Raw genomic sequence first — 55,851 nt, 5'->3', positions numbered from 1 at the left:
AGCGATGAAGATGGATTAACAGATGAAGAAGAAGCAGACCTAGGAACTGATCCAGAAAATCCAGATACAGATGGAGATGGCATCAACGATGGAGATGAGGTAGACAACGGAACAGACCCTTTAGATCCAAATGACCCAGAAGACACGGAGGAAGTCTATCCTGATGCACCAGAAGTAAATAAAATCTATGATGGCGATGAAGTAATAACTGGAATGGGACTAGAAGGTGCTACTGTTTATGCGGTGGTTAATGGAGAGGTAATTGGTCAAACTGAAGTTACAGCTCCTGAATTCCAATCACTTGCTACAGTTGTTCCAAATGATGGTACGCTATTCACCGTTGCAGTAGATGAGCCATTGTCTGCAGGTACCGTTGTAGAATTGTATCAGGTCAATGAGGATGGAAACCAAGGTGATTCTACATTTGTAACAGTATTGGATGAAATGGATGATCCGACTGATTCAGATACAGATGCACCAGTATTAGATGATGTTACAATTGGCGGAGACAGTGAATCAGGTTATGAAATCTCATTTGAATCTAACGAGCTATTAGCTGACGTTTCTCTTGAAACAAGCGAAGGAGAAGAAGTAACTATTGATGAGATTATTTACAATACTGAATCGGGTAAATACACACTCGTTATTTCAGGAGACATTGTTGAGGTGGGAGATAAATTAACCATCATTGCAACAGATAAAGCTGAAAACGTAAATGATTCAGAGTCAGTCATCGTACCAGAAGATCCTACTGGTGGAGACCCGGATGCTGATCCCGACACAAGCACAGATACGGACAGTGATTCCGGCAGAGATAATTCTTCAGCGTCAAAAGACGATGGATCAGGAGATAATGTACTTCCTGACACGGCTACTAATACTTGGGCTTACTTAGTTGGGGGGCTAGGAGCACTACTAGCTGGTATAGCCACTAGAATATTTGGCCGACGCAAACAATCATAGTTTTAAGGTCAAGGAGCAAATGCTAAGCATTTGCTCCTCCTTTAAAAAATATATTGGTAGATCTGTATTTAATTATGCAATCTTTAAAAAAAGGAGGAATGTAAAATAGTAAAATGGAAAGTTAGTGCCACAGAACAATATCAATTACATCAATTTATCTAAAAAAAGACGCATTATCTCAATCAGAAGATACGACCTTGTTTCTTTCGATCTGGAATCAGTTATGATGATCGGTTGAAACATGCTTTTTTAGAACAGGAATTGAACGGAGATTCAATTAACAGAAATGATCATAAAAATAAGCGAAGGATATATCCATGACAGAAATTCGCGATTATACATAAAAAACATAGAACAAATTTGAAATCTTTAATTTTTTCAATATAAAGGCTATTTATACATTTATGACTAAGGATTATATCATGATGGAGAAAAGTACTATATGAATTAACGAAATAACAGTAGGCGATGGCCATCATTAATAAGTTGGAAGTTGAACAGCTGATAAAAGGTGGACGATATTACTTAGTTCGTTTCCTAATGGATATTTAACCTGTGTTTTAAATTTTTTGGTTTTTTATTACTTATAGTAATATTTTATTTGACAAATTATTAATAATAATCATAATCTAGTAAATAGATACTTATAATTCCTTTTTAATCACCAATATTTACAAGTTCTTCTACTACTACAAGAATGTTATATCGGCTGGTATTACTAACAGCTTCTAAATTTCCAGTAGGAGAAGTAATTAGATGATACATAACAAAACTAGAAGGAAAGGTGTTCAGTTTTTTTACAAGGATCCGAATTTAAATGGATGGAAGCGTTATAAAATGTCCATTAATAAGAGGTGCAGATAAAATAAAGGGCAGATTCTTTTGGCGGCATGCCTCCTTCCGTACTAGAATCGACAAAGTAGAACATGATATTTCAGGGTACCACTATTATTATCAAAAGTAGCTCAGCTAGAAAAAATTTAAGTAGCTTTATATTCGAGGTTTAATTTACATCAAGTAGAAGGGACTGCTTAAATGAAGAACACAGGCGATATTTCTAATCCAAGAAGAAGTAATAACCTACAATATGAGTATGTATTGGATGAAAATATACACTACTGTTTTGATACAGAGTCAGATTTTTTAAGGTTATTTAGAAATGGAGATATGCGCTCGATAGAACTTTTAAAAAACAACCGTGAGAACTTTGTTCAAACATTAGCAACATCGAAAAATAGAAGCCTGAAAAATAATTTAATTGTTTTAGTAGCTAATTTAACACGTGCGGCAATAGAGTCAGGTTGTAATCCAAACGAAATGGTTTTATTAATGACTAGTACAGTCAAAGATATAGAGAATCGAGTAACTGCTTTTGATAAAGAAGTATTTTTCGAATTAGAGACAAAGATTTTACTAATCTTTATTAGGAAAATAAAGCAAAATAGAATGAAGGGTTTGAGTAAACCATCCCGAATGATTGTTCATTATGTTCAGGAACATTTATCTCAGCAGATTACGTTGAATGATTTGGCCTTATATTGTGGTCGACATCCCAACTATTTATCAGCTTTGTTTAAACGAGAGACAAACAAAAATATTCAAAGTTATATTTTAGAAGAGCGAATCAATAAAGCGAAATATCTTATCAAACATTCAGATTATTTATTTGTCGAAATTGCGCATTTATGTGGATTTGAAAGTCAAAGTTATTTTACGGTTCAATTTAAAAAGATTGTTGGTTGTACGCCAAAAGAATATCGTAATCGGTAAAGAGGAATTTTAAATTGAAGAAGCAACCGTTCGTCTGAGTAAGAACGGTTACTTCGATGTAGTTCTTTTTAATACTGTAAGAAATTCAGTTAATTTGATTCGTTCCTCTGGTGTTAATTTTTTACTCATTTCAATGAGTTGAGCTAAGTCGGTCGGAATGTTTTGATTATCTTCATAGTAAGAAAAGAAAGTTGTCATGTCTGTACCTAGTGCTTTTAAAATTTTTGCTAGCATCTCAACATCAGGAACGGAACGATCATTTTCGAATCGACTGATATACGATTGGGAGATATTGACTCGATTTGCAACTTCTTGTGATGTTAAATTTAAAGATTTTCTTAATGCCTTTAGTTGTTCTCCTATTTTTAATTCATTCATAATGTATCCCTTCTTTAAGTTTATTCTTTCGTTACTATTCGACATAAAATCGATAATAATATACATCTCTTATATATTGTTATCTCCCAAAAAATATTTTGTATCCGTTAACAGGAAAAAGGTTGAATTGTTTCTCCTATTTTAACTATTCTTTCTGTTAAAAATTTAACACATAAAAAAATAAAGAGGTTGATATGAAAAACTGTTTGTTACACATAACCATTGACTAAGTAAGCAAGTGTATTCTGAAATCACTTATTAAATTACAGGTAATTTTGCCTATCTCCGTACTTAGTATAAATCATTTGACTATTTTTTAAAAGGTTTTCTGGGTAATTTGGATTATTGAGTAAGAGGGATGGAAAGTAATCCATTTTTGGACCGTTATGAATGTTGTTATAGTTGATCTCATTATACCAATTCAAGAGATATTTTTCTTTTTCATTTCTGTTACATATAAATCGGAGGATGTGGGTGACCTTCTGCTTAAACTGGTAGCTCAGATACAACGACGTATACAATTATTTTATTCGTCCGGAGGAGTGAGAGAACTGATGTGCGTGCCAGATTGAAGCGATTTAAAGGACAGGAGGAGCAAGAATGTGAGAGTTCGTGTCCAATAGAGGAACATCATTTTTTTCATCATTAAGTCGTTACAAATCAATCAACTTCGGAAGTCTGTCCTTGCTAATTCAAAGAAGAGGGGCTACTCAAAGTCAATGCTTAGACTTATGGGCAGCCCTCTCATCAAGTTACGGTTGAATTACTCCAACACCAGCATATTGTGTAACGAGTGATTTCACATCTTCAACTGGTGTAAGTGTATAGTTATATGGAACGGTATAATTGGTCGTAGATGTCGTTGGTTGACTACCAGTGCTGTTGATATATAAGTTGTTGGACACGTTCCAGTATCCTGGAGAGCTACTATACCAAGCACCAAGCGGATCTTTTGAATTTTCAAACACGTTATTTTCTATAAGTAATTCAGCACCCATTCTGGCATTAATCCCTGTATCAATAATTCCTTCAAAGTAATTATTATACAAGTGACCTTCTCCATGACGGTAGCTAGGAACTCGTGAATTCAGGTTTTGAAAATGATTATGATGGAACGTGATGTTTCGATCGTCGCTGTCACTATCTGATGACCCCATTAACATCGCTTTCCAGCCATCATGGACATAGTTCCATGAGAAAGTGATATTAAATGCATCCCGTTTTACATCAAATAATCCATCATAGTAGTCTTTGTCCACATTTAAGCTAGCATAAAGTTCATTATGATCCACCCAAATGTTGCTTGATGGTCCTTCAATGCTAATGGCATCCTTATCACCGGTACGTACTTCATGAATCGTGAGATTACGGATTATGACGTTATCTGCTCTCCAAACTTTAATGCCTATGCCGTCTAGTTCTCCATTAGTACCAACACCTAATAGGGAAACATCTGATACATCCTTAATATTAATTTTGCTATCTGACGTATTGTCTGGTGTAATTGTTCCGTCCACATAAATGGTTAAAGGTGTATTTTCTTCTTTGTCCTTTATGGCCTGAACAAGCTCGTCTCCTGTATGAACAGTTATGGTATCTCCGCCAGCGCCACCAGTTGTACCGCCATTTTGAGTGGCAAAACCGGTCATACTGAAATCAGGTGTACTTGCAGATACAGATTGGAACGACAAACAGAATAATAGAGTAACAAAAAGACTGAAAGACAACCACTTAAGCAATTTTTTCTTCACTTTTTCTCACGTCCTTTTCATTATTGTTTGAAGCTTACGTCTGACACCGAAGCGATAAAACATCCGTCCTCCTTTCGTATGGGTTACTTAAATCATATCACGTAAGCGCTTTCTATAAATAATCATTTTTACATATATTATCCTTATAATTGAATTATTTACCATTTGTTAAGGGATAGACGGGGTGTAAAACTGAAATAATGTTACTAGTATAAAATTTTTCGAAGCTGTAATGTGAGATAATGATTATTTTTTGAATATGGTTAGAGTTGGAAATAAATGAAATATGTATCAACGTGTATTTAAATGTTAATTATCAAAAAATTCAAAAAAGTACTTGCGTTCAATGTGAATATTTCGTATAATCCTATTTAAAGATTGAGTAAAGCAATATTTAAAAAGCAATGAAAAGGGAAAGTAAGTTTCGAGCGTTTTTTTACAGAGAGCTTCGGTAGCTGAAAAGAAGCAAAAATGCAGATGCTGAAAATGGCCTTGGAGCTTCGTGCTGAACGTGTCTATTTATGGCTCAAGTAAGTGACGACGAGATTTGGTACTCGTTATCTATACCAAAGTATGAAAGCCTGTTAGGTGGAGTACTTGTAAAGACTGTATATGTGAGTATGCAGTAAACTAAGGTGGTACCGTGTTGAAAATAATATCAACGCCCTTATTGTTCATAGAACAATAGGGGCGTTTTTTAATGGGCAGGATAAGGCCATTAGGAATGCTTTCACCCATAAACAATTTTCAAGGAGGAATAACATGACAAAGCATTTAGTTTTTCAATCAGATTTTGGTACAAGTGATGGTGCAGTAAGTGCAATGTACGGAGTGGCAAAAACTGTAGATAATAATTTAGATTTATATGATGTTACCCACGATATACCGCAATATAATATTTGGGAGGCATCTTACCGGTTGTACCAAACAACTTGCTATTGGCCAGAGGGTTCTGTTTTTGTATCTGTTGTTGATCCTGGCGTAGGTTCTGATCGCTTAAGTATCGTAGTGAGAACAAAAGACAATCGTTTTATTGTCACACCGGATAATGGAACGATTACCCATATTGAGAATTCAGTTGGTATTGATGAAGCAAGAGTAATTGATGAAAAAGTAAACAGGCTGGCAAGGTCATATGAATCTTATACGTTTCATGGAAGAGATGTGTATGCATACACAGGGGCAAGACTTGCTGCTGATGTGATCCCGTTTGATAAAGTAGGACCGAAAATGGATGTAGATCAGCTAGTAAAACTTTCAACACCAAGTGTGACGGTAGATGGAGGTATTATTAAGGGGACGATTGATATATTGGATGTCCGTTTTGGTAATCTATGGACTAATATTCATAAACGTTACTTTCAGGGAGCATCGATAGACTATGGAGATACATTAGAAGTAACGATTTTAGATGATACTCGACAAGTGTATAAAAACGTGATGTCATATGGTAAGTCGTTTGCGGATACACAGGTTGGCGAACCACTGCTATATATCAATTCTTTAGAGAATATTGGTGTGGCTTTAAATCAAGGATCTTTTGCTAAGGCATATCATATTAAAACAGGCGAGAAGTGGAAAATTTTTGTACGCAAAGCACCTAAAATTGTGTATAGTTAAGAGTAGGAATATTTTGATAATTGATGTAATACAGCCATGGCTCAACAAAAATACAACTTGTTAGTAATAAAACTAATCCAAAAAAGGAGAGGGATTTATGAAAAGTAATTTATCGATTAGAACGATTGTTGCTATTGGTATTGGTGCCGCAGTTTATGTTATTTTGGGACGTTTTTTAACGATACCTACTGGGATTCCTAACACAAATATTGAGACAGCAGTTGCGTTTCTAGCATTCATGGCTGTATTGTTTGGCCCTATCGCCGGAGGGCTTATTGGATTACTCGGTCATGCACTGAAGGACGTATTACTTTGGGGATCTATTTGGTGGAGTTGGGTTTTTGTTTCACTGTTTATCGGACTGTTCATTGGTTTGTTTGCACGCCGAATTGCTATAGAGAATGGAGAATTTGGTACAAAACAAATTATCTCATTTAATGTGGTTCAAGTGATTGTGCAAGTAATTGGCTGGTTCCTTTTAGCGCCATTATTAGATATTATTATATATGCAGAACCGGCAAATAAAGTATTTACTCAAGGTGCAGTAGCAGGTGTTTCCAATATTATCTCTGTTGGTGTCATTGGTACGATCTTACTTGCTGCATACGCGAAGACACAGACGAAAGGTAATAGTTTATCAAAGGAAGCCTAATCAGGTAAAGGAGTAGAGAATGAGACAACCGATAATAGAATTTAATCATTTCACATTTAAATATTACAGCCAAACTGACCCAACTTTAAAAAATATCGATGTAACCATTTATCAAGGTGAAAAAGTATTAATTCTAGGTCCATCTGGTTCAGGAAAAAGCACACTAGTCCATTGTTTGAATGGGCTAGCTCCATTCTCTTATAAAGGGGATATAGAAGGGGAACTTCTAATCAAAGGAAGCGATACAAGAAACTTAGATATCTTTACCATTTCTCGAATGGTAGGTACGGTATTACAGGATACGGATGGCCAATTCATTGGGATGAATGTTGGGGAGGATATCGCTTTTTCATTAGAAAATGAAAAGGTTCCTCAGCACGTGATGAAAGAGACTATTCAACAAGTAGCCGAACTAGTAGAATTAGAGCACCATTTAGATCATTCTATCCATGAGCTTTCTGGTGGGCAAAAACAGCGTGTCTCAGTAGGCGGTGTTATGGTAGATGAGGAAGTGGAGATTTTGCTTTTTGACGAGCCGCTTGCAAATTTAGACCCTGCAACCGGTCAATATGCCATGGAATTAATCGACCGTATTCATGAAGAAACAAATAAAACCATCATTATGATTGAACACCGTTTAGAGGACGCACTTCATATTGATTTTGATCGGGTTATCGTGCTCGATGAGGGAGAGGTTGTTTTTAATGGTGCTCCCAATCAATTGTTAGCCTCTCATGTCTTAAACCAAGTACATATACGTGAACCTCTTTATTTAAAGGTATTGAAGTACAGTGGATGTATGATTAAGCCAGATATGGGATTGGAGCACATGCATACCTTAAGCATTGCTGATGACTGTCAGATGAAATTAAAGCAATGGTATACCAAGTCTAAGGAACGAGGAAGAGAGGAAGTCTCCGCACCAGTATTGGAAGTAAACAACTTGAATTTCCGTTACCATCAAGATCTAGTTTTACAGAATATCTCCTTTTCGATTCAGCAGGGAGAGATGGTCAGTATCGTTGGTAAGAATGGGGCAGGCAAATCTACTTTGTCCAAGCTTATTTGTGGTTTTGAGACAATGAATAGTGGACAGATTTTTTTAGAAGGAGAAGACATTACGAATCAAACGATATTTGAAAGAGCAACCCACATTGGTTTTGTCTTACAAAATCCGAATCATATGATTTCCAAACATATGATCTATGATGAGGTTGCGTTAGGTCTTGTTAATCGCGGATATTCTGAGAAAGAGATAGAGGAAAGAGTTTGGCAAACACTTAGAGTTTGTGGCTTGTACCAGTTCCGCAATTGGCCGATCTCTGCGTTAAGTTATGGACAGAAGAAAAGAGTAACGATTGCTTCTATTTTAGTATTAGAGCCTAATGTGATCATCTTGGATGAGCCAACTGCTGGACAGGATTTTCGTCATTATACAGAAATGATGGAATTTTTGCGGCAGCTAAATGACAATGGGACAACTATATTATTCATTACCCATGATATGCATCTAATGCTGGAGTACACTTCAAGGTCGATTGTACTAGCAGATGGTCGATTAATTGCAGATGAGTCCGCCGTCGATGTTTTAACAAATGATGAAATAGTCGACAAGGCAAACTTAAAGCGTACTTCATTATTTGACATTGCAGTAAAAGTAGGTATTTCAGATCCAAAGCAGTTTGTTCATCACTTTATTTCTTATGATAGAAAGGTTCGAGCAAGATGGCCGTAAATATATTAGGTTATATGGAACGAACATCACCAATACACAAACTATCAGGAATCACCAAGCTGATTGTATTTATTATCTGGTCTTCGATAGCTATGCTAACTTATGATACAAGGGTATTGCTCGTGTTATTGATTGCAAGTCTTGTTATCTTCCAACTATCGAAGATACAACTAAAGGACATATCTTTTGTATTGATGATTATTTTAGCGTTTCTCGCTCTTAATAATGTGGCGATTTATGTATTTTCGCCCCAAGAAGGTGTTCAAATCTATGGCAGTAGTCATGTGATTTGGGATGGAGCAGGCAGATATAATCTGACATGGGAGCAATTATTCTACCAAATTAATATCACATTGAAATATTTTGTCGTGATTCCAGCTGCCTTATTGTTTATTCTAACCACACACCCTAGTGAACTCGCGGCATCTCTTAATAAAGTTGGTATTAGTTATAAAATAGGCATTGCGGTATCGTTGGCATTACGCTATATACCAGATATCCAGCGTGATTTTCGTACCATTGCTCAAGTTCAGCAAACGAGAGGAATTGATTTGTCCAAAAATGAAAAACTAACAAAACGTCTAAAAAACGTCATTTCGATTATGGTGCCATTAATTTTTTCCAGTCTAGATCGGATTGAAGTAATCAGTAATGCCATGGAGTTACGCAGCTTTGGGAAACATAAAAAACGTACCTGGTATAGCGCCCGACCGCTATTAAAGGTTGATACGATAACCTTAATTATTAGTTTAGTGTTTTTTATAGTGGCTATGGTGATTACCTTTCATGATGGGGATCGGTTTTATAATCCTTTTTAGTAATGAGAAAGTGTGAGTTTACTGAATATCCTTTGAACATTCAGTAAAAGAAGAAGGCAGTTGAGCGTTATCTTTGTATCTATCCCCTCCTTTTGTTATCGTTTTCAATGAAGAAGGACTACAAGGAGGAATTTTTTAATGGCTTTTACGTTGGAGTTGGGTGAGAAGGCACCGGATTTTAAGCTTCCTGCAACAGATGGTAAGACATATAGCTTAGCGGATTTTAATGATGCAAATGTTTTGGTCGTTTTCTTCACTTGTAATCATTGCCCATTTGTTGTTGGATCGAATGAAGTGACAAGAGCAACTGCCGAAAAATTTACAGACCAAGGTGTTAAGTTTGTCGGGATCAATTCTAATAGTGTCAATACAAAACCGGATGATTCATTTGAAGTAATGGTAGAACAGATGGAAGAGAAAAAATTCCCATGGATATATTTACATGATGAGTCACAAGATGTTGCCAAAACATATGGAGCATTGCGCACACCACATTTTTACGTATTCGACCAAAATCGTAAGTTGGTTTATACTGGTCGTGGACTCGACAATCCACGTGAGTCGGAAAAAGCAACGGTAAATGATTTGGAAAATGCTCTTTCTGAACATTTGGCTGGTGAAGAAATTTCAACACCATTAACCAATCCAATCGGATGTAACATCAAATGGCACGGTAAAGATGAACATTGGATGCCGGCAGAAGCGTGTGATCTGGTTTAGTACTAGATAATTAGGATTTTTCATTTAATATTATAAAGAGACTGTCTATTAATATATTCAGTAAAAATTGATAGACAGTCTTTACTAATAGTATTAGTTCTAGTAAAGCTTCAAGAAACAATATGCGAAAATTGCTTTAGTGTAAACAATAAAAAACTATTGACAAATGATAGTTTAATGATTAGACTAAAAAAACAAGTTATATGAAAGCGGTTTTTTGTCCAAAAATGATGAGCGCTCATCATTTTGGTTTAACAGAGTAAATGAAGGAATTTGGTGAGAAAAAATGAAAGTAACGGCAAAGACTATTGCAAAACAACTAAATATTTCAACGGCTACTGTAGATAGAGTAATACATAATAGAGGAGGTGTTAGTCCAAAAACAAGAAAAAAAGTATTGGAGAAAGCAAAAGAGCTTAATTATAAGCCGAATAAATCAGCAAGTTTTTTGGCGAAAAAGAAATCAATACAAGTGGCTTGTGTGTTTCCTGAGTATCCAGAGTATTTTTGGGAAGAAATAGAAGCTGGGATTAAAACCACTATTGAAGATATTAAGGACTATGGATTTCATGTAGAAATTATCAAAACTCCTCATACTATACATAAACAGGTGGCAGTGGTTGAAAACATTATTCAGTCTCAAAAGTATGATGGACTTGTAATTTGTCCAACGGATGGTGTTCCGCTTGCAAGTATCATAGAATCAGGAATCAACAATGATTTTCCGATCTTTACATTTAACAATGATTCGCCAGCAAGTAAGCGAATTTCTTATGTAGGTGCAGATTATTATGATGCAGGGAGATTAGCGGGCGAGTTGGCTGTTAAACTAACAGGTACATCAAAGAAATTCGCGATTATTACTGATGAAGCAGACACCTTCCAAATGAAACAGAAACGAAGGGGATTCGAAGCTTTTGCTCTCGAAAATAAGCAAGTTGAATTTGTTAAAATGCTTAAATTGGATAATCAGCATATAGATGAATCGTTACAAAAAATAAAGCAGAATATTTTGGATGTAGATGGTGTCTATGTTGCGTGCGGTGCATTAGATGATGTTGCGAAAATAGTGAAAGAGATAGAGACAGATAAACCTGTCCTCATCGGTCATGATATGAGTGAAGATATATATCAGCAATTACAGAATGATATTGTTGCAGCTACGATTTGTCAGGATCCATTATACCAAGGAAGTTTAGCATTACGATTAGCGTTTAATTATTTAATGTTAGATAAATATCCTGAGCAGGAAGATAACATTGTAAAGTTGGAAATTGTCACAAAAGGTAATGCCAAATATTATTTAAAATAATATTTGGCTGTCAAAAAATGATGAGCGTTAATCATATAAAAATAACAATAATGTTTATAAATACGCATTTTTAATTTAAAAAAATGATGAGCGCTAATCATTATTAGGGAGGTGTTACACATATGATAAAAAAATAGTTGTCTTAGTTAGTTTGAAAGCGTAATCAAATGAAAAGGAGTGTAACAATGAAGAATAAAATAGTTGTTAGTTTAACTTTGATTTTACTAGTTGTGTTAACTGCATGTGGAAATAATGAGGAGAATGCCCAGCAAGAAGAGAATGATGGGAAAGAAGAAATTTTATTATGGCATTACTACACTGGATCAGAAGATGCGTTAAATGAAATTTTGACAGATTACAATAAGTCTCAAGATAAGGTGGAAGTAGTAGCCGAATATGTGCCATTTGATGAGATGAATAGACAATTGTCTGTTGGCACTGCAGGTAATACGTTACCTGACATTGTAATTGCAGATACGGTCAATAATGTTTCGATGGCATCAATGGGAATTTTGGCTGATACTACGGATGATGTAGAAGCGTGGGGAAAAGCGGATCAATTTTTGGAGGGACCTTATAATTCTACAATATATGATGGCAATCAATACGGCCTACCTTTAACTACAAATTCGTTAGGTTTATTCTACAATAAAAAAATGTTAGAAGAAGCTGGAATTGAAGAACCGCCAACGACATGGGAGGAGCTAGAAGAAGATGCAGAAGCTTTAACTACGGAAGGGGTTAAAGGATTTGGCTTATCTGCTGTAAGGTCTGAAGAAGCTACATTCCAATTCTATCCTTTCATCTATTCAGCAGGAGGCTCCTATAAAGCAATGGATTCTCCAGAAGCAATCGGAGCGTTTGACTTTCTGAAAAATATGTACGATCAAGGCTATATGAGTCAGGATATTTTAACTGCAACACAAGACGATTTGACACGCATGTTTATTGAAGGAAATGTAGCGATGATGATTAATGGTCCATGGATGATTGAGCGAATTCAGGAAAACAAGGATTTAGACTTTGGTGTCACCAATATTCCAAAAGATAAAGAATTTGCTTCTGTTACAGGTGGAGATAATATTTCGATCACAGAAACTGGTAATCAAGAGGCTGCCTGGGACTTTATGAAATGGTTATTTGAACCAGAGCAAAATGAAAGGTTCGCGATCGAAACAGGTTATTATCCAACAAGATCGGATGTATTAAATGAAGCAGAGTATTGGAAGAATGAGGAGATTGTAAAAGAATTTATTCCAATTATGGAAGTGGCTGAGGCGCGAGGACCTTCACCGGACTGGCCAGGAGTATCAGAGGAAATTCAATTAGCGATTCAAAAAATCTTAACAGATGAACAACCAGTAGAGGACGCGTTAAGCGAAGCAGCTGAAAATATAGCAGAAATTGAAGCATCAGAGTAATGAGAAGAGGCGGCATTTATCTTAGTTGGTAAACGCTGCCTCACCAAAGAGAAAAACAGGAGTGGTGAGCAGTAATGGATAGTGTGTTTACAGTACATGGAAATCGACTTATACGGGAATTTGATGGTGAGAAAGTATGGATTGAGCCATGGGGAGATAATAGTCTAAGAGTTCGTTCTACTTATTTATCTTCCATGTCCGAAGAGGATTGGGCGTTATTGCCACAGTCAAATATAAAAGTAAATATTACAACAGAAGATGACTGTGCCATAATAGAAAACGGCAAAATTCGAGCGGTTATTTCAGCAGAAGGTGCAGGTAAAACCACCTTTTATAATCAGAAAGGGGAGGTTCTGTTACAAGAGTATGTAAGGAATCGTAAAAATTTAAAGGAATTCTCAAGTGCTTTGAAAATAGATGCCAGAGAATTCAAAGCAAATCTGGGTGGAGATTTTCAGTTAACACAAAGATTTGAATCAGATCCTAATGAGAAAATATACGGTATGGGGCAATATCAACAACCGTTTTTGGATTTAAAAAACTGTACATTAGAACTGGCGCATCGTAATTCACAAGCAAGTGTACCTTTTGCTCTCTCTAGTTTAGGATATGGTTTTCTTTGGAATAATCCAGCGATTGGACAGGTTACATTCGGCAAAAATGTAACTGAATGGATGGCTAAATCCACCAAACAACTTGATTTTTGGATTACTGCTGGTGACTCACCGGCGGAAATTGAGGAAGCTTATGCGAGAGCAACTGGTACAGTTCCGATGATGCCGGACTATGGAATGGGCTTCTGGCAATGTAAGCTCCGTTATCAAACACAAGAGGAGTTATTGGAAGTTGCTCGTGAATATAAAAAGAGAAATTTGCCAATTGACGTTATTGTCATTGACTATTTCCATTGGCCAACACAGGGTGATTGGAAATTTGATACAGATTATTGGCCAGATCCAGAAGCGATGGTGAAAGAGTTACAAGAAATGGGGATAGAATTAATGGTTTCGGTCTGGCCAACAGTTGATAAAAAAAGTGAAAACTATCGGGAAATGTTGCAGAAGGGTTATTTGACGAGAACAGAAAAAGGCATACGTATTACACATGATTTCTTAGGAAATACCGTTTATTTTGATACCACACATCCTGGGGGTAGAGAATTTGTGTGGGAAAAGGCAAAGCAAAATTACTATGACAAGGGAATTAAAATATTTTGGTTAGATGAGGCGGAACCAGAGTATAACGTATATGACTTTGAGAATTACCGTTATCATATTGGTTCAAATGTACAGGTTGGTAATATCTACCCGATGATGTTTTCTAAGGCATTCTATGATGGTATGAAAGAAGAAGGACAAGAAAATATTGTTAATCTTGTGCGCTGTGCTTGGGCAGGCAGTCAACGATATGGCGCCCTAGTTTGGTCAGGAGATATTGACTCCAGTTTTGAATCATTACGGAACCAGTTTAATACGGGACTAAATATGGGATTAGCAGGTATACCGTGGTGGACTACTGATATTGGTGGATTTCAGGGGGCTTATACAGAAGACCCTGATTTTAGAGAATGTATGATTAGATGGTTTCAATATGGTGCATTTTGCCCGGTGTTCCGACTTCATGGAGATCGAGAACCACATTCAGAACCACTAGGATTAAGTGGTGGTGGTATTTGTCCGAGTGGTGCAGACAATGAAGTGTGGAGTTATGGAGAGGAAGCTTATCACATTTTTAAGAAATATATGTTAATGAGAGAAAGACTTAGACCATACATCAAAGAATTAATGAAAGATGCACATGAAAAAGGTACACCATTGATGAGACCACTTTTTTATGATTTTTATACTGACCAAAGAGCATGGAATGTTGAAGATGCATATATGTTTGGGCCAGATTTGCTGGTTGCGCCAGTGCTTTATGAAGGGCAACGAACTAGAAATGTCTATTTACCTGAAGGTGCAACATGGACAAATGCGCACACAGGTGAAGTATTTGATGGTGGTCAATTGATAGAATGTGATGCATCACTAGACACTATTCCATTATTTTTAAAAGATGCTGCTAAATTACCTATACAAGAATAGGTGTGAATGAAGATTACAGGAGAAAGGAATGGGGTGATCCAAGTGTGGAAGAAACTTAGAAAAGATGCGGGTGGTTACTTGTTTGTGCTTCCTGCTGTTATATTTATGCTACTGTTGATAGGGTATCCGTTGCTTTACAATATTATTCTTAGTTTTCAAAATGTTGATTTGAGTAATTTAGCAGGAGGTAAGAGAGAGTTTGTAGGTTTTGCTAACTATCGAACCGTTGCAGAAGAAGAAGTATTTGGCATATCTATCCAAAATACATTGGTATATACCGTAGGCAGTGTCTTTTTTCAAGTCATTATCGGATTTTGCCTTGCCTCGTTTTTTAGTATGAAATTTAAGTTAGCGGGTTTCTTAAGAGGTATTATGATGATCAGTTGGCTGATTCCTATGACGGTTACAGCTTTATTGTTTAAATTTATGATGGGATCCGAAGAAGGAATTCTGAACCAGATGTTAATGACATTTTATTTTATTGAAGAACCAATTGGGTGGTTATCCAGTCCTAACATAGCACTATGGAGTGTAATTATAGCTAATATTTGGATTGGTATTCCGTTTAACATGTTATTGCTGTCCACTGGGTTAAGCAGCCTGCCACAGGATGTTTATGAAAGTGCCAGCTTAGATGGAGCGAATTGGTGGCAAAAGCTTGTTCATATTACATTGCCATTATTAAAGCCGGTAATCATGGTGGTATTAATGCTTGGTTTTATTTATACATTTAAAGTTTTCGATGTTGTGTACGTAATGACTGGTGGAGGACCAATTAATTCAACAGAGGTACTTTCAACATTGGCTTTTAGATATTCGTTTAGTGATTTTGATTTCAGTTTAGGTGCAGCTGTTGCTAACGTGTTATTTATTATGTTATTCGTGATTAGTTTAATTTATTTACGAATGATCAAGAAAGATGAGGCGATTTAAATGAGTAATAGAAAAAGTTTGGTGCTAAGCATAGTAGGTATCGTGATTGTTGCCTTGTTTCTTTTTCCGGTTTATTGGATGATAATAACAGCTTTTAAAGCGCAAACTGAAATATTTCGGACACCACCAACACTATTTCCGCAAAATTTTCAGATTGATAGTTTTATAGCAGTGATGCAAGGGGATGTTGGGCAGTATTTTCTTAATAGTGTCATCATAGCTGGCTTGGCAACCTTAGTAGTTTTATTACTAGCAGTACCATCTGCGTACGGTTTGGCAAGATTTAAGATTAAGGGAGTTTCATCGATGATGCTTATTTTTCTTGTCACCCAAATGTTACCTGCTACTGTTGTGTTAACACCGTTATTCATTGTGTTCAACAATTTAGGGCTATTGAATACATATGCTGCACCTGTATTGGCGACAGCGACACTAGGAGTTCCTTTTTCTGTCTTATTGCTAAGAACCTTTTTTATGGGTATTCCAAAGGAGTTAGAAGAAGCAGCAAATATTGATGGTTGTAGTCGTTTAAGAGCATTTTTGCAAGTAATCATTCCAATTTCGTTACCAAGTGTATTAGTATGTGGAGCAATCTCTTTTTTCTTTGCTTGGGGAGACTTGATTTTTAGTATTACATTTAATCGAGATCAAGAATTATGGCCACTCACAGCAGGTATTTTTAATGCAGTAGGACGATATGGGATCGAATGGAATAATTTAATGGCATTTGCTACGATTTCTGTTTTACCTGTCATCATCATTTTTGTTCTTTTGCAAAAACATTTAGTGGAAGGCTTAGTAAGCGGATCTGTTAAGTAGTTTAATGGACAGGTAATGCTCATGCTAAAGATTAGTTATAAATCAGTATGAGACTAAAAAATTGGAATAATTAAGGATTGCTTGAAAGAATAAGAAGAGAGGTAGAACCTATTATGCTATGGTTGTACCTCTTTTTTATTTGCTGATATCAGATGGAAAGTCGGTTACATTCGCTAACTCAAAATCCTGTTCACTAATCAAGTAATTTTGAAAAAAGCTCAAATTAATTCCTGGTATTCGGTGAAAAAGGCTATTTCTACCGTTAAATCCTTTTCAATCATCTCTAAAAACATGATAAACTACAAATAAATCAATATAGTGTCATAGAATGGGAGGGTTTATCATGAAACGAACACTCGTTATTAACATGAACATAGCTGAAAACCTGTTCAACGAAATGAAGCAGGTGGTCCCTGAATGGAACGTTATCACAAACATGGATACAGAAAAAATTGCGGATGAACTTGTCCAAGCAGAAGTCGTGCTCCATTGGAAAAGAGCCGTTGCCCCGTTTTTGTTGGAGAAAAATGATCGCTTAAAGTGGATTCAAACGTGGAGCGCAGGGGTAAACAGTCTACCGCTTGCTGCTTTACAAGCTAAAAATGTGACATTAACGAGTGCAAACGGTGTTCATGCTTACCCGATTTCTGAAACAATCTTTGCTCTTATGCTTGGGTTAACACGAAAAATTCATACATATGTGCGCCAACAGCAGGGAAAAATGTGGCATAATGCGGGACTAAAATTAGAAATTCACGAAAAAACGATTGGTGTAATAGGTGTCGGTGCGATTGGCCAGGAAACCGCTAAAATCGCAAAAGCATTTGGTATGAAAGTTCTTGGTGTTCGTCACTCAGGAAAACCAGCTGAACATGTTGACGAAATGTATACTCCCGAGCAATTGGCTGACCTTTTACCTTTATGTGACTATGTCGTTATTACACTTCCGTTGACAGAGGAAACAACTGGCATGTTCGGGGCAAAAGAGTTCCGTCTAATGAAAAATAGTGCTTTTCTCATTAATATTGGAAGAGGACCGATTGTGAAAGAGGATGAGCTGATTCATGCGTTAGAAAATCAGGAAGTTGCCGGTGCTGGACTTGATGTGTTTGAAACGGAACCCTTGCCGGAAGATAGCCCATTATGGACGATGGAAAATGTCATCGTAACACCGCACACAGCTGGAGCAACAGAACACTACACAGAGCGTGTTATTCGAGATATTTTTATTCCGAATTTAAGGCATTATCTTGAGTCTGGTGCACCAAATGTAAATATCGTAGATTATGATAAGGGGTATTAAAATATTGGTTCGGGAGTGGTAGTATGGGGTGGAAAAAGTGGATGTTCCTTACGGTTCCTCTATTATTGCTAGTAGTTGGTTTGATTATCTTAGTTAATTTACATAAACTTCTGGTGTTAGAACAGCAACCAAAAAAAGCAGACGCTATTTTAGTATTAAGCGGTGGAAAAGGTGAGCGAGAGGCGGAGGCAGCTAAACTTTACCATGAGGGGTGGAGTGATACCATTATCGTCACTGGTGCGCTCGTAGGTTGGGAAACTTACACATCGGAGATTATGACGGAGCATTTGATCGAATTAGATGTATCAACAGATGATATCCATTCCTTTAAAGAAGTAACAAGCACGAGAGAAGAAGCCGAACTATCCATCCCTTTGCTGCGTCAGTTGAACGTTGATACTTTGCTTCTTGTAACCAACAAATATCATTCAGCGCGAGCAAAATGGATCTTCCAAAAAACATTAAAAGATGAAAATGTCGAAGTCATTTCCGTCCCTGTTCGTGAAGATGTTTATGACAGGAATTGGTGGAAGGATCATGAAACAAGAAAGCAAGGAGCAAGCGAAGTACTAAAATTTATATGGGAACTTTTGCGACTATAACAAAAAAGGAAGTAGTTTACCAAACACTACTTCCTTTTCATATACTGTTCCATTGCTTCATCAGCCCTGCCAGCTACAACTAAACAGCAATATAACACGAATGTTATCGACGACATCACTCCACCGACAATCCACCACCACATATTGCATGACCCTTTCTTTCTTCGAAGTACAAGTATCATTTTTTACCAATAAGTTATAGGATATACCTTACTAATAAGAAGCATAATGTTTTCATCGACATGTATCTTACGTTATAATATGTTTCGACTATCGAAATAAAGGAGTCCTGCTTGTGAAGCAATCGCTAAAGAAAAAGGAGAAGATTTGGACGAAGGATTTTGCCCTGATCTGTATGGCAAATTTTTTTATCTTTTTAGGATTTCAGATGACATTGCCAACGATTCCACTGTTTGTCCAGCATTTAGGCGGAAGTGATGAGTTTATAGGAATTATTACAGGTATTTTTACTTTTTCAGCATTACTTTTACGACCGACTGCCGGACATGCGTTGGAAACTAGAGGAAGGCAGTTTGTCTATATGATTGGTCTGGGAATTTTCGTTATTTCCATTGGATCTTATGCGTTTATTACTAGTATTGTCTTTTTGTTTATTATGCGTTGTGTCCAAGGTTTAGGCTGGGGCTTCTCGACAACAGCTACTGGTACCATTGCGACAGATTTGATTCCAGAAAGCAGGCGAGGCGAAGGAATGGGTTATTTTGGTCTATCTGGTAATATTGCGCTTGCCTTCGGACCAGCATTAGGACTTACTTTATACGGTTATATTTCGTTTGCGACCTTGTTTTTAATTTGTTCAGCATTAGGATTAGTAGCACTTTTGTTGTCTAGCCAAATTAGATATAAACCTGTTGACCCAGAGGCGAAAAAGGTAGTTGCTCCACGGTTCGATGTATTGGAAAAGAGGGCATTGCGACCTTCGTTACTATTATTTTTTATTACGACATGTTTCGGTGGAATTGCTTCGTTTCTGCCGTTATATACGGAACAAGAAGGGGTTGCAGGAATCGAAGTTTATTTTTTAGTGTTTGCGATTTTCTTAATGATCACCAGAACATTTGCCGGACAATTGTATGACAAAAAAGGGCATATTGTCGTGTTCTTGCCAGGGACTTTTTTAATCTTAATCGCCATGGCGTTATTAGCATGGCTACCAAATTCTCTTGTTCTGTATACAGCAGCCGCCTTGTATGGATTAGGGTTTGGTACAGTACAGCCTGCACTTCAAGCATGGGCGCTAAATCAGGCGTCTGATAATCGAAAAGGAATGGCAAATGCGACTTTCTTTTCTTTCTTTGATTTAGGTGTCGGAGTTGGCGCGATTGGTTTTGGTTTTATTGCTTCCGGTTTTGGATATAGTTACATTTATATGGCAGGGGCATTCTCAGCTATGGTCTCGATTTTGTTATATGTATTTTTGCTGGTGAAAGACAGGAAGGTGAGAGCGAAAGAAGCAGTTTAATGAGATTAGTGAATCAAATATAGTCATTTAGGCTGTTGAGATGTATTTCTCAGCAGCTATTTTTGTGGAATAAATTATATTCATGATTCAATCGAAAAAATAAAATTGAAAGAAAAAGTGCATATCAATAAAATGAATAACATATAATGATATGTTTTTGATATCATTTTTTTCGTGTTACAGAAAATTACTCTGATTGATATAAAAAAATATAGTATAAATAAGTATAAGTTATCAAAATAACACCTGTTAATGGGTGTTTAGATTAATCGGTTATTTTTATCCTATATAAAACATATAAATATATCATTGACAGGAATAGTGTATTATGTATAATTAATGATAACGTTTACATCAAGTGTGTGATTAAAGATATAACAACTTTGGTGAGTTCAATACTATTACCATCAGATAAATGATAAGGAGGGAAATGGTTTTTATTTTCTTTTAAAATTCTAAAAAGTAAGGGGAGGTAACAATGAGCAATTCTATCTTTCATAAGTCAATGGTTGGTTTCTGTTTAGCGATAGTTTTGGTTTTGGCTGCTTGTTCCTCAGATGAAGAAAGCGGCGGGGATACTGGTGGTGAAAATACTGTCCAATTCTGGCATTCTATGACAGACACCTCTGGGGAAGCAGTAGAGTATGTGATAGAAGCGTTTGAAGAAGCAAATCCAGATATCAATATTGAAGCAACTTATGTAGCAAATCAGGGTGAGGGGCAAAATGAAAAATTATTAACAGCTATTGCCGGTGGAAACCCTCCTGATGTTGCCTATTTTGACAGATTTGAAGTAGCTGCATGGGCTGCACAAGGTTCTCTCGAGCCCTTAACAGAGATGGCAGAAGAAGATGGAATAAGTCAAGATAATTATTATGATTTTGCTTGGGAAGAGGTTAGTTATGAAGGAGATTTATATGGGATTCCAACGACGACGGATTCACGGTTGCTTTTCTATAATAAAGATCATTTCGAAGAAGTAGGTTTAGATCCAGAAAATCCTCCTGCAACAATTGAGGAGTTGGAAGAAGCAGCGGAGAAATTAACGATTAAAGATGGAAATCGCTTTGAAAGAATTGGTTTTATTCCTTGGTTTGGCCAAGGATGGTTCTATGGTTGGGGTTGGTCATTTGGTGGAGATTTCTATGATATAGAGACAGGAGAAGTAACCGCTGATGATCCTAAGAATGTGGAAGCGCTTGAGTGGATAACGGAGTTTGGCCAAGAATATGGCGTGGAAGATATTGCTGGTTTCACAGATTCTCAAGGTTCGGGTGCAATGGATCCATTTGTATCAGGTCAGATTAGTATGAAAATAGATGGTAACTTCGGTGTAGCAGCTTTAGAGAAATTTGCTCCTGACTTAAACTATGGTGTGTCGCCAATCCCAACTCCTACTGGTGATAATTTTAAAACTTGGTCTGGTGGCTGGTCTGTAGTTATCCCTAAAGGGGCTAACAATCAAGAGGGGGCATGGGAATTCTTGAAATTCTTTGGTAGTGAGGAAGGGCAGAGGATTTTTAGCGAAACAAGTAGAGACTTCTCGGTAATTGAATCAGTAAATGAATCATTAGGATATGACGAGGATCCAATATTTTCTGAATTCATTAATATATTGCCTGAATCTAATTCACGGCCAGTAATGACAGAAGGCTCACTGTATTGGAATGCACTAGCGGATGCAGTGGAGGCTTCCACTCGTGGGAATGGCACACCAAAAGAGAATTTAGAGAAAGTAACTCAGCAAGTTACAGAAGCTTTGGGAGAATAGTCAGTAAAGGAGAAGATAACACTTCTCCTTTACCTCTTAAAAGGGAGGTATCTAAATGAAGATAAAGGGAGACTCTGATCAGCCTTTAATACAGGAAAGCATGGAAGTTCCCATTAGGAAGAAGTCTAAAATAAGTGGCTCATCCGTTACGGGTTGGTTATTTGCTTCGCCATGGGTAATCGGTTTAATACTATTTTATGCGTTTCCACTCTTCTCTTCTATTTATTTTAGCTTTACTACATACAGTATATTAAGCCCAGGTGAATTCGTCGGTTTAGGAAATTATCAGCAATTAATGAGTGATGGTCTATTTTGGAAATCTATTTATAATACGGTTTATTTTGCCGTTTTCTTTGTTCCTTTAAGTATTATTATTGGGGTTGCGTTAGCGATGATGTTGAATATGAGAGTGAAAGGGATGGCCGTCTATCGTACTATTTTTTTTCTACCAACCTTAGTACCTCACGTCGCATTAGCGGTATTGTGGATGTGGCTACTAAATCCAGGCTTTGGACTAGTAAATGGTGTATTAGATGCAATTGGCATTACGGGTCCTAACTGGTTAGGAAGTGTGACATGGTCAAAGCCGTCCTTAATTTTAATGTCTTTATGGGCAATTGGACAGCCTGTGATTATTTATTTAGCAGGGCTCGGAGATATCCCGCAGGAATTATATGAAGCGGCTGATGTGGATGGTGCTAGCTGGCTGCAGAAAACGTTCAAAGTCACATTGCCATTATTAACCCCGGTAATTTTCTTCAATTTGGTAATGGGAGCTATTGGTGCGTTCCAGCAATTTACCTTGCCATACACGATGACGCAAGGGCAAGGAACGCCTGATAACTCACTAACCTTTTATGTCATGTATTTGTATGACAATGCCTTTAAGTATTTTAAAATGGGCTATGCCTCGGCGATGGCCTGGATTTTGTTTATCGTTATCATGCTTTTAACAGCAATTATTTTCCGTTCGTCCAAACGTTGGGTGCATTACCAAGGGAAATAAAAAAGGAGGTGGCTAGTGATGCAGCCAAAAGCCAAAAAGAATCTTTTGAGAATCTCTGCTCACTTTGGTTTATTAATTGCTTCGGCATTTTTCTTAGTACCGTTCCTGTGGATGGTGTCCACATCATTGAAGCCAGTTACACAAATCTTTACGTATCCACCTGATTTTATACCTAATCCATTTCAATGGAGTAACTATATGGAAGCAACAGAATATATTCCGTTCTTCACCTACTTATCTAACACAACCATTATTACAGTGTTCAGTACAATAGGGGTTATCATATCCTGTCCTCTCGTAGCATACAGCTTTGCTAAGCTAGAGTGGAAAGGTCGTAATACGATGTTTATTATCACTATAGCAGTGATGATGATTCCGATGCAGGTCACGATGATCCCGCTTTTTCTCTTATTTAATAAAATTGGTTGGGTAGGAACACCGTTACCATTAATTGTGCCCGCCTTTTTCGGTGTACCGTTCTCCATTTTTTTAATGAGACAATTTTTTATGGGATTACCCAACACATTACGTGATGCAGCAAAAATTGATGGGGCAAGTGAATTTAGAATTTATTGGCAAATCATGCTACCTCTAGCTAAGCCAGCTGTGTTGGCTATTGGGCTGTTCCAGTTTATGAATGTGTGGACTGACTTTATTGGACCACTACTATATCTTACAGATGAATCACAATATACGTTGTCACTAGGGTTACAGCAATTCCAAAGTCAAAAAGGTACGGAATGGGGCTTGATGATGGCTGTGTCCACTATGATGACATTACCAATTATTATTCTATTTTTCTTTATGCAGCGGACATTTATTCAAGGGATTACCTTTAGTGGTATCAAATAAATTAGTTTTCAATAGGAGGTTATCGAGATGGATTATTTAATTGGTATGCGTTTATCTCCGAATATTGGAGGAGAAGGTCTGGAATATGCTGCTAACTGGGGAGCGAGTATTGGTTTAGAAGTGATGGATGTTCCGGAATGGAATCAAGATATAAAAGAAACGCTTGATAATTATGGGCTTCAAGTAGGCTCCATTGATGGGCGAGGCGCAGTGGGAAACACAAAATTATTAAGTCTAGACAGTTATAAAAGGAAACAGGCGGTATCCGATTTAAAAGAACAGATGTCAGAGGTCGCTGCTTTAGGTGGAAAGGTGCTTTTTATGTGCTTGATTCCTGAGGAGAATAGTACGCCGAGGTCAAAAAGCTTTGAATTATGGAAAGAAACGTTCCCTGAAATTGTTGCACATGCAGAAAGAGAGGATCTCTATATTGCTTTAGAAGGGTATCCGGGTCCAGCTCCACACTATCCGACAATTGGTTGTACACCTGAGATGCTAAGGGTGATGTTTCGTTCGATTCCTTCAAAACATTTTGGTTTGAATTTTGATCCGTCTCATCTGGTGCGCTTAGGGATAGATTACATGAGGGTATTAACAGAATTCGGTGAACATATAAATTACTGCCACGGCAAAGATACAGAAATATTACAGCAAGAGTTATATGAATACGGAGTTTTACCAGCAACATTTGGAACAAATATTGACTTTTCGGAAGGGTCTTGGAGATATACGATACCAGGTCATGGAGAAGTAGACTGGGGGAAAGTGGCTATAGGTCTTGAAGCTATAGGTTATAAAGGGCCGATAAGTATCGAATTAGAAGATCACCGGTATTGGGGTTCTCTTGCATTAGAAAAGCAAGGCATTATCAAATCGAAGGAACATTTAGAGAGATATTTTAAATAAATGATGGCTATTAAATGAATGGACATAAAAGGAGCGTTATGATGACTAGTAAAGTGAAGATTGGAATTATTGGAAGCGGTGGAATTGCAACCGCTCATGCGAGAGCTTATTTAAGTTTTCCAGATGTAGAAATTATTGGTGTGGCAGATATTATACCAGGTAAGGCACAAAATTTTATTGATCAGCTTGGAATAGAAGGTGCAGTGGCATGTGATAGTGTAAGAGAATTATTAGCGTTAGATATTGAAGCTGTAAGCGTTTGTACGCCAAATGTAGCCCATCATTCTGCCTCAGTTGAAGCGTTGAATGCAGGTAAGCACGTATTAGTTGAAAAGCCACTAGCTGTAACATTAGATCAAGGTATTGATATGGTAAAAGCAGCAAAAGATAATGACAGAATTTTAAGTGTAGGGTTCCAACCAAGATATGATCCCAATATGATAGCGGTTAAAGAAATAATCGATTCTGGCAAACTAGGGGATATCTATTATATGCAAGCTGGTGGTGGTCGTCGTAGAGGAATGCCAGGCGGAACATTTATTAATAAAGAATTAGCTGGAGCAGGAGCAATGGCGGATATTGGTTGTTATTCATTAGATTTAGTCTTAAATGCATTAAATTATCCTAAGCCATTAACGGTATCGGCTTATACCTCTAATTTATTTGGAACGAATCCAGCTTATCACCCTGAAGCTGATAAGTTTGAAGTAGAAGACTTTGGTGTAGCGATGGTTCGGCTAGAAGGTGGTAAAGTATTGAATTTCAAAATCTCCTGGGCCATGCATATGGATTCTTTAGGACCAACCTTATTTCTTGGAACAGATGCCGGCTTGAAATTAACACCGGCCGGTAAGGGTCCGTGGAGTGGTGTTTGGGATGGTGGTATCGGATCCATTGAATTATTCCATGATCTTCATCATCATCATGTAGAGACATTCATTCCTGTAAAGGAGCATACTATTGATATTTTTAGAGAAAAGGTACGTGATTTCGTTACGGCAGTAAAAGAAGGAAAATCGGCACCGATTCCTGCTGAAGAGATCTTGATCAACCAAGCCATTATTGATGGCATCTTGCGATCGTCAGAATTAGGAAGAGAGGTAGAAATTCATATTCCAGAAATTTGATTAATTGACTAAAGGAGCGATAACATGGAACTAGATGGCCTAGCAGGAAAAGTATATAAAGTGACCGACTGGTTAATGATGATAGTTGTCACTAATTTGCTATGGTTTTTATTTAACATGCCTATCGCTTATTTAGCTTTTATGTTATTGGTCGTCGACGATCAAATAGAAGTATTGGCGTTTTGCGTATATATCCTTATTTTAGTTCCATTATTGTTTTTCCCATCCACTACAGCTATGTTTGCTGTACTACGACATAGGATCATGTTCGTAGACGATGATACGAGCATATTAAAGCTTTTTGTAACGAATTGGAAAGCTAATTATGTCAGAAGTATGCTAGGAGGAAGTATTTTTACCTTTCTTTGGATTATTTTAGTGGTTGATTATTTCTTCTTTGTAAATTATGTAAATGAAAGTTTTATGTATGTATTTATGTTGATCGTTTTTTTCCTAATCGTCATTACATTACATTTCTTTTCTGTGACTGTACATGTTCATACGAAGCTATTTCAAGCCATAAAAAATGCTATCATAATATGTTTTGTTAACCCATTGCTAACACTCATAATTGGTATTATAAGCTTAATTGTTATATATTGCAGCTTTCAAATAACTACATTTCTGATTCCGTTTTTCCTTGGATCACTCATAGCTTATATCGCGTTTTATGGTTTTTATCGCTTTTTTACTAAAATGGTGAAGACAATACCAATAACTTCTGAAAAGGTTAACTAGCTACTAGCTAGTTAACCTTTTGCTTATGGAAAAAAAGGAATAATTTATGACTGCCCTCTTTTTTTGTTATAATAATATATTAATGGAGTATACATCGTTGATCTTGAGGTGATAAAAATGAGAGCATTGTATGAGCAAGTGTATGAATCTCTGAAACAAGATATTCTTTCATTGAAATATAAAACTGGTGAAAAGATACCTTCTGAAAAAGAGATAGCAGAGGCGTTTTCAGTGAGTCGTATAACTAGTAAGAAGGCACTAGAAAAGTTGGTTCAAGAAGGTTTCGTATATCGACAAAGAGGAAAAGGGACATTTGTTTTGAATACGAGTCAAGTATCGGACCATATTGAAGAAAAAAATCAAACAAAGCCAGTATTTGGCTTGATTGTCCCCAATTTTGCTGACAGCTATGGTACAGGGATTATTGAGGCGATCGAGGAAGAGGCAGATGGCAAATGTTTCATTATGTTGAAGCGTTCACATGGTATACCAGAACGTGAAGAAAAAGCAATTAAAGAGTTATTGGCATTTGGTGTCGATGGACTGATTGTATTTCCCGCAAAATCTGAGCATTATAGTTTGGAAATTATGAAAATGATTGTGAATAAATTCCCATTTGTATTAATTGACCGTAGTTTTAAAGGTATTGCTGCTCCGTCTGTATCTTCGGATAATTTTAATGCTGCTAAGAAAGGGATTAAATATTTATTTGATATTGGTCATGAACATATAGGTATACTTATTCCAGAGGATTTTGAAATTACGACGATAGAAGAACGATTAAATGGTGTTGTAAGCGCCTTTGCGGAAAATGAGGTTAGTGTAAATAAAGCGTATTGGTGTGATACCATCAAAAGAGTTCCAACTACGGAAAAGAGAGATATTGAATTGATTAAACAATATTTAATAGAGAACCCTGATTTAACCGCATTAATGGCTTTAGAATATAAAATTGCCGTCTTAGCGAAGATTGCAGTGGAACAGCTGGATAAAAAAGTACCTGAAGATATCTCGATACTCTCCTTTGACAGCCCAGCGTTAGGCTCAATGGAGTGGAGTTTTACACACTTAAAGCAGAATGAAGGAGAAATTGGCAGGCGAGCTGTTCAAAAACTATTAAAAATGCAAGAGAATGGCTTAGAATCTGAGAAAGAAGAGATCAAAGCTACCTTCCATGAAGGAAATTCAACTCAGCCACATGTTAATGTCATCACTTCGGAGTTATAACTAATCAAAAAGCGAGAAGTGTGAGAGTAAGAAATGCGTACGATTTCTTACTCTCACAGTTTTTAATTTGTTAGAATAAAAGTATAAAGCTAAAGGAGTTTTTTAAATGGGAAAACTAAAAAGAGATCCTAACTCCGTAGATTTAGCTAACAAAATTATAGAACAGTATTAACCTGAAACGATTGATCCATCCAAAATAAATTTTTAAAAAGTTCAAAAATCACCAAAAGTAAATCCCGAAACAAAAGCCACCCATTACAAGGAGTGGCTTTTGTGAAGTTATTTATTGTATCTTTCTACGCGCTCATCTGAAATCACACCATCCCAGTTCAACCCAAATGTAAAGTCATAAGCATTTCCTGCCGAATCTACATGTACTTCCATGTCATGTGGCACATCTTCAAATTGTTCTTCCACCGTTTTCATGTCAGCTGGCATTTGAAAAGGTAACAGCCCTGAAGGTTCCACATCACCTGAAACAATTTCAAGCAAAGCCTGATCTTGTACGCCGAAATTAGTTAAAATCACATCTGCATGTTCTTCAAATTCTCCAATTACAAATGGGTTATTTGTTTGTACAGAGACAACCACTGGTTTGTCACCCATTTGTTCTTTTGTCTTTAGGACAAGGTCAAGGTCTTGGGTGTTAGCTGCTGTTACAGTTTTGTCTTGATACGTTCTATTTGTAAAGTCTTCTGTCGGATGACCTCCAGCAACACTTTCTGATCGTGCGTGTTCTGCTGTATATTCACTGTATTGTAAACTGATTGGTAAATAACCATTGCCACCGTCTTTACGATCTTCTACAGAATATCCTAAGCCACCGTCAGGGCTCATGATCCCTACAAGGGCAAAGTCTGCCTCTTCTGGATCTGTTGTCACATTGTAATACTGTTCCACTACATCCATATTAAATGGTACTTCATAGTAACCAGGAGTAACGCCACCACCGAAACGTGATTTAACAGGGGGATGCCAGCGCTCAGGTACATATGCGGTTAATCTGTCACTGTTTTCAGATTGGACTGGTAGAACATTTTCTTTGTTTTTTAGCATTACAATTGATTTAAGTTGTGCTTCAAATCCTGCTTGCATAAATTCTGGATTTCCGACAATTTCACCTGTTTCTTCTACATTAAGATAAGGATTTTCAAATAATCCCACTTGGAAGACATTCTTTAATAAGCGAATAGCAGATTCTTCGAAACGCTGGCGCATTAATACTTCACCATGCTCTTCTACGCCAAGCTCATAAGCTTTAAGGATGTCCTCTGATTCATCAACACCACCAAATTGGTCGACTCCATTCATGATAACTTTATAGAATCGTTCAGGAACCGATAAGTGCTCTACTCCCCATGAGCTTCCGTATCCGAATTTTTCCATATCCTCCAGTTCATATCCGATATCATCTGTAATACCCCAGTCGGTCGTGATAACGCCATCGAAGTTATATTTTTGGCGGAGGAGATCACTAATCATATATTTACTATAAGCATTCCCTACGTTTTCTCCATGTTTTGGATCTTGATTCCAAGAGATTGTATAATAAGGCATAATTGCAGAAACAGAGTCTGTTCCATCTCGTAAATCAAATGCTCCTTCTAAAAATGGAACAAGATGTTCATCAAAGTTGTTACCAGGATAGACGGCATATTTTCCAAATGGATAGTGTGCGTCACGCCCACCTTCACCGGATCCGCCGCCGGGCCAATGTTTTGCCATTGTGTTTACACTGTTGTAGCCCCATGCATTTTCAATCTCGTCTTGAGCTTTTGATGTTTGAAATCCGTCTGCATAGGCACGAGCTAAGTCTGCTGACAGCATTGGATCTTCACCAAATGTACCAGGGAATCGGTACCAGCGTGGATCTGTTGCGATATCTATTTGTGGTGAAAGAGCAGTGGAGATACCAAGTGCACGATATTCTTCAGATGCAATGTCACCAAATTTTTCAACGAGTTCGGGATCAAAAGTTGCCGCTAATCCAATAGACTCCGGCCACATGGATATGTCACCGCCAGCTCCTGCATTATACTCTGCACTTGCATCTGATCCATGACGTGGGTCTGAGCTATTGTTTAATGGAATACCTAATCCTAAGCCTTCTGCTAGTTCTTGTGCATTATTGTTCCACTGTGCGGCTGTTTCGGGACTTTCTACACTTGTGATGAGTACGTGTCGGAGGTTGTCATTCGTAATATAACTTGTCTGCCCTTCTGTAAGTTCTGCGGAGTTAATGCTTTGATGAGAACTGTATAACATCAAACCAGCAATCTGCTCTATGGACATTTTTGAGGCTAAATCTTCTGCGCGTTCTTCAACTGTTAGTCGCCAGTCTTCATAGGGATCAAGTTTGTTATTTTGATTAAGATCTTTGAAGGCATATCCGTGACGGATAATATGTTTCACACCGGAATTGGCTGAATAGCCTAATGTAGCTCCGTCTCTATTGGAAACATAGATATTATCACCTGATTCAGTAACGGACCATTTGCGACCGTTGTCTTTTGATAGACCATTGCCGACACCTTTACCATTGTTACTGTCACTTGCACCGAAAACAGGACCAGGCATCCCTAGAACTAATGCGGTGATCGATACAATCCCAATTGCCCTTTTCCATCCTTTTAGCATAGTTTTCCTCCTTGAAATTAGATAGTTAAGTGTGAAGCAGTGATAGGTGATTCTAAGGTGTGTGCTAGTTTGCTTTCATGAATCACTCCTTTGCGTAGATTATCATAAAGTTCCTCTAATATTGTAACCGCTTACTTAACTTATTGTATAATAGCTTTATGTTGGAGAAAGCGAGAAGTACTAGCACAATTTAAAGATTTTCTAGATTATTTTAATGTTAGGGTTGAAGCGTAAGCATGCTAGAAACTTAAAACTTAGTTTTTCTTTAGATTGCTAGTAAAGAGCGAAAAAAGGTCAGTAAAGCAACCTACATACAAAATAGGAAAATAATCAGTAAAATTTCTAATTCCTTCTCATCTCCAATATTTGAGTTTTGGGACAAAGTGTACGCTATTTTCACCATAGCTCGGATTAGATAGAACTAACTATTAACAAAAATATTTTGGAGACATAACTTTTCTAAAAATAGAGAAACGTTTTCATTTATGGTATGCTTTTATCTGAGGTGATAGTATGGCAACGATAAAAGATGTTGCGAAGCTAGCGGGTGTAGGAATTAGCACGGCTTCGCGAGTTATTAATAAATCTGGATATGTGAGTGAAAGTACAAAAATAAAAGTACAAGATGCTATTAATAAATTAGGATATGTTCCCAATGAAACGGCTAGAGCATTTGTGACACAAGATAGTAAAATTGTGGCGCTATTTTTACCGTCCATTCATCATGCATTTTTTTCAGAACTTGCTTATTATATTGAAGATGCACTAGATAAAAACGGTTACAAAATGCTTTTATGTAATTCTTCAGGCAACATTCAAAAAGAGTTGAGTTACATCAGTATGCTTAAACAGAACAAAGTTTCTGGTATTATCGGGATTTCTTATAACGAAATTGAAAGTGAAATTCATAATTCTATGCCGATTGTGTTGGTAGATCGCCATATTGGCGCAATTCCTTATGTATCCAGTGATAATTACGGTGGGGGAAAAATCGCTTTTCAAGTATTAAAGGACACGGGGTGTCAGCATCTTGCTTATATTGGATCTTATTCAAACAGCGTACTAACAGAGGTTGAGAAACGGCAAAAAGGGTTTGAAAGTGCAGCAAAAGAAGAGGGAATGGAGTATATTATTTATACTGAAGAAGACCCGATAAAAGACCAAACAGCATTTTTAAAGCGATTTCTATCTCAATATAAAAATGTAGATGGGGTTTTTGCTGAAAATGATCTTATGGCATTGGAGCTTTTTGAACTGGCAAAGGAACAAAATATTAAAGTTCCTGAAGAGCTGTCTATTATAGGGTATGATGGCATTCATGTTTATGAAGTGCTAAAATCAAAACTTTCATCGATTAGACAACCAGTAGAAGTAATGGGAAGAAGTTTGGTGGAATTATTAATCAAAAGAATAAAAGGTTCTTATGTAACGCCAGTAATACACCCGGTGGAATTTGTAAAAGGGGAAACAACGCGTTAATGGAAAAATATTAAAATACGGATTGACAATATGAAGGGGATTGTATATACTAGCCTCAAAGATGGAAACATTTCCACACAACACAAAAAAGGGGTTATCCCCTTTTAAAATTCACTATTGTGGAAACGTTTTCTTATATGAGGAGGAGAAGTTATGAAAAATATAATTAGTTTTCTAGTGATCCCGTTGATTTTCTTGGCATTAGTTGCTTGTTCTAATTCATCAAATAATACTTCGGAAAACAGTGATGCAGAAGAGGATGTCAAAGAGTTGGAAGTCTGGGTACATGTTCCTGCTGATGACCCTGAAGGAGAAAACTATGATGTGAGAGCGAAAGAATTCGAAGAAGCACATGAAAATGTAGACGTGACGGTAGAACATATCGTCAAAACAGGAGGAGGAAGCGGCTATAATGATCGGGTCAATGCAGCGATCACTACTGGAGAACTGCCAGATATTATCGCATTAGAGAGCGTGTATGTTGCTTCGTATACGGATTCTGATATTCTTTTACCGCTCAATGAATATTTAGATCAAGCAACATTAGATTCATACCTAGATACCATTATTTCAGCTGGTAGTGTAGGAGATAATATTTACGCCTTGCAATCATTTGATTTATCATCACCTGTTTACTATAACGTCGATTTATTCCAAGAAGCGGGCATTAAGGTGCCAGCAGATGAAAATGGCAATTGGACGTTGGATTTAGCTTGGAGTTATGAAGAATTTTTGGAGAATGCGAAAAAGCTTAAAGATCATATGGGACAAGAACCTGTCCATATGTTTACAGAAAATAACGGTTGGCATATGTATGCCCATTCTCCCATCATTTTTTCCAATGATGCGAGAATGGTCGGAGAAAATGGTCTCGATACAGAGGGATATTTAGATAACAATAATACAATGGAAGCATTACAATTCATAGACACATTATTTAGAGATGGCATTGTAGCTTCTACAACAAGAGAAGACGCTTTTGCATTAGAGGAAGCGGCGATTAGTTTTGAAGGACCATGGATGGTGGATGTATTTGAAAATGAATATCCAGATTTAAATTGGTCGATCATGCCTTATCCGTATGGGAAAGGTGGGCACCAATCAGCACCGCATGGCAGCTGGTATATCGCAGCAACGCAAAACACAGAGTATCCAGAACTATCAGCTGAGCTAGTAGCGCATTTAACCAACAAAGATAGTGCGATCAAAATGGAAGAAGCGGCTGGATTAATTCCAGGTCATAAAGAGCTACTAGATTCATCCGAAACATATAGCGATTACCCAAGAAAGCTTATGTTAGAACAGTTAGTCAATACGAACCATCTTAAGCCAAAATCCCCCATTTTCCCAGTGTTGGAAGATGCACTTGGTGACATTATGGAAGGAATTGCATTAGATAATGGATCACTCGAAAGTCTCATCAATGATGCGAAGGAAAAAGTAGATCGTGAGGCAGATAGGTTTAAGTAAGGATTAGAAATTAACAAGTGTACGCTAAGTCGTACACTTGCTATTCCATCAAAGGAGTATTTCTTATGCATAATATTAAGCAAAAGATAAAACAAAATAAAACGCTTGATTTTATTTTCAGTGGTAAGGTATTATTTTTGCTTCCGGCTTTTACATTAATTAGTATCTTTGTTATTTATCCACTAATTTTAGCCGTTGGTTATTCTTTTACTGATTATTATTTGCTGAAACCAAATGATATATCTTTTGTTGGATTTGATAACTACATGGAAATAGCTTATGACAAATATGCTAAAAAGGCTTTCTTTAATTCAGCGAAATACGTTATTTATATTGTGCCATTACAGGTTATTTTATCTTTATTTTTGGCCACGCTGATTGCGAAAAAGTCCAAAACGAATACACTTTTTCGAACAGCTTTCTTTTCACCGTATATTCTGTCTATTATCGTTGTTTCCTTATTATGGAAAAATATCTTAGATCCCAATTCAGGAATTGTAAATGAATTTTTGGCTTCATTAGGATTTGCAAAACAGGAGTTTTTCTCTGACCCAAATTTAGCACTTCCGACCATTTCCTTCATTATACTTTGGCAAGGGATCAGTTTTCAGATGTTAATTTTAATGGCTGCTCTTCAGGATATACCATCTTCTCTTTATGAAGCAGCTTCTATGGAAGGGGCAAATGCTTGGCAGAAATTCCAACATATTACGCTTCCTAGTATAAAAGGTCAGGTCGTATTTGTACTAATTGTTGTGACCACAGGAACTTTTAAAATCATCATTGAACCTTTAGTTATAACAAATGGCGGACCGCAGGGCAGTACATCAAGTATTCTTTTATATATGTTTGAACAAGGAACAAGGTATCGTCAAATAGGTTATGCCAGTGCCATCACCGTCATTTTTGCCATCATATTGATTATGATTGCCTTTGTCCAAAGAAAGCTAGTAAAGGAGGAAGGAAGGTGAAAGGGATTACGGTCATTCGTTTATTAAAATATATCGTATTAATCGCCTTTGCTATTTTGTTCTTATTTCCCACTGTTTGGATGTTTGTAAGCAGTACAAAAACGGTGGCGGAAATTTCAGCTGAGATAGGTTCGATACAGAGTTTTATACCGAACTTTAGTAATATGCAAAATTGGTTAGTTCCTTACCAAGAAATGTTTAGCCGATTTAATTTCTCGATCCATTTCTTTAACAGTGTTTTTTACACTTTTATTATTGTATTAGGAAGCTTATTAGTTAACTCGTTGGCAGGATATGCTTTAGCTGTATTTGATGTACCCTTTAAAAAATTTATTACAAGCGCATTAATTATTTTAATTATTTTCCCCTTTCAATCTGTATTCATTCAAATTTTTATCATTATCAATCAATGGAATTTGACGAATACAGTTTGGGGATTAGCGCTTCCTCATATTGGAAGTGCCTTTTATATTTATCTGTTTATGGTGTTTTTTCAAAAAATCCCTAATGAACTAAGGGAATCTGCCTATATAGATGGAGCATCTAATTGGAAGATATTTACCAAAATAGTGGTCCCAATCTCCAAACCTATTTTTATGACCATTGGTATATTGGTTTTTGTCGGCGCTTGGAATGATTATGTTTGGCCGCTAATGGTTTTTACAGAAGAGAGTAAATATCCATTATCAGTTGCGGTAAATATTATGAATGAAACGAAGCCAGCTTATTTAAACCAAGTCATGGCAGGATTAACTGTCACCACCATTCCGATTCTATTAATCTATATTTTGGGACAAAAATACATTACTCCTCAGAATTCTTCATCTGGGATTAAATAATGAGAGGTGAGTTATGAGTTTAATATATGATCTTTCTTTTCGTGAAGGAAAAGGTAATCAAACAATAGAAGCGATTCGCGGCAATATATTGCCGATTCATTATGTATTCAATCACGCAAAATATAAAGCAAGTTGTTCGCCTAATTGGGTGGAATCACCCGTGTCTGGATATGCAGTGGACTTTGATGGATATTCCACTTATATCAAAGATCAACCTTTAGAAGTAAATGGGTCTTTTTCTATATTTGCCTTTCTTGCACCTCGGTGTTTTGAAGCATGTCACGGGGACGTACCTACTACCATAATCGATCAGATTAATCAGTCGAGTCAACAAGGATTCGCTTTAAGTATTTTTCGACACGGAAAAGTGCAATTCGAATTAGGAGATGGAAAAAATATTTATACCTTTAGAACCGATAGTCAACTTGAATTGTTTACTAAATCTTTCCTAACGGTGACATTTAACCAAGAGGAACACTCCGTTACCATTTATATCAATGGAAAGAAGGAACTTGAAAGTACTAATATAAAATCTTTCCGTTCTGCTGATATCGCGTTATCCATCGGGTTAAATAATCACCCATTTGAGATTAGTGAGGTGTTTAAAGGGGGCATGTTTGCTGGCCTGATAGATTTTATAAAGGTATATGATCATGCACTGACAGATAAGGACATTCAAAAGGAATATGAGAAAATACGTGACAAGCGATTAGTGCCATTAGAAGATATCGATCTCGATGAACAAAAACTATTAGATGATGTGCATCGTCCTCAATATCATGCCATTCCTCCGCAACATTGGATGAATGAGCCACATGCCCCTTTTTACTATAAAGGGAAATATCACTTATTCTATCAGAAAAATGCATCTGGTCCTTATTTTTCCCATTTGCATTGGGGGCATTGGACGAGTGATGATTTAGTATTTTGGCAAAATGAAAAAACGGCTCTCTTTCCACAAAAGGGAGAATTGTCGCCATCAGGTGTATGGTCTGGTTCCGCTACCATAGGGCCCAATAACACGCCTTATCTATTCTATACCTTTGCTAATTTCAACAAAACATACAATCAAGGTGTAGCGATTGCTCGTCCTGAAAATATAGAAGATACTCATTTAGTCGATTGGAAAATGGAACCACAAGGAACCATTTTTCAAACCGATCAACAAGGAATCCCAGCACAGTTTCGAGATCCATTTGTTTGGAAAGATGAAACAGAAGAAAAATGGTATTTAATCATTGGAGGCGGTGTCAAAGATAAGGGGCCAACAGCTTGGGTATATACATCCACGGATTGTGAGCATTGGGATTTTAAAGGGGAATTATTTTCAGTAGATAGTAGCCTTTATCCATACCTTGGAACCAATTGGGAGCTCCCTGTTTTATTACCAGTACGTGATCAGCAAGGGCAAGTGAAGTATGCCTTTATTTTTATGAGTTTCTTTGATGATGAATCGAAATATGAAGTGGATACTTATTATTATTTAGGTGAATTCGATAAGCAAAAAGTCCAATTTATCCCAGATACAATAGAACCAGAATTAATGGATTACGGTCGATTTAAATTTAGCGGTCCTAGTGGATTTGTCGATCCTGTTACAAATAAAACGATTGTTTTCTCCATTCTTCAAGGAGATCGAGAGGAAGAAGAAGAATATGAAGCAGGCTGGGCTCATCATGCAGGCTTGCCCATTGAGTTATTCTTGGAGAATCAGGAATTACGTATCCAACCTTTAGAAAATTTAGTTTCATTAAGAGAAGAGTTGTTAATCCATGAAAGTAATAAATCTATTGAAGAAGTTAATCATCAAGTGAAAAATATTCGGGATAAAATGCTAGAGATCATGATTGAATTTGAAGAAACAGAGAATCTAGTTGGACTCGAGTTAAAGAAGGATCCCGCTAATCAAGAAAAAACAAAGCTGCTTTTTGACAAAGCAAACGATAGAGTTTGGTTGGATAGAACGGAAAGCAGAAAGGATAAGGAGGGTGATATTCAAGGCGGATCACTTGAACTGGATGAAGGTTTTAAAGCACATATTTATATTGATCATTCTGCGATGGAATGTTATTTGAATCAGAAAAAAATGATATCCAGCAGAGCCTATACCGTATCATCCAATAGTGATTACCTATCTATTGTTGGTAACACGGATATAAAAATTAAAACTATCAAAATTTTTAGACTTCAATCTATTTGGAAAACAGAAAGAGATGAGTGATTAAATATGACAATAAATACGAAAAATACAAACAAGACTTATCGACATCATTATCATCTAATGCCGGAATATGGCTGGATGAATGATCCTAACGGCTTTTCATTTTTTAACAATAGCTATCATCTATTTTATCAGTATTACCCATATGATACTGTTTGGGGGCCGATGCATTGGGCTCACGCCGTTAGTGATGATTTAATAAAATGGGATCATGAAAAAATCGCTTTAAGACCTGATAAAAGTTATGACAAAAATGGTATTTTCTCAGGATCAGGGCTTCAAGTAGGGAATGAACATTGGCTTTATTATACCGGACATAATGATTCATTCCTGGATTTTTTATATGATCAAAATTTGAAAAAGAAAGAGGAGGTGATAGAAAGCGAAGAAATTGTTTCTCCTATTAGACAGGTTCAATGTTTAGCGAAGTCAGCGGATGGTATAACATACGAAAAATATAAACATAATCCTGTCATTTCCTCCCAACAAGTTCCTTCCAACATAAGATTGGAAGATTTTCGAGATCCAAAAGTTTGGGAGCACCATGATCGATTTTATATGATAGTTGGTGCAAAGAGTCATGAGAATGTTGGACATGTTTTATTCTATTGTTCCAATGATGGCGTTACATGGGAATATTTAAATCAACTCTCACTAGGTCCAGGGTACGGAACAGCATGGGAATGCCCAGATTTATTTGAATTAAATGGAAAACAAGTATTGATTTTTTCACCTCAAGAAATTCCGCGTATCGGCTATCGTTATGAAAATATTCATTCCACGATGGCGTTAATCGGTGAGTTCGATTATGAGACAGGTGAATTCATAGTGGAAAACGAACAGGAACTGGATCAAGGTTTCGACTTTTACGCTCCGCAAACTACCTTGTCTGAAGAAGGAAAACGGGTGATGGTTGCTTGGATGAATATGTGGGACATGGAATATCCTTTACATGAACTAGGACATGGTTGGAATGGTTCCATGACACTGCCTCGAGAACTATTGCTAAAAGATGGAAGGATTATTCAAAAACCTTATCATACGATAGACAAGTTTAGAGAGGAAAAGATAGAGTGGAGTCATTTTAGTATAAAGGATTACTTTGAGAACGATAAATTGAACGGTAATTGTCAGAAAATAAATATTCAATTTTATATGCATGATAGTGATTATTTTAAAATGGAATTTTTTAAAGGGGACCGAGAAAAATTATTGTTAAGCTTTGATAAATCTAGAAATGAAATAGTCCTAGATCGTCGAAATGCTCAATTCCCTATTAAAAATATGGCGATTCATAATGATTTTACGAGAAGCCATTCTATAGATTTAAACCAAAAAGTTAAGCTAAACATTTTTTTAGATGTTTCTTCGATTGAAATTTTTGTTAATGATGGAGAACACGTTTTTACTTCGTTATTCTTTTCAAAAGAATTAGGAGAGCAAGTGTCGCTTCATTCAGAAGGCCATACACACATTGATGAATTGATTAAGTGGGAACTTAAATAGCCATAAAAAATTAAAGAGGGAGTAGAAAAGGTAAGCTTCCTCCTTATGAATAGGTTTAGTAATATGAAATTTTGAAAGTGGAGATGGGATTTAGAGGCTCAAAAGTATTCTGGCATGAAAGTTCAAGTAAATGGGTGATGTTACTAGCCGCAGAAAATGATGCACAAGAACAGTTTGTCACTAACTTGTGCTGTTTGGCGAAAAACATCCCCAACTTGAATTAAATCTTGCATCAGAAGCTAATATAAGAGTTAATGCGAATAAAACAAATTAGAAACGTAATTTGTGGATAACGAATAACAGTTAATAAAAAACTCACTTAAAATATTTTACACTCTCAAATAATCATTGTATGATCTAATAAAAAAGGATAAGTAGTATATAATTCATTATTTTTAAGGAGAAACATATATGACCATTAAGCTCAATGATGTTGCTAAAGTTGCGGGTGTATCGCCAACCACTGTATCACGTGTTATCAATAATCGTGGCTATTTAAGTGAGGAAACAAAACAAAAAGTTGAAAGCGCTATGAAGGAATTGAATTACTATCCAAATGATGTAGCAAGATCTTTATATAAAAAAAGAACCTATTTAGTAGGTTTGATCATTCCGGATATATCGAATCCTTTCTATAGTGAGTTAGCTTTATCTATAGAAGGAATTTGCTCAGAGATGGGTTATAGAGTTATTTTATGTAACAGTCTAGGGCAACCGGAAAAAGAAGAAGCGTATTCGATTATGCTAATAAGAAACCAAGTAGATGGTATAATTGTTTGTTCATATAATCGAGGTGTGGAGACGTATAAGAAGTCAAATCTTCCAATAGTAGCCATTGATCATTACCTTTCTGAGACGATACCAGTCGTGGGATCAGATAATTATGAAGGAGGTAAAATGGCAGTTCAACATTTAATAGAACGTGGGTGTAAATCTATTATTCATATTAATGGACCTACTGAACTGGAGACACCAACTCAGTTAAGAAGAAAAGCATACGAAGATTTAATTAAAAAACCTATAACATATGTAGTAAAAAGTCCCTTTGATGAAGAAGAGATCATCCAAACAATAAAAAAAATCTTTAACGAACATCCTGAAACAGATGGTATCTTTGCTAGTGATGACTTAATGGCAGCAAGCTGTCTACAAATTGCTAAGGAAATGAATATTTCAGTGCCCAAGCAGCTGAAAATTGTTGGTTATGATGGCACTTCCACTGTGAACAGGTTGTTACCACAATTGACTACGATTAAGCAGCCAATAGAAGACATTGCTTCAACAGCTGTAACGCAAATGATAGAGCTTATTAAGCATCCCGATAAAGAACTTCACAGGGAAACTTTTTTGTCACCTCATATCCTCATAAATAAAACGACATAAAGTCTCTTATAGTTTAAATATTAGTTTGTCTTTCCACATGTCAACCGCTTGACATGTGGAAGCGCTTACTATATTATTGGTTTTACATTACAGTAAGACCCTAATTGTTCCATTATGTCAACCGGTTGACATTATGGTTGGAGTTAATTTGTTAAAACAAAAAACACCAAGGAGGTGAATATTAAAAACAACATGGCTAACCAACAATTCGAATAAATTTTTGTTTTGGAAAGGAATTTTGTTGATGAATCATGCATTTAATGAAAAAGTTGTTTTTCGCTTGCTTTTCTTAATCGTAATAGGACTAATAATAACTAAACTAACCTATGTGGAGGCATTGGAAACAGAAAAAGCAGGGAGTACAAATGAAGATAAGGAGGTTACAATCATTAATGCAAACACAAATTTGTCTAATTGGATAGTACATGGAGCAGGTACACTTGAAGACACCGAACAAGGTTTAAAGCTCACGTCTGAACCAAATGAGAATATAATGGCTGTTTCGAGTGTTCAGTCGGAAGACTTTACTTATGAAGCAGATATAAAAATTTTGGACCAATCAGCAGATCCTACCTTGCTTTTGCGCTCTGGTGAAAATGGTTGGGATTCTTATATGGTTCAAATAGTACCAAACGCAGGGCTTATTCGGCTACGTGATGCTCGTGATAAAGATAGATTAAATGAAGAAGTTGACGTAAATATTCAGGAAGGTGAAATCTATCATTTAAAGGTAGAAGTAGTAGATGATAATATTAAGATATTTTGGGGAAATCAATATACACCAATTATAGATTCTAATGCTACGCTTTATCATCATGGATATCTGGGATTAAATGTTTGGAATGGTTCTGCATTATTTCAGAATGTAAAAGTGAGTGATCTTACTACAAATTTAGCTTCAACTTTAGTTGAGGAAGGAAATTGGGAACCAAACATAAAAGGTTTAAAAGGACGAGCAGATGTGAACGAATTAGCTAAAAAAGTATATGAAACAAAAGCAAGTGACTTTGTGTTAGAAGGTAATGTTTCATTTGATGACGAACAAGCGGAGGCAGGTCTAACATTTCATATGAATGAAGATGGAACGAATGGTTATCAGGCTGTACTTATGAAACATGGAGATGAAATGGAAGCACAGATACAAAAATCAGATGGTACGGTACTTGGGAAATCCACACGAAGTTTTAAATCACAAAATAATACCGAACACCATTTGGAAATAATAGTAAATAAAGAGCGGATAACGTTGCATATAGATGGCTATGCAGAGCCAGCAGTAGAAGTTACAGATAATAGTTACACGGATGGTCTAACAGGATTGACGGTTTTAAGAGGCACAGCTTATTTTCAAGATGTCTATGTAGTGCCAGCAAATGAATATTACAAAGAAAATTATAGACCGGATTATCATTATACGCCAGCTCGGGGATCTGCCAGCGATCCAAATGGACTTGTATATTTCGAAGGTGAGTACCATCTCTTCCACCAGGATGGTGGTAAATGGGCACATGCAGTTAGTGAGGATTTAGTTAATTGGAAGCATTTACCTATAGCTTTGCCGTGGAATGATTTTGGGCATGTATGGTCAGGATCCGCGGTTGCAGACTTAGATAATGATTCCGGACTCTTTACTGATTCTGGTGGCAAAGGATTGATAGCGTACTATACTTCTTTTAACCCTGATGCTCACAATGGAAATCAGAGAATTGGTCTTGCTTATAGTAAGGATAAAGGCCGTACATGGGAATATTCAACAGAACACCCGATTGTAATTGAAAATCCGGGAAAAAGCGACGAAGATCCAGGAGGATGGGATTTTCGTGATCCGAAAGTAGTGCGTGATGAAGCGAATGATCGTTGGATAATGGTTGTATCGGGCGGAGATCATATTCGAATCTTTACTTCTACAGATCTTATTCAGTGGGAGCATACAGATAACTTTGGTTATGGTGATTATATTCGTGGCGGGGTATGGGAATGTCCGGACTTTTTTGAACTACAAGTCGAAGGAACTGATGAAAAGAAATGGGTTCTCATGATCAGTACAGGAGCAAATCCGAGTACAGAAGGATCTGATGCAGAATATTTTATTGGAGAGCTAACACCTGATGGGAAATTCATCAATGACAATCCTGTTGGCGATGTATTGAAAACAGATTATGGTAAAGAATTCTATGCATCGATGTCGTTTGCAAATATGCGAGGTGATCGTCGTATAACCATGGCGTGGATGACAAATTGGGACTACCCATTTGATTTTCCAACAGAAGGCTGGCAAGGTCAACTTACTATTCCAAGAGAATTACGATTAGTACAAACTACTGAAGGGGTAAGGCTTGCTCAATCACCAGTTGAAGAATTAAAAACGATTCGTAAAACAGTTTTTGAAGCAGAGAATAAACGTATAAACCCTGATAATGCCTCCAACCTATTGAAAAAAGTAAATGAAGGGTCGTATGAAATCGAAGCAGAGATCGAAATACCTTCGAATAGTGACGTAACCGAGTTTGGTTTCCAAGTTCGAGAGGGAACAAAAGAAAAAACGATGATCGGTTATAACGTAATAGATAATCTAATGTTTATCGATCGGTCCAATTCAGGTTATACCGATTTCTCTAATCAATTTACTACCTTACATGAAGCTCCGTTGCTACCCGAAAATAAACGCATTAAATGGAATGTTTTTGTGGATAATGCGTCTATTGAAGTGTTTGCGAACGATGGAAAATCAGTATTTTCGGATGTCATCTTTCCTAAAGCAACGAGTAGAGGAGTTAACTTTTATACGGAAGACGACGCTGTTAAGATAGTGTCGCTTAAAGTCCATGCACTTAATGATATCTGGAATCGAGATATAAATGAAGAAGCTAGTATCGTGACGAATCCGAAAGAGATAGAGATGAATATTAGAGATACCCAATCAGTGGATGCAGCGATTGCTGGCAATAAAAAGAATGGAACGCAGCCAATAAGATGGAAGACATCAAATGCTGATATCGTAAAGATAGAATCTGCTAATAATCGTCACGCAGTAATCAAAGCAGTAGGTGATGGTGAAGCAACTATTACAGCATCAACGCCAGATAACAAAGTGTCTGAGAAGATTAATGTAAGCGTATACGATGGTCAGTTTCATACAAATCTTACAGGTTGGACCTCAGATATATCTGGTTCTACTTGGTTAACTACGGAAGATGGGATTCGAGGTTCGCATAACAGTGATGCTAATTACATGGCAGAAGAAAGTGGAGGGAATTTTATATACGAAGCAGACATGATGCTTGATGAATCTGGTGGAGCTGGATCCATACTGTTCCGTGCAAGTAAAGATGGAAGGAGTGGCTATTATTTTAACTTAGATCCTAATATGAAAGCTTTTCGTCTTTTTTATAAATTGGATGGACGTTTTGAAGAACATATGGTTATCAGGAAAGTTCCGGCATTTATTCAGCCTGGAAAAATATACAAAGTAAAAATTGAAGCAAATGGCCCACAGATTCGAATTAACGTAGATGGTGAGAACATAATAGATGTTAAAGATGGTAACTTTGCAGATGGACACTTTGGGTTAAATGTATTCGGAGGTCGAGCTACTTATCAAAATGTGAAAATTAGTAATGTGCAGGAAGCTGATTTAATGGAAACTTCCTTTATCAATCCTCATACCGGACGAACCATCTATGCAGCTAGTTCTAATAATGGTGAATTGGTTACAGGAGGAAAAGAAGATAAGCTGACAAATTGGACCTTAATTCCTACTGGAGACGAACAAGACTCCTATTCAATAAGGAATGAAGATGGTAAAACAATCGATTTAGATACGGACCAGAATAAAATTCAGCTATATGATTACCTCGGTTATGATAACCAACGTTGGATAATAAAAGAAAACGAGAATGCAACTGTATCAATAATATCTGTGTTTAATAGTCAAGCAATGGGAGTAACAGAAGCTGGTGAATTAACGTTACAGGAATATGATCCATCGCAATTATATCAGCAGTGGACATTATCTTCAGAAATAGATTAACTGGTAACGATAGGTTGAAAAGGGAGGTTGGTAGACTTCCCTTTTCTAAATTAATTGATCTCGGCGCTAAACTGTCCTATCCCCGATGATTGAAGTCGCACCTAGTAAAGATAAGGCTATACAGGGACCTTTCCCGTGATATAATCAGCAGTGAAATTAATTTATTTGTTAATTTAATAAAGCTTAAAATGTTCTATATGTATTTGGAGGAACGAATATGTTTTTTTCATTACGAAATAAGCTATTTCTAGTGTTTTCTTGTTTATTAACCATACCATTTCTTGTTTTGTCTTTGGTTATTCCTAGTTTATTTACTATTTATATAAAAGATCAAACGCAAGAATTAACAGTTGAGATGATGGACCAATTTTCACTTTATATTGACTCCATTACCAAGCAGGCTGAAGATGTAGGACAACAAGTGTTGGTTAATCCGATAACGCAGGAATGGTTACAATTAGAAACAAAACAAAAAGATGATGATACACTGACCACGGCTCGATTATTAGTAAGAAATGAATTGAACAGATTACTAAGTTCGATGATGGTCAATAACTCTAATGATATTTCAGTGTCCATCTTTACACATGACGGGGAAGGGATTTGGGGAGATTATGCTGATTTAGAAGATAACACTTGGTATAGTGAGTTTGTGAATCATAATAAGACATATACACGTTCACATAAAGACTTGAATCAACAGTCAGCTGTAATGCGAGATTTGCATATTAATAGTCACCTTATCCCTTTAGTAGATATGAATTCCTTAGGTGATAGTGGTGTTATTAAGGTTAATTTTTCAACAGAATTGATTGAAAATGCATTAGATAAGATAAAGATTGGCGAGCAAGGAAATACGTTTATCGTGAACGAAGAGGGAGAAAGTGTATTAACAGGAGAAATAAAAACACCTCGAGGGATTGTTACTAATTCTTTAGAAAAGATTAAAGACAGTCCAATTGAACAAGGATTGTTGGAAATAGAAGACGATAAGGAAAACTATTTATTGTTTTATCAGCAATTATCAGTAGGTGATTGGGTTTTAATGAGTGAAGTGACAGAAGAGGATTTGTTTGCACATCCTTATCAACTTCAGAAAAGTATGCTTTTACTTAGTTTTGGCGTGTTTTTAATTACCGTTATTGCTTCATTTGTCTTCTCATCTTCTATTACCAATCCGCTTCGAGAGCTAACGAAAGCAATGAGTTACTTAGAGAATGGGGATTTTAATAGTGCAAAGAAGATGATGCCAACAATTAAATCAGAAAATAATGAAATCCGTTATGTTTTACAGGTGTTTGCTCATACAATCGAACAGTTAAAGAGTTTAATTGATAATGAATATAAAGCTAATATTCGTCGACGTAATGCGGAGTATAAAGCTTTATTGTTGCAAATAAATCCTCATTTTTTAAATAATACCTTAGAAATTATGGGGGGATTGGCAGCTCAAGGTAAGAATAAAGAAGTGATGAATGTCAGTGTATATTTGGGGAAAATGTTGCGTTATTCGTTGGACACAAAATCTAATATTGTCACATTAGGTGAGGAGATTCAGTATATTCGTAACTATACAACTATTTTACAACTTCGATACGAAGAGGCACTCCATATATCTATTGATGAAGATCCAGAATCTAAAAATCTTCCAATTATTAAATTTATTATTCAACCACTAGTTGAAAACGCAGTAAAGTATAGCTTTATTGCCAAAAATCATGCAACAGTATATATAAAAATAAGTTATCTATCTAATCAATTAACAATCGTTATAGAAGATGATGGGATAGGAATGTCTAAAGATGTTATTCACCATTTATCAGATGATGACGATAACAAAGCCAAGCTAAATACACTGGAAAGCAGCGGAAACAGTATTGGTCTTAAAAATGTCTTAGATCGCCTACAGTTATATTATGGGGAACAATTCTCCTATCAGATAGAGTCAGAAATAGATAAAGGGACACGGATAACGTTAAATATAAACTATGAGGGGAGGGGAAAGGATGAAGAAAGTCATAATCGTTGATGATGAAGCGCAAGTACGAAAAGGACTACATTGGAAGGTTGATTGGGAAAAGGAAGGCTTTCAAATTGTAGCAGAAGCGGTAAATGGTAAAGAGGCGCTTGCGTTAATTGCTGAAAATGGAATTGATCTTGTACTAACGGATGTTAGAATGCCGGTAATGGACGGAATTGAATTAGCAAAGCAGTGCCAGGAAAATGAACGAAATATGAAGGTTATCGTATTATCAGGTTATTCCGATTTTGAATATGTAAAGAGTTCCATGAAAGAAGGGGTGAGAGATTATTTATTAAAACCAGTAGATCCGGACGAATTACAAGAAGTATTAAAACGAATGAGACAAGAAATAGACAATGACAAGAGTAAACAATTAGAATTAGAGAGAGTGCAAAGGCTAGCCCGTACTCAATTACAGGAAGTGCAAGAACGATATTTACTTTATTTAGTGAAAGAAGAATGGCTACAGCATAGTATTGTTAGAGATAGGTTAAAACAATTAAAATTACACAGTCTTCTCCGAGAAAACGTAAAAGTTCAGTTTATTACAGTAGAGGTACGGGATCTAATCGAGTATTCTGATCGTGCTAAACAATTACAAATGACTTTTCAGATGTTGTGTAAGGAAATTGCTGAAAATCAATCAGGTGTCTTTTCTTTTTATGACCCCAATTATACAAATATGATGCACTTTTTAAGAGTGACAGATGACTCCAGCAATCCGTCTAGTTTAGTTAAGTTAATTCAGCATCATGTAAAAGCTTTACTTAAGCTAGAAGCGGTGATTGGTATCGGCGATATTGTGACAGGATTAACCAAATTTAAAATGGGATATATTTCTAGCTTGCTGTCTTGGAGTCAAAGTCAATTAGGCACACATTCGCAAGTTATTGATGAAACAGTGAAAAAAGAAGGAATTACCGATTTCTCACCAGAGTTAGAAAAAAGAATAACCAATGCTATTGAACAAACCAACCTGGTACGGTTTAAGTCAGAACTTGAATTGCTGCTAGGTGAAACAAATAAGCAATCTGTGTTATCTTTCTCCATCATAGCAAACAGAATATTATTTTCTTTAGGCGCAATTGCTAAAAAATATGATATGGAAACGACACAAACACAAAGATTTATTTGGGAAAGCCAACAAGCAATTTGGGAGCTTAATTCTCAAAAGAAAGTGATGGATCATCTTATTCAGCTTGCAAGTATAATCATTGAACGGGTAAGTACTACACGTATAACCGATGGAAAGCTCATTGTTGATGGTGTAAAACGATACTTGGATCAGCATTATGGAAGTGATATTTCTTTAACAACCTTATCTGAATTATTTCATATTAATAGTGCTTATCTATCAGAAATTTTTAAGCTTCAAGTTGGACAAAATTTTAGTGAATATCTTGTGGAGAGGCGGATGAAGGAAGCAAAAAAATTTCTAAAAGATCAACATTTAAAGATTATTGATGTAGCTAATTTAGTCGGTTTTTCTAGTTCCGCTTATTTCAGTACTGTTTTTAAGAAACATGTCGGTCAAACACCAGCAGCATACCGTAAGTCTCTTACAAAGGACGTATGTATATGAAAAAAGTAATTTATTCTTTATTCTTCATTTTATTCATTAGCATTGTCATTAGTTCTTTAATAATGGTGGTAACACCGGTAATGCTTGATCAAGATCGTCATCGTGCTAAAGAGGTAATGAATGAAGAAGACAAGGTACACCTGACATTCTGGCGTAATTTTGGTAACTCTGCTGAAAATGAAGCCTACAATAAGTTAATTAGTGACTTTGAAATGGCGCATCCCAACATAAATATTAATATGGAAGAAATTGAATATAATAACTATGAAGTGAAATTGCGAACGGAAATCGTAACTGGAACTGGTCCTGATATTATGGCTATTGACAGCCCTAATTTAGCATTGTACGCGAATGCTGGGATTTTGCTATCATTAGATCCTTTTGTGAAAGAAGATGTAGATATAAGAGATGACTTTCCGGAGTCCATCATAGAAGGTTTAACATACCAAAATGAAATCTATTTAATGCCAATTGTAGAATCTAGTATTGCATTATACTATAATAGGCATATTTTTGAAGAAGCTGGTGTGCCTTTTCCAGACGAAAGTCCTGTAAAGCCTATGACCTGGGAAGAGACTATTGAAATAGCTAAAGCTGTACAAAACAAAGAGCAAGGTGTATATGGGATTGATCCAGCTCAAGGTTTCGGTAATGGTGAATCTCCAGCCTATTTTAAGTTGCCATTCCTATGGCAGTTCGGTGCTAGTGTAGTAAGCTCTGATGGTTCCACAGCGAGTGGTTATCTGGATTCAGATGAAGCTCTAACAGCTCTTCAGTTTTATCAAGACTTGTATCATAAAGAAGGAGTCGCAGCGCTCGAGTTACCAGAGAAAGCGTTTGAAAACGATCAATTAGCAATGACAGTTCTAGGTTCGTGGGCAGTAAGTGAATTGGATAAAAATGGATTTATATTAGGCGAAGATTTCGGAATTGCCCCGCTCCCGAAAGCAGATAAACAGGTAGTTCCAAATGGAAGCTGGGCGTTAGGAATCTCATCTGAAACAGAATATCCTGAAGAAGCTTGGAAGTTTATTCGTTATGTAACGAGCTATGAAGGAATGAAAAAGTATGTAACCATAACTAGGGATATTCCAGCAAGATATTCAGTTGCAGAGGATTTGCCTATATTTAACGAATATCCTTACAATATATTTTTGCATCAAGCATACTATTATTCTAGAAATCGGCCTGTAACCCCTGCCTATCCCGAGATCAGCACAGCTGTAAAGAAATTATTTGAAGACATTGGTATTGCTAAAAAAGATGTTAGATCGTCTGTTGATGATGCGGTTGAAACAATTAATAAGCGGTTAAAGGAAATAGAGTGATCATATATGGTGACCCCCTCCTTCAATACATTTCCAAAAATGTTATAGGATATTTTCCGAAAATATTATAAACGTAAAACTGCTAATTTTGCTAAAGTGAAAGTAGTGATAAGCTTAATAGCACTTAAATGAAGGGGCGAGTCAACATGCTTGAAAAGAGATGGTATATGCGGTTGGGGAATTTAGGATTTAATTTGATTCTGTTGAATATTTTATGGATTATGTTTTCTTTGTTAGGCCTCATTGTGTTGGGCTTCTTTCCGGCCACAGTAGCATTATTTGCTGTTATTAGAAAACTTATAATGGTAGATGAGGATATGCCAGTCTGGACAGAATTTATCGAACAGTTCAAATCCGAATTCATAAAGTCAAATCTTCTGGGATATACTGTTACATTCATCGGAGTATTTTTATTTCTAGATTTTAAAATTATCCAACATCTAAGTAACGATTATGTACAAATTATGCTGTTTAATTTGACTTTAGTTATTGGGATATTCTATGCGATAAGTATATTGTACATTTTTCCGTTATATGTTCATTTTGATTTTTCGTTGATACAGTATTTTCGATATGCATGCATACTGACAATAGCTCGTCCCTTTCACACGATTATGTTGATCGCCATTCTAGGTGTTATATTATGTATATATATGTTTATTCCAGCGTTAATTCTCCTCTTTGGAACCAGTTTGTTTTGCTTTGTCGTCATGAAAATAGCGACATTATCTTTTCCGAGAAAACAAGGATTTACAGAGTCCTATTAAAAGTATTCACAATCACTAGTCCACACTAGTGTTTTTTTTTATTATGACAAGAAGTATTAAAGCAGTGCATTTTGCTCGGAAAAGTTAGCTGAAGGGCAAACCTCACAAAAGGGGGGCAGCCGGAGTGGTGGTCAAGCTGTTCAAATATTTCATCATTACTACCAAAGTACTCGATAGCTACTTAGCATTTAAGGTGGGGGTTGCCGGCTTTTTACCCGGTGATTATATTCTCACTTTATGAAATTTTTTCTCCAAATATTTTGAAGCTCAGCAACCTAAAATATTGAAATAAAACGGTTTCATCATTTGGTATATTAAACACATGCAAGTGGCAACTGCTAATGTAACTTATTGTATTCTAAAGAAATCTTTTGAGCGAAGGAGGAATTCTAATGGCGCAAGGCTGGGGTACATCACCTAGGTCAGATACACTGACCAAGCAGATATATGAAGGGAAGAGAAAGAAAAGTTCATTAGAATATATCAAAAAAAATTATATATTGTACTTGTTCTTATTACCTGCTGTTGTCTTAGTTTTTATTTTTAATTATATTCCGATGTACGGTGTGACGATAGCATTTAAAGATTTTAGCCCTTTAAAGGGGATAATGGGAAGCGAATGGGTAGGTTTTCAACATTTTATCAAGTTTTTGGAGTCACCAAATTTTCATCAAATCTTTATGAATACGATAAAGCTTAGTACATTCGAATTGCTAATTGGCTTCCCAGTGCCTGTCATATTAGCTCTTATGTTAAATCAAGTGCGAAGATCGAAAATTAAAAAGAATATTCAACTTGTGCTCTACGCACCACATTTTATATCCGTTGTAGTTATCGCAGGGATGGCTTTTATCTTTCTATCCCCTGCAGGTCCGTTAAATGCATTATTGGCATTGGTGATAGATCGCCCGATTTCTTTTATGTCTGAGCCAGAGTATTTTCGTACCATTTTTATCGCATCTGGAATATGGCAGTCTGCGGGATTTGCATCGATTATTTATGTAGCAGCTTTATCGAATGTAGATCCACAATTACATGATGCTGCTACTATTGATGGTGCTTCATTACTTCAACGTATTAGACATATTGATTTGCAAACATTGAAACCAACGATGGCGGTGCTATTCATTTTAGCTGTTGGAGGAATTATGACGATTGGTTTCGAGAAGGCATACTTACTTCAGACTTCGATGAATTTACCTGCATCAGAAATTATTGATACGTATGTCTATAAACGAGGACTGCAAGCTGCTGATTGGTCATTTGGTGCAGCAATTGGTTTATTCAATTCCATCATTAGCTTGGTTCTCTTAGTGACAGTTAATGCAGTTGTAAAAAAAGCAAATGGCGAAACCCTTTATTAGAGAGGAGGTAGTGGAAATGAATAACAATCTCATTAATAACTCCAAAACAGATAAAGTTCTGCTCTTTTTTAATAAGATTTTTTTGGTTGTAGTAGTACTAATTGTTACATTACCTCTTTTGTATGTACTATTAGGTTCCTTCCTACAGCCAGATGTTCTTTTAACGAAAGGACTTTCATTCGATCCAAAACACTGGACAGTTGATGGGTATGTTCGAATTTTTAATGATGGATCGATCATGAGAGGATTTCTAAATTCTATTTTATATTCTACCGGATTTACGCTTGTTTCAGTTGGTTTTACTATCCTAGCGGGTTACTCATTGTCTATTGATAATCTGGTGGGAAAGAAAATAATTATGCTTTATTTTCTGTTTACCATGTTCTTTAATGGCGGAATGGTTCCCACCTATTTACTAGTAAAAGATTTGGGGTTACTTAACAGTCCATGGGCAATTATTTTACCGGGAGCTATTACTGTTTGGAATATAATCTTGGCAAGGACATTCTTTAAAGGCTTGCCTAATGAATTGAAAGAGGCTGCGAGAATCGATGGTGCATCAGATGCCAAGATTTTCATTAGTATTATATTACCATTAGCTAAACCGATTGTCTTTGTTCTTGCACTTTACTCCTTTATCGGACAATGGAATGCCTACTTTGATGCCATGATTTACTTAGAGGATAAAAGTCTGTATCCACTACAGTTAGTTTTGCGAGACATTTTAATTCAGAACGAAGTAGAGCCAGGCATGATAGGTGACCAACTGGCTAGAGCAGAATTACAAAGAATTTCAGAAATGATTAAGTATTCTGCCATTGTGATAGCAAGCCTACCATTGATGATCATGTACCCTTTCTTCCAGAAGTATTTTGAAAAAGGTGTCATGGTAGGATCATTAAAATAAAAAAAGTGAGGGATCAATTGATGAAAAATATGTATCGATGTTTATTAACAGGTATGCTGGCCAGCATTTTATTAATTGCTGGATGTAGTAGTAATAGTGAAAATGCTTCATCAGAAAACTATGAGTTAAGTGATATCACTTTTCCTTTAGAGGAGGAAGTAACATTAAAATTTATGACAGAAAGTTCACCAATGGCTCCTGAAGACCCAAATGATAAATTGATTTTACAACGTTTAGAGGAAGAAACAGGCGTTCACATAGAGTGGAAAAATTACACCGGTGAATCCTTTGCTGAAAAAAGAAATTTAGCAGTAGCAAGCGGTGAATTACCAGATGCAATTATGAATGCAGGCTACAGTGATTATGAATTACTGGACTTAGCGAATGATGAAGCAATTATACCGGTGGAAGATTTAATCGACCAATATATGCCAAATTTACAGGCGGTATTAGAGCAAGCACCTGAATATCGTGCGATGATGACAGCACCTGATGGTCATATTTATGCTTTTCCTTGGATTGAAGAATTAGGAGCAGGTAAGGAAAGTATTCATTCACTCGATGCTACAGGTTGGATTAATGTTGAATGGTTAGAAGAGCTTGGTTTAGATATGCCTTCAACAACTGAAGAGCTCAAAGAGGCCCTGGTTGCATTTAAAGAAAATGATATGGCTGGCGATGGGCAAACTATTCCAATGTCCTTCATGATTAACCATGGTGGGGAAGATCTTTCATTTTTATTTTCACCGTTTGGAGAGGGTGAAAACTGGGATCATACTGTTGTAAGTAATGATGAGGAGGTTATATTCACTACTGCACAAGAAGGATACAAGGAAGCAATTAATTATCTACATGAATTATATGAATTAGACTTAATGGATGTAGAAGCTTTTGAACAAGACTGGAATTCCTATCTAGCGAAGGGGAAAGAAGAAAGGTATGGATTATATTTTACTTGGGATAAGGCAAATATAACTGGTCAGAATGATAAATATCAATTGTTGCCACCGTTAGAAGGTCCTGGTGGGCGTAAACATGTTGCTCGCTCGAATGGAATGGGCTTTGATCGTGCACGAATGGTTATTACTAGTGCAAATGAAAATCTAGAATTAACTGCGAAATGGATTGATCAATTATATGATCCTCATCAGTCTGTGCAAAATAACTGGGGGACATATGGTGATGAAGAGAAACAAAATATCTTTGAATATGTTGAAAGTGAAAATATGCTAAAACACTTACCTCTAGAAGGAACTGCGCCAGTAGAATTGCGTGAAGAAACTTCGATTGGCGGCCCATTAGCGATTCTAGATGAATATTATGGTGATGTCACAACAATGCCGGATGATGCTGCGTGGAGATTAGATCTACTTCATGAAGAGTTGGTTCCCTATATGAATAATGACAATATTTATCCAAAAGTATTTATGACATTAGAAGAGTTAGATGAACTTTCTACTATTGAAGCAGATTTATTTCCATATGTTGAAAGAAAAAAGGCAGAATGGATCTCAAACGGTAATGTTGAAGATGAATGGGAGGAGTATCTTACAGAATTAGACCGTCTTGGTTATCAGGATTGGTTAGAAATCAAACAGACAGCCTATGATAGAAATTTGGAGGAGCAATAATTATGTCCCAACTAGAAAAGTATCGACCACATTTACATTTTTCACCACAAAAAAATTGGATGAATGATCCGAATGGTTTAGTTTACTTTAAAGAAGAATATCATCTATTTTTTCAATACAATCCAAATGACAGCAAATGGGGTCCCATGCACTGGGGCCATGCTGTCAGTAAAGACTTGATTGCATGGAAAGAATTACCGATAGCCTTATATCCGGATGAATATGGCACTATTTTTTCAGGGAGTGCTGTCGTTGATTGGCATAATACTACAGGATTCTTTCCTGATGAGCCTGGTCTTGTCGCGATTTTTACACATCATTTAGAGAACGGAGCAGACAAGCCGCCAAAACAATCACAAAGTTTAGCATATAGTTACGATAATGGTAGGACATGGATCAAGTATCGAAATAATCCCGTGTTAGAGCATGAATCAAAAATTGATTTCAGAGACCCTAAAGTATTTTGGTATCACCCCTCCAATAAATGGATAATGATGTTGGCAACTGGTCAAACGATATCTATTTATTCTTCTCCTAATTTAATAAAATGGTATTTTGAAAGTGAGTTCGGTGACAACATGGGATCACATGACGGGGTTTGGGAGTGTCCGGACTTGTTCGAACTACAAGTAGAAAACAGGGAGGAATCTAAATGGGTGCTTTTTGTGAGTATTGGAGATAATCCTAATTCAGATAAAGGCTCACGTACACAATACTTTGTCGGGTCATTTAATGGTTCTGTATTTAAGGCTGAACAGGAAAAGACAAATTGGTTAGATTATGGAAAAGACAATTATGCGGGTGTGAGCTTTTCTGATATACCTGAAGAAGATGGGAGACGTATTTATTTAGGATGGATGAGTAACTGGCGTTATGCTAATGACGTACCAACATATGGTTGGAGAAGTCAAATGACATTACCTAGGGAACTAGGGCTTCGTAAACTAAAGGATTCCTATTCCATCGTACAGAAACCTGTACAAGAATTGGATTATTATTTTACTAGCAAAGAAGTAATCCATAACAAATGGATAGGTAAGGAATTACAATTTGATTTCGAGGAACCGTATGGAATGATAACGCTCAATATCGAAAGTATGGATGCTACAAAATATAGAGTGGATATTCATCATACAAAATCGAATGTAACATCAGTCATCATTGATGCACAAAAACAATTATTAATTCTAGATCGTCATAATTCGGGAGTTACTTCTTTCTCTGATAATTTCTCTATTCAACAAGAAATAAAATTACCTGATACCCAAAAAATTGAATTAAGCATTGTCATTGATTCTTCTTCAATTGAGATCTTTGGTAACAGGGGAGTGTTTGCTATAACAAGTCTAGTATATCCAGATAAAGCATGTGAAGTAATTTCACTTCGTGCTTTAGGTGGTGAGATTAAGATTGAAGAGGGGTATCTTTTAAAACCTAGTACTTAAATCTTATTAAAATGTATTAAAAGAAGCCAGAAGACCTTCTGGATTTTTTCTAAGGAAAGAAAGTATATAATCCTCGGTATCAACGCATTTGTTATCAAAGTAGCCATTTTGAAATAAAACGTATAGGAAACCATCGCTGCGGCTGTCCACTTCCCTTTCCACGGGATTTTCGACTAAGCTAAAAAACCCGCTTGAAAAAGTGGATCTTAGTCTAAAATCATCCCGTAGGAGTGGAAGCGGACGGCCTTCGCTATGGAGCTATTCTACAACGTTAGTG

General features: G+C 36.4%; 41 protein-coding genes and 1 other annotated feature. Of the genes, 38 read left to right on the top strand and 3 right to left on the bottom strand.

The features are described from left to right. Together J5J03_RS01180 and J5J03_RS01175 are read left to right on the top strand one after the other, a co-directional pair. A partial coding sequence (locus tag J5J03_RS01180; protein WP_208585715.1) for an Ig-like domain-containing protein occupies positions 1-963 on the top strand: 963 nt, incomplete at its 5' end. A 1,035-nt stretch (positions 964-1,998) separates the two neighbouring features. Continuing rightward, the gene (locus tag J5J03_RS01175; RefSeq protein ID WP_208585714.1) at positions 1,999-2,733 is read left to right on the top strand and encodes an AraC family transcriptional regulator; all 735 of its coding nucleotides are present in this window, start codon (positions 1,999-2,001) and stop codon (positions 2,731-2,733) included. Between the two features lie 48 nt (positions 2,734-2,781). Here J5J03_RS01175 and J5J03_RS01170 read toward each other — a convergent pair whose 3' ends face one another. Next, positions 2,782-3,111 (bottom strand): helix-turn-helix domain-containing protein, encoded by a 330-nt coding sequence (locus tag J5J03_RS01170; RefSeq protein WP_231710551.1) that lies wholly within the window; start codon positions 3,109-3,111, stop codon positions 2,782-2,784. Between the two features lie 752 nt (positions 3,112-3,863). Beyond that, positions 3,864-4,862 carry a pectate lyase family protein gene (locus J5J03_RS01165; protein ID WP_208585712.1) on the bottom strand — a complete coding sequence of 333 codons (999 nt, stop codon included), beginning with the start codon at positions 4,860-4,862 and terminating at the stop codon, positions 3,864-3,866. A gap of 395 nt (positions 4,863-5,257) precedes the next feature. After that, positions 5,258-5,534, top strand: a binding site (T-box leader). 90 nt (positions 5,535-5,624) lie between these two features. Between J5J03_RS01165 and J5J03_RS01160 the strand changes: the two genes are divergently transcribed. The 20 genes from J5J03_RS01160 to J5J03_RS01065 all read left to right on the top strand — a co-directional run bounded on the left by J5J03_RS01160 (position 5,625) and on the right by J5J03_RS01065 (position 27,991). Then, on the top strand, positions 5,625-6,482 hold the full coding sequence (locus J5J03_RS01160) for an SAM hydrolase/SAM-dependent halogenase family protein (protein ID WP_208585711.1): 858 nt from the start codon (positions 5,625-5,627) through the stop codon (positions 6,480-6,482). A 97-nt stretch (positions 6,483-6,579) separates the two neighbouring features. Next, the gene (locus J5J03_RS01155; RefSeq protein ID WP_208585710.1) at positions 6,580-7,134 is read left to right on the top strand and encodes an ECF-type riboflavin transporter substrate-binding protein; all 555 of its coding nucleotides are present in this window, start codon (positions 6,580-6,582) and stop codon (positions 7,132-7,134) included. Between the two features lie 19 nt (positions 7,135-7,153). Beyond that, the gene (locus tag J5J03_RS01150; RefSeq protein ID WP_208585709.1) at positions 7,154-8,869 is read left to right on the top strand and encodes an ABC transporter ATP-binding protein; all 1,716 of its coding nucleotides are present in this window, start codon (positions 7,154-7,156) and stop codon (positions 8,867-8,869) included. Beyond that, complete coding sequence (locus J5J03_RS01145) at positions 8,860-9,687, top strand: energy-coupling factor transporter transmembrane component T family protein (RefSeq protein ID WP_208585708.1); 828 nt, start codon at positions 8,860-8,862, stop codon at positions 9,685-9,687. The genes J5J03_RS01150 and J5J03_RS01145 overlap by 10 nt, the downstream gene beginning before the upstream one ends. 138 nt (positions 9,688-9,825) lie before the next feature. Beyond that, on the top strand, positions 9,826-10,407 hold the full coding sequence (locus tag J5J03_RS01140; protein WP_208585707.1) for a thioredoxin family protein: 582 nt from the start codon (positions 9,826-9,828) through the stop codon (positions 10,405-10,407). Between the two features lie 286 nt (positions 10,408-10,693). Beyond that, positions 10,694-11,719, top strand: a complete 1,026-nt coding sequence (locus J5J03_RS01135) for a LacI family DNA-binding transcriptional regulator (protein ID WP_208585706.1) — start codon at positions 10,694-10,696, stop codon at positions 11,717-11,719. Between the two features lie 185 nt (positions 11,720-11,904). Then, positions 11,905-13,140: an ABC transporter substrate-binding protein gene (locus J5J03_RS01130; protein WP_208585705.1), complete on the top strand. Its 1,236-nt coding sequence runs from the start codon at positions 11,905-11,907 to the stop codon at positions 13,138-13,140. A 74-nt stretch (positions 13,141-13,214) separates the two neighbouring features. Further along, positions 13,215-15,224 (top strand): glycoside hydrolase family 31 protein, encoded by a 2,010-nt coding sequence (locus J5J03_RS01125; protein ID WP_208585704.1) that lies wholly within the window; start codon positions 13,215-13,217, stop codon positions 15,222-15,224. Positions 15,225-15,266: 42 nt separating this feature from the next. Further along, entirely contained in the window at positions 15,267-16,157 is an 891-nt protein-coding gene (locus tag J5J03_RS01120; RefSeq protein WP_208585703.1) for a carbohydrate ABC transporter permease, read from the top strand. Further along, positions 16,158-16,976 carry a carbohydrate ABC transporter permease gene (locus J5J03_RS01115; protein ID WP_208585702.1) on the top strand — a complete coding sequence of 273 codons (819 nt, stop codon included), beginning with the start codon at positions 16,158-16,160 and terminating at the stop codon, positions 16,974-16,976. 340 nt (positions 16,977-17,316) lie between these two features. Further along, the gene (locus tag J5J03_RS01110) at positions 17,317-18,279 is read left to right on the top strand and encodes a D-2-hydroxyacid dehydrogenase (protein ID WP_208585718.1); all 963 of its coding nucleotides are present in this window, start codon (positions 17,317-17,319) and stop codon (positions 18,277-18,279) included. A 23-nt stretch (positions 18,280-18,302) separates the two neighbouring features. Continuing rightward, complete coding sequence (locus J5J03_RS01105) at positions 18,303-18,881, top strand: YdcF family protein (protein WP_208585701.1); 579 nt, start codon at positions 18,303-18,305, stop codon at positions 18,879-18,881. 355 nt (positions 18,882-19,236) lie between these two features. Beyond that, on the top strand, positions 19,237-20,364 hold the full coding sequence (locus J5J03_RS01100; protein WP_231710553.1) for an MFS transporter: 1,128 nt from the start codon (positions 19,237-19,239) through the stop codon (positions 20,362-20,364). Between the two features lie 478 nt (positions 20,365-20,842). After that, positions 20,843-22,135 (top strand): ABC transporter substrate-binding protein, encoded by a 1,293-nt coding sequence (locus J5J03_RS01095; RefSeq protein WP_208585699.1) that lies wholly within the window; start codon positions 20,843-20,845, stop codon positions 22,133-22,135. A gap of 55 nt (positions 22,136-22,190) precedes the next feature. Continuing rightward, positions 22,191-23,141, top strand: coding sequence for a carbohydrate ABC transporter permease (locus tag J5J03_RS01090; RefSeq protein ID WP_208585698.1), 951 nt, complete (start codon positions 22,191-22,193; stop codon positions 23,139-23,141). An 18-nt stretch (positions 23,142-23,159) separates the two neighbouring features. After that, positions 23,160-23,993 (top strand): carbohydrate ABC transporter permease, encoded by an 834-nt coding sequence (locus tag J5J03_RS01085; protein ID WP_208585717.1) that lies wholly within the window; start codon positions 23,160-23,162, stop codon positions 23,991-23,993. Between the two features lie 27 nt (positions 23,994-24,020). Beyond that, positions 24,021-24,899 (top strand): sugar phosphate isomerase/epimerase family protein, encoded by an 879-nt coding sequence (locus J5J03_RS01080; RefSeq protein WP_208585697.1) that lies wholly within the window; start codon positions 24,021-24,023, stop codon positions 24,897-24,899. A gap of 41 nt (positions 24,900-24,940) precedes the next feature. Beyond that, entirely contained in the window at positions 24,941-26,026 is a 1,086-nt protein-coding gene (locus J5J03_RS01075) for a Gfo/Idh/MocA family protein (protein ID WP_208585696.1), read from the top strand. A 24-nt stretch (positions 26,027-26,050) separates the two neighbouring features. After that, positions 26,051-26,764, top strand: a complete 714-nt coding sequence (locus tag J5J03_RS01070) for a YesL family protein (protein WP_208585695.1) — start codon at positions 26,051-26,053, stop codon at positions 26,762-26,764. A 117-nt stretch (positions 26,765-26,881) separates the two neighbouring features. Continuing rightward, a complete protein-coding gene (locus J5J03_RS01065; RefSeq protein WP_208585694.1) occupies positions 26,882-27,991 on the top strand; it encodes a GntR family transcriptional regulator in 1,110 nt (369 codons plus the stop codon). A gap of 279 nt (positions 27,992-28,270) precedes the next feature. Here J5J03_RS01065 and J5J03_RS01060 read toward each other — a convergent pair whose 3' ends face one another. Then, entirely contained in the window at positions 28,271-30,628 is a 2,358-nt protein-coding gene (locus J5J03_RS01060; RefSeq protein WP_231710548.1) for a glycoside hydrolase family 3 protein, read from the bottom strand. A 513-nt stretch (positions 30,629-31,141) separates the two neighbouring features. On the opposite strand from J5J03_RS01060, the gene J5J03_RS01055 reads away from it, so the two are divergent. The 16 genes from J5J03_RS01055 to J5J03_RS00980 all read left to right on the top strand — a co-directional run bounded on the left by J5J03_RS01055 (position 31,142) and on the right by J5J03_RS00980 (position 55,574). Then, complete coding sequence (locus tag J5J03_RS01055) at positions 31,142-32,107, top strand: LacI family DNA-binding transcriptional regulator (protein WP_208585693.1); 966 nt, start codon at positions 31,142-31,144, stop codon at positions 32,105-32,107. A 153-nt stretch (positions 32,108-32,260) separates the two neighbouring features. Further along, on the top strand, positions 32,261-33,577 hold the full coding sequence (locus J5J03_RS01050) for an ABC transporter substrate-binding protein (RefSeq protein WP_208585692.1): 1,317 nt from the start codon (positions 32,261-32,263) through the stop codon (positions 33,575-33,577). 65 nt (positions 33,578-33,642) lie between these two features. Further along, positions 33,643-34,548, top strand: a complete 906-nt coding sequence (locus tag J5J03_RS01045; RefSeq protein ID WP_208585691.1) for a carbohydrate ABC transporter permease — start codon at positions 33,643-33,645, stop codon at positions 34,546-34,548. After that, positions 34,545-35,387, top strand: coding sequence for a carbohydrate ABC transporter permease (locus J5J03_RS01040; protein WP_208585690.1), 843 nt, complete (start codon positions 34,545-34,547; stop codon positions 35,385-35,387). Before J5J03_RS01045 ends, J5J03_RS01040 begins: the two co-directional genes overlap by 4 nt. Before the next feature lie 13 nt (positions 35,388-35,400). Then, a complete protein-coding gene (locus J5J03_RS01035; RefSeq protein WP_208585689.1) occupies positions 35,401-37,608 on the top strand; it encodes a GH32 C-terminal domain-containing protein in 2,208 nt (735 codons plus the stop codon). Between the two features lie 6 nt (positions 37,609-37,614). Beyond that, positions 37,615-39,114, top strand: coding sequence for a glycoside hydrolase family 32 protein (locus J5J03_RS01030; protein ID WP_208585688.1), 1,500 nt, complete (start codon positions 37,615-37,617; stop codon positions 39,112-39,114). 411 nt (positions 39,115-39,525) lie between these two features. Next, positions 39,526-40,497: a LacI family DNA-binding transcriptional regulator gene (locus tag J5J03_RS01025; RefSeq protein WP_208585687.1), complete on the top strand. Its 972-nt coding sequence runs from the start codon at positions 39,526-39,528 to the stop codon at positions 40,495-40,497. Positions 40,498-40,741: 244 nt separating this feature from the next. Further along, positions 40,742-44,527, top strand: a complete 3,786-nt coding sequence (locus J5J03_RS01020; RefSeq protein ID WP_208585686.1) for a GH32 C-terminal domain-containing protein — start codon at positions 40,742-40,744, stop codon at positions 44,525-44,527. A 217-nt stretch (positions 44,528-44,744) separates the two neighbouring features. Next, positions 44,745-46,556, top strand: a complete 1,812-nt coding sequence (locus J5J03_RS01015) for a sensor histidine kinase (RefSeq protein WP_208585685.1) — start codon at positions 44,745-44,747, stop codon at positions 46,554-46,556. Next, positions 46,534-48,132 carry a response regulator gene (locus tag J5J03_RS01010; protein WP_208585684.1) on the top strand — a complete coding sequence of 533 codons (1,599 nt, stop codon included), beginning with the start codon at positions 46,534-46,536 and terminating at the stop codon, positions 48,130-48,132. Before J5J03_RS01015 ends, J5J03_RS01010 begins: the two co-directional genes overlap by 23 nt. Then, positions 48,129-49,460, top strand: coding sequence for an ABC transporter substrate-binding protein (locus J5J03_RS01005; RefSeq protein WP_208585683.1), 1,332 nt, complete (start codon positions 48,129-48,131; stop codon positions 49,458-49,460). Before J5J03_RS01010 ends, J5J03_RS01005 begins: the two co-directional genes overlap by 4 nt. A 146-nt stretch (positions 49,461-49,606) precedes the next feature. Next, the gene (locus J5J03_RS01000) at positions 49,607-50,227 is read left to right on the top strand and encodes a YesL family protein (RefSeq protein WP_208585682.1); all 621 of its coding nucleotides are present in this window, start codon (positions 49,607-49,609) and stop codon (positions 50,225-50,227) included. A 392-nt stretch (positions 50,228-50,619) separates the two neighbouring features. Then, positions 50,620-51,591: an ABC transporter permease gene (locus J5J03_RS00995; protein WP_208585681.1), complete on the top strand. Its 972-nt coding sequence runs from the start codon at positions 50,620-50,622 to the stop codon at positions 51,589-51,591. Between the two features lie 16 nt (positions 51,592-51,607). Then, positions 51,608-52,498 carry a carbohydrate ABC transporter permease gene (locus J5J03_RS00990; RefSeq protein ID WP_208585680.1) on the top strand — a complete coding sequence of 297 codons (891 nt, stop codon included), beginning with the start codon at positions 51,608-51,610 and terminating at the stop codon, positions 52,496-52,498. Between the two features lie 20 nt (positions 52,499-52,518). Then, a complete protein-coding gene (locus J5J03_RS00985) occupies positions 52,519-54,129 on the top strand; it encodes an extracellular solute-binding protein (RefSeq protein WP_208585679.1) in 1,611 nt (536 codons plus the stop codon). Between the two features lie 2 nt (positions 54,130-54,131). Further along, entirely contained in the window at positions 54,132-55,574 is a 1,443-nt protein-coding gene (locus tag J5J03_RS00980; RefSeq protein ID WP_208585678.1) for a glycoside hydrolase family 32 protein, read from the top strand. Positions 55,575-55,851: the final 277 nt, after the last annotated feature.

This window comes from Gracilibacillus suaedae (genome assembly GCF_017599345.1).
GTDB lineage: Bacteria > Bacillota > Bacilli > Bacillales > Amphibacillaceae > Gracilibacillus > Gracilibacillus suaedae.
Note: the sequence above shows the minus strand (reverse complement) of the source record. Positions and strands in the feature narration are given on the sequence as shown.

What these genes read in the sequence shown, in the direction of transcription:
- J5J03_RS01070 (WP_208585695.1), top strand. Translation starts at nt 26,051, where the DNA reads ATGGAACTAGATGGCCTAGCAGGAAAAGTATATAAAGTGACCGACTGG.
- J5J03_RS01115 (WP_208585702.1), top strand. Translation starts at nt 16,158, where the DNA reads ATGAGTAATAGAAAAAGTTTGGTGCTAAGCATAGTAGGTATCGTGATT.
- J5J03_RS01140 (WP_208585707.1), top strand. Translation starts at nt 9,826, where the DNA reads ATGGCTTTTACGTTGGAGTTGGGTGAGAAGGCACCGGATTTTAAGCTT.
- J5J03_RS01020 (WP_208585686.1), top strand. Translation starts at nt 40,742, where the DNA reads ATGAATCATGCATTTAATGAAAAAGTTGTTTTTCGCTTGCTTTTCTTA.
- J5J03_RS01130 (WP_208585705.1), top strand. Translation starts at nt 11,905, where the DNA reads ATGAAGAATAAAATAGTTGTTAGTTTAACTTTGATTTTACTAGTTGTG.
- J5J03_RS01155 (WP_208585710.1), top strand. Translation starts at nt 6,580, where the DNA reads ATGAAAAGTAATTTATCGATTAGAACGATTGTTGCTATTGGTATTGGT.
- J5J03_RS01065 (WP_208585694.1), top strand. Translation starts at nt 26,882, where the DNA reads ATGAGAGCATTGTATGAGCAAGTGTATGAATCTCTGAAACAAGATATT.
- J5J03_RS01105 (WP_208585701.1), top strand. Translation starts at nt 18,303, where the DNA reads ATGGGGTGGAAAAAGTGGATGTTCCTTACGGTTCCTCTATTATTGCTA.
- J5J03_RS01060 (WP_231710548.1), bottom strand. Translation starts at nt 30,628, where the DNA reads ATGCTAAAAGGATGGAAAAGGGCAATTGGGATTGTATCGATCACCGCA.
- J5J03_RS01015 (WP_208585685.1), top strand. Translation starts at nt 44,745, where the DNA reads ATGTTTTTTTCATTACGAAATAAGCTATTTCTAGTGTTTTCTTGTTTA.
- J5J03_RS01090 (WP_208585698.1), top strand. Translation starts at nt 22,191, where the DNA reads ATGAAGATAAAGGGAGACTCTGATCAGCCTTTAATACAGGAAAGCATG.
- J5J03_RS01125 (WP_208585704.1), top strand. Translation starts at nt 13,215, where the DNA reads ATGGATAGTGTGTTTACAGTACATGGAAATCGACTTATACGGGAATTT.
- J5J03_RS01055 (WP_208585693.1), top strand. Translation starts at nt 31,142, where the DNA reads ATGGCAACGATAAAAGATGTTGCGAAGCTAGCGGGTGTAGGAATTAGC.
- J5J03_RS01100 (WP_231710553.1), top strand. Translation starts at nt 19,237, where the DNA reads ATGGCAAATTTTTTTATCTTTTTAGGATTTCAGATGACATTGCCAACG.
- J5J03_RS00995 (WP_208585681.1), top strand. Translation starts at nt 50,620, where the DNA reads ATGGCGCAAGGCTGGGGTACATCACCTAGGTCAGATACACTGACCAAG.
- J5J03_RS01175 (WP_208585714.1), top strand. Translation starts at nt 1,999, where the DNA reads ATGAAGAACACAGGCGATATTTCTAATCCAAGAAGAAGTAATAACCTA.
- J5J03_RS01050 (WP_208585692.1), top strand. Translation starts at nt 32,261, where the DNA reads ATGAAAAATATAATTAGTTTTCTAGTGATCCCGTTGATTTTCTTGGCA.
- J5J03_RS00980 (WP_208585678.1), top strand. Translation starts at nt 54,132, where the DNA reads ATGTCCCAACTAGAAAAGTATCGACCACATTTACATTTTTCACCACAA.
- J5J03_RS01025 (WP_208585687.1), top strand. Translation starts at nt 39,526, where the DNA reads ATGACCATTAAGCTCAATGATGTTGCTAAAGTTGCGGGTGTATCGCCA.
- J5J03_RS01005 (WP_208585683.1), top strand. Translation starts at nt 48,129, where the DNA reads ATGAAAAAAGTAATTTATTCTTTATTCTTCATTTTATTCATTAGCATT.
- J5J03_RS01145 (WP_208585708.1), top strand. Translation starts at nt 8,860, where the DNA reads ATGGCCGTAAATATATTAGGTTATATGGAACGAACATCACCAATACAC.
- J5J03_RS00985 (WP_208585679.1), top strand. Translation starts at nt 52,519, where the DNA reads ATGAAAAATATGTATCGATGTTTATTAACAGGTATGCTGGCCAGCATT.
- J5J03_RS01045 (WP_208585691.1), top strand. Translation starts at nt 33,643, where the DNA reads ATGCATAATATTAAGCAAAAGATAAAACAAAATAAAACGCTTGATTTT.
- J5J03_RS01000 (WP_208585682.1), top strand. Translation starts at nt 49,607, where the DNA reads ATGCTTGAAAAGAGATGGTATATGCGGTTGGGGAATTTAGGATTTAAT.
- J5J03_RS01150 (WP_208585709.1), top strand. Translation starts at nt 7,154, where the DNA reads ATGAGACAACCGATAATAGAATTTAATCATTTCACATTTAAATATTAC.
- J5J03_RS01095 (WP_208585699.1), top strand. Translation starts at nt 20,843, where the DNA reads ATGAGCAATTCTATCTTTCATAAGTCAATGGTTGGTTTCTGTTTAGCG.
- J5J03_RS01135 (WP_208585706.1), top strand. Translation starts at nt 10,694, where the DNA reads ATGAAAGTAACGGCAAAGACTATTGCAAAACAACTAAATATTTCAACG.
- J5J03_RS01170 (WP_231710551.1), bottom strand. Translation starts at nt 3,111, where the DNA reads ATGAATGAATTAAAAATAGGAGAACAACTAAAGGCATTAAGAAAATCT.
- J5J03_RS01075 (WP_208585696.1), top strand. Translation starts at nt 24,941, where the DNA reads ATGACTAGTAAAGTGAAGATTGGAATTATTGGAAGCGGTGGAATTGCA.
- J5J03_RS01160 (WP_208585711.1), top strand. Translation starts at nt 5,625, where the DNA reads ATGACAAAGCATTTAGTTTTTCAATCAGATTTTGGTACAAGTGATGGT.
- J5J03_RS00990 (WP_208585680.1), top strand. Translation starts at nt 51,608, where the DNA reads ATGAATAACAATCTCATTAATAACTCCAAAACAGATAAAGTTCTGCTC.
- J5J03_RS01010 (WP_208585684.1), top strand. Translation starts at nt 46,534, where the DNA reads ATGAAGAAAGTCATAATCGTTGATGATGAAGCGCAAGTACGAAAAGGA.
- J5J03_RS01085 (WP_208585717.1), top strand. Translation starts at nt 23,160, where the DNA reads ATGCAGCCAAAAGCCAAAAAGAATCTTTTGAGAATCTCTGCTCACTTT.
- J5J03_RS01030 (WP_208585688.1), top strand. Translation starts at nt 37,615, where the DNA reads ATGACAATAAATACGAAAAATACAAACAAGACTTATCGACATCATTAT.
- J5J03_RS01080 (WP_208585697.1), top strand. Translation starts at nt 24,021, where the DNA reads ATGGATTATTTAATTGGTATGCGTTTATCTCCGAATATTGGAGGAGAA.
- J5J03_RS01035 (WP_208585689.1), top strand. Translation starts at nt 35,401, where the DNA reads ATGAGTTTAATATATGATCTTTCTTTTCGTGAAGGAAAAGGTAATCAA.